53 protein-coding genes and 1 pseudogene (2 of these 54 running past the window's edge) are annotated in these 56,420 nt (G+C 71.6%); 13 read left to right on the top strand and 41 right to left on the bottom strand.

Annotated features, from left to right (window positions below; all coding sequences use genetic code 11):
* The 4 genes from ACZ3UD_RS08860 to ACZ3UD_RS08845 form a co-directional block, all read left to right on the top strand.
* Positions 1–2,824, top strand: partial view of an AfsR/SARP family transcriptional regulator gene (locus tag ACZ3UD_RS08860; protein ID WP_465584068.1) — the 3' portion only. 98 nt of this gene lie to the left of the window's left edge; 2,824 of the gene's 2,922 nt are visible here — the last part of the coding sequence; its start codon lies off the left edge, out of view; its stop codon occupies positions 2,822–2,824.
* A 118-nt stretch (positions 2,825–2,942) separates the two neighbouring features.
* Positions 2,943–3,392, top strand: coding sequence for a CAP domain-containing protein (locus ACZ3UD_RS08855; protein ID WP_465584065.1), 450 nt, complete (start codon positions 2,943–2,945; stop codon positions 3,390–3,392).
* 43 nt (positions 3,393–3,435) lie between these two features.
* Positions 3,436–4,002 (top strand): RICIN domain-containing protein, encoded by a 567-nt coding sequence (locus tag ACZ3UD_RS08850; RefSeq protein WP_465584062.1) that lies wholly within the window; start codon positions 3,436–3,438, stop codon positions 4,000–4,002.
* A 501-nt stretch (positions 4,003–4,503) separates the two neighbouring features.
* Positions 4,504–5,205 (top strand): hypothetical protein, encoded by a 702-nt coding sequence (locus ACZ3UD_RS08845; RefSeq protein ID WP_465584060.1) that lies wholly within the window; start codon positions 4,504–4,506, stop codon positions 5,203–5,205.
* Between the two features lie 84 nt (positions 5,206–5,289).
* On the opposite strand, the gene ACZ3UD_RS08840 is transcribed toward ACZ3UD_RS08845, so the two are convergent.
* Positions 5,290–5,919 (bottom strand): TetR/AcrR family transcriptional regulator, encoded by a 630-nt coding sequence (locus ACZ3UD_RS08840; RefSeq protein WP_465584057.1) that lies wholly within the window; start codon positions 5,917–5,919, stop codon positions 5,290–5,292.
* A 418-nt stretch (positions 5,920–6,337) separates the two neighbouring features.
* Between ACZ3UD_RS08840 and ACZ3UD_RS08835 the strand changes: the two genes are divergently transcribed.
* Together ACZ3UD_RS08835 and ACZ3UD_RS08830 are read left to right on the top strand one after the other, a co-directional pair.
* Entirely contained in the window at positions 6,338–6,688 is a 351-nt protein-coding gene (locus ACZ3UD_RS08835; protein ID WP_465584054.1) for a DUF6542 domain-containing protein, read from the top strand.
* A complete protein-coding gene (locus ACZ3UD_RS08830) occupies positions 6,681–8,336 on the top strand; it encodes an LCP family protein (protein ID WP_465584051.1) in 1,656 nt (551 codons plus the stop codon). Before ACZ3UD_RS08835 ends, ACZ3UD_RS08830 begins: the two co-directional genes overlap by 8 nt.
* 68 nt (positions 8,337–8,404) lie before the next feature.
* Here ACZ3UD_RS08830 and ACZ3UD_RS08825 read toward each other — a convergent pair whose 3' ends face one another.
* The 5 genes from ACZ3UD_RS08825 to ACZ3UD_RS08805 all read right to left on the bottom strand — a co-directional run bounded on the left by ACZ3UD_RS08825 (position 8,405) and on the right by ACZ3UD_RS08805 (position 11,443).
* Positions 8,405–8,887, bottom strand: coding sequence for a hypothetical protein (locus tag ACZ3UD_RS08825; RefSeq protein ID WP_465584048.1), 483 nt, complete (start codon positions 8,885–8,887; stop codon positions 8,405–8,407).
* A gap of 12 nt (positions 8,888–8,899) precedes the next feature.
* Entirely contained in the window at positions 8,900–9,526 is a 627-nt protein-coding gene (locus tag ACZ3UD_RS08820) for a hypothetical protein (protein ID WP_465584045.1), read from the bottom strand.
* Positions 9,523–10,269: a DUF2515 family protein gene (locus ACZ3UD_RS08815; RefSeq protein ID WP_465584043.1), complete on the bottom strand. Its 747-nt coding sequence runs from the start codon at positions 10,267–10,269 to the stop codon at positions 9,523–9,525. Before ACZ3UD_RS08815 ends, ACZ3UD_RS08820 begins: the two co-directional genes overlap by 4 nt.
* Positions 10,270–10,650: 381 nt before the next feature.
* Positions 10,651–11,121 carry a hypothetical protein gene (locus ACZ3UD_RS08810; RefSeq protein WP_465584040.1) on the bottom strand — a complete coding sequence of 157 codons (471 nt, stop codon included), beginning with the start codon at positions 11,119–11,121 and terminating at the stop codon, positions 10,651–10,653.
* Positions 11,122–11,146: 25 nt separating this feature from the next.
* Positions 11,147–11,443: a hypothetical protein gene (locus tag ACZ3UD_RS08805; protein WP_465584037.1), complete on the bottom strand. Its 297-nt coding sequence runs from the start codon at positions 11,441–11,443 to the stop codon at positions 11,147–11,149.
* A gap of 178 nt (positions 11,444–11,621) precedes the next feature.
* Between ACZ3UD_RS08805 and ACZ3UD_RS08800 the strand changes: the two genes are divergently transcribed.
* Positions 11,622–12,002: a VOC family protein gene (locus ACZ3UD_RS08800; protein ID WP_465584034.1), complete on the top strand. Its 381-nt coding sequence runs from the start codon at positions 11,622–11,624 to the stop codon at positions 12,000–12,002.
* 86 nt (positions 12,003–12,088) lie between these two features.
* Here the strand turns inward: ACZ3UD_RS08800 and ACZ3UD_RS08795 are convergent, their stop codons facing one another.
* The 20 genes from ACZ3UD_RS08795 to ACZ3UD_RS08700 all read right to left on the bottom strand — a co-directional run bounded on the left by ACZ3UD_RS08795 (position 12,089) and on the right by ACZ3UD_RS08700 (position 36,127).
* Positions 12,089–13,144 carry a 2-oxoacid:ferredoxin oxidoreductase subunit beta gene (locus ACZ3UD_RS08795; RefSeq protein WP_465584031.1) on the bottom strand — a complete coding sequence of 352 codons (1,056 nt, stop codon included), beginning with the start codon at positions 13,142–13,144 and terminating at the stop codon, positions 12,089–12,091.
* A complete protein-coding gene (locus ACZ3UD_RS08790) occupies positions 13,141–15,138 on the bottom strand; it encodes a 2-oxoacid:acceptor oxidoreductase subunit alpha (RefSeq protein ID WP_465584028.1) in 1,998 nt (665 codons plus the stop codon). The genes ACZ3UD_RS08795 and ACZ3UD_RS08790 overlap by 4 nt, the downstream gene beginning before the upstream one ends.
* 222 nt (positions 15,139–15,360) lie before the next feature.
* On the bottom strand, positions 15,361–16,023 hold the full coding sequence (locus ACZ3UD_RS08785) for a response regulator (RefSeq protein WP_380611261.1): 663 nt from the start codon (positions 16,021–16,023) through the stop codon (positions 15,361–15,363).
* 88 nt (positions 16,024–16,111) lie between these two features.
* Positions 16,112–17,122: a polyprenyl synthetase family protein gene (locus ACZ3UD_RS08780; protein WP_465584024.1), complete on the bottom strand. Its 1,011-nt coding sequence runs from the start codon at positions 17,120–17,122 to the stop codon at positions 16,112–16,114.
* Positions 17,123–17,374: 252 nt separating this feature from the next.
* Positions 17,375–19,012 (bottom strand): NADH-quinone oxidoreductase subunit NuoN, encoded by a 1,638-nt coding sequence (nuoN, locus tag ACZ3UD_RS08775; protein ID WP_465584021.1) that lies wholly within the window; start codon positions 19,010–19,012, stop codon positions 17,375–17,377.
* The gene (locus ACZ3UD_RS08770) at positions 19,009–20,643 is read right to left on the bottom strand and encodes an NADH-quinone oxidoreductase subunit M (protein ID WP_465584019.1); all 1,635 of its coding nucleotides are present in this window, start codon (positions 20,641–20,643) and stop codon (positions 19,009–19,011) included. The genes nuoN and ACZ3UD_RS08770 overlap by 4 nt, the downstream gene beginning before the upstream one ends.
* 157 nt (positions 20,644–20,800) lie before the next feature.
* A complete protein-coding gene (nuoL, locus tag ACZ3UD_RS08765) occupies positions 20,801–22,696 on the bottom strand; it encodes an NADH-quinone oxidoreductase subunit L (RefSeq protein ID WP_465584016.1) in 1,896 nt (631 codons plus the stop codon).
* 14 nt (positions 22,697–22,710) lie between these two features.
* Positions 22,711–23,010, bottom strand: coding sequence for an NADH-quinone oxidoreductase subunit NuoK (gene nuoK, locus ACZ3UD_RS08760; protein ID WP_350516917.1), 300 nt, complete (start codon positions 23,008–23,010; stop codon positions 22,711–22,713).
* Positions 23,007–23,900 carry an NADH-quinone oxidoreductase subunit J gene (locus ACZ3UD_RS08755; RefSeq protein WP_465584347.1) on the bottom strand — a complete coding sequence of 298 codons (894 nt, stop codon included), beginning with the start codon at positions 23,898–23,900 and terminating at the stop codon, positions 23,007–23,009. The genes nuoK and ACZ3UD_RS08755 overlap by 4 nt, the downstream gene beginning before the upstream one ends.
* Positions 23,900–24,502, bottom strand: a complete 603-nt coding sequence (gene nuoI, locus ACZ3UD_RS08750) for an NADH-quinone oxidoreductase subunit NuoI (protein WP_465584013.1) — start codon at positions 24,500–24,502, stop codon at positions 23,900–23,902. Before nuoI ends, ACZ3UD_RS08755 begins: the two co-directional genes overlap by 1 nt.
* Before the next feature lie 6 nt (positions 24,503–24,508).
* Entirely contained in the window at positions 24,509–25,852 is a 1,344-nt protein-coding gene (nuoH, locus tag ACZ3UD_RS08745; RefSeq protein ID WP_465584011.1) for an NADH-quinone oxidoreductase subunit NuoH, read from the bottom strand.
* Positions 25,849–28,353, bottom strand: coding sequence for an NADH-quinone oxidoreductase subunit G (locus tag ACZ3UD_RS08740; protein ID WP_465584008.1), 2,505 nt, complete (start codon positions 28,351–28,353; stop codon positions 25,849–25,851). The genes nuoH and ACZ3UD_RS08740 overlap by 4 nt, the downstream gene beginning before the upstream one ends.
* On the bottom strand, positions 28,350–29,711 hold the full coding sequence (gene nuoF / locus ACZ3UD_RS08735) for an NADH-quinone oxidoreductase subunit NuoF (protein ID WP_465584005.1): 1,362 nt from the start codon (positions 29,709–29,711) through the stop codon (positions 28,350–28,352). The genes ACZ3UD_RS08740 and nuoF overlap by 4 nt, the downstream gene beginning before the upstream one ends.
* Positions 29,711–30,466, bottom strand: a complete 756-nt coding sequence (gene nuoE / locus ACZ3UD_RS08730; protein WP_387614909.1) for an NADH-quinone oxidoreductase subunit NuoE — start codon at positions 30,464–30,466, stop codon at positions 29,711–29,713. The genes nuoF and nuoE overlap by 1 nt, the downstream gene beginning before the upstream one ends.
* Positions 30,463–31,839 carry an NADH-quinone oxidoreductase subunit D gene (locus ACZ3UD_RS08725; protein ID WP_465584002.1) on the bottom strand — a complete coding sequence of 459 codons (1,377 nt, stop codon included), beginning with the start codon at positions 31,837–31,839 and terminating at the stop codon, positions 30,463–30,465. Before ACZ3UD_RS08725 ends, nuoE begins: the two co-directional genes overlap by 4 nt.
* Positions 31,839–32,552, bottom strand: coding sequence for an NADH-quinone oxidoreductase subunit C (locus tag ACZ3UD_RS08720; protein ID WP_465584000.1), 714 nt, complete (start codon positions 32,550–32,552; stop codon positions 31,839–31,841). Before ACZ3UD_RS08720 ends, ACZ3UD_RS08725 begins: the two co-directional genes overlap by 1 nt.
* Positions 32,549–33,103, bottom strand: a complete 555-nt coding sequence (locus tag ACZ3UD_RS08715; RefSeq protein ID WP_031079294.1) for a NuoB/complex I 20 kDa subunit family protein — start codon at positions 33,101–33,103, stop codon at positions 32,549–32,551. The genes ACZ3UD_RS08720 and ACZ3UD_RS08715 overlap by 4 nt, the downstream gene beginning before the upstream one ends.
* A 111-nt stretch (positions 33,104–33,214) precedes the next feature.
* Positions 33,215–33,574, bottom strand: a complete 360-nt coding sequence (locus ACZ3UD_RS08710; protein WP_030060100.1) for an NADH-quinone oxidoreductase subunit A — start codon at positions 33,572–33,574, stop codon at positions 33,215–33,217.
* Positions 33,575–34,312: 738 nt separating this feature from the next.
* A complete protein-coding gene (locus ACZ3UD_RS08705) occupies positions 34,313–34,939 on the bottom strand; it encodes a response regulator (protein ID WP_465584345.1) in 627 nt (208 codons plus the stop codon).
* Positions 34,940–35,047: 108 nt separating this feature from the next.
* On the bottom strand, positions 35,048–36,127 hold the full coding sequence (locus tag ACZ3UD_RS08700) for a sensor histidine kinase (protein ID WP_465584343.1): 1,080 nt from the start codon (positions 36,125–36,127) through the stop codon (positions 35,048–35,050).
* Between the two features lie 203 nt (positions 36,128–36,330).
* Between ACZ3UD_RS08700 and ACZ3UD_RS08695 the strand changes: the two genes are divergently transcribed.
* Positions 36,331–36,906 carry a hypothetical protein gene (locus tag ACZ3UD_RS08695; RefSeq protein WP_465583997.1) on the top strand — a complete coding sequence of 192 codons (576 nt, stop codon included), beginning with the start codon at positions 36,331–36,333 and terminating at the stop codon, positions 36,904–36,906.
* Positions 36,907–36,918: 12 nt separating this feature from the next.
* Here the strand turns inward: ACZ3UD_RS08695 and ACZ3UD_RS08690 are convergent, their stop codons facing one another.
* Both ACZ3UD_RS08690 and ACZ3UD_RS08685 read right to left on the bottom strand, forming a co-directional pair.
* On the bottom strand, positions 36,919–37,896 hold the full coding sequence (locus ACZ3UD_RS08690; protein ID WP_465583995.1) for a DMT family transporter: 978 nt from the start codon (positions 37,894–37,896) through the stop codon (positions 36,919–36,921).
* A gap of 193 nt (positions 37,897–38,089) precedes the next feature.
* Positions 38,090–38,755 carry a CatB-related O-acetyltransferase gene (locus tag ACZ3UD_RS08685; protein ID WP_465583993.1) on the bottom strand — a complete coding sequence of 222 codons (666 nt, stop codon included), beginning with the start codon at positions 38,753–38,755 and terminating at the stop codon, positions 38,090–38,092.
* 94 nt (positions 38,756–38,849) lie between these two features.
* Here ACZ3UD_RS08685 and ACZ3UD_RS08680 point away from each other — a divergent pair, with 94 nt between their 5' ends.
* From ACZ3UD_RS08680 to ACZ3UD_RS08670, 3 genes are all read left to right on the top strand, one after another.
* Positions 38,850–39,500: a TetR/AcrR family transcriptional regulator gene (locus ACZ3UD_RS08680; protein WP_465583991.1), complete on the top strand. Its 651-nt coding sequence runs from the start codon at positions 38,850–38,852 to the stop codon at positions 39,498–39,500.
* An 84-nt stretch (positions 39,501–39,584) separates the two neighbouring features.
* Entirely contained in the window at positions 39,585–40,298 is a 714-nt protein-coding gene (locus ACZ3UD_RS08675) for a peptidylprolyl isomerase (RefSeq protein WP_465583989.1), read from the top strand.
* A 73-nt stretch (positions 40,299–40,371) separates the two neighbouring features.
* Positions 40,372–40,797 carry a MazG-like family protein gene (locus ACZ3UD_RS08670; protein WP_465583987.1) on the top strand — a complete coding sequence of 142 codons (426 nt, stop codon included), beginning with the start codon at positions 40,372–40,374 and terminating at the stop codon, positions 40,795–40,797.
* On the opposite strand, the gene ACZ3UD_RS08665 is transcribed toward ACZ3UD_RS08670, so the two are convergent.
* From ACZ3UD_RS08665 to ACZ3UD_RS08635, 7 genes are all read right to left on the bottom strand, one after another.
* Entirely contained in the window at positions 40,794–42,083 is a 1,290-nt protein-coding gene (locus ACZ3UD_RS08665; RefSeq protein ID WP_465584340.1) for a geranylgeranyl reductase family protein, read from the bottom strand. The genes ACZ3UD_RS08670 and ACZ3UD_RS08665 overlap by 4 nt on opposite strands.
* Positions 42,084–42,268: 185 nt before the next feature.
* Positions 42,269–42,964 (bottom strand): demethylmenaquinone methyltransferase, encoded by a 696-nt coding sequence (locus ACZ3UD_RS08660; protein ID WP_465583984.1) that lies wholly within the window; start codon positions 42,962–42,964, stop codon positions 42,269–42,271.
* Between the two features lie 67 nt (positions 42,965–43,031).
* Positions 43,032–43,619, bottom strand: coding sequence for a hypothetical protein (locus ACZ3UD_RS08655; protein ID WP_465583981.1), 588 nt, complete (start codon positions 43,617–43,619; stop codon positions 43,032–43,034).
* 263 nt (positions 43,620–43,882) lie between these two features.
* Positions 43,883–44,575 carry an amidohydrolase family protein gene (locus tag ACZ3UD_RS08650; protein ID WP_465583978.1) on the bottom strand — a complete coding sequence of 231 codons (693 nt, stop codon included), beginning with the start codon at positions 44,573–44,575 and terminating at the stop codon, positions 43,883–43,885.
* A gap of 10 nt (positions 44,576–44,585) precedes the next feature.
* Positions 44,586–45,806, bottom strand: a complete 1,221-nt coding sequence (gene mqnC, locus ACZ3UD_RS08645; RefSeq protein WP_380611238.1) for a cyclic dehypoxanthinyl futalosine synthase — start codon at positions 45,804–45,806, stop codon at positions 44,586–44,588.
* Positions 45,807–45,879: 73 nt separating this feature from the next.
* Complete coding sequence (locus ACZ3UD_RS08640) at positions 45,880–47,574, bottom strand: serine/threonine-protein kinase (RefSeq protein ID WP_465583975.1); 1,695 nt, start codon at positions 47,572–47,574, stop codon at positions 45,880–45,882.
* A 172-nt stretch (positions 47,575–47,746) separates the two neighbouring features.
* Entirely contained in the window at positions 47,747–48,649 is a 903-nt protein-coding gene (locus tag ACZ3UD_RS08635; protein WP_465583972.1) for a menaquinone biosynthetic enzyme MqnA/MqnD family protein, read from the bottom strand.
* Between the two features lie 375 nt (positions 48,650–49,024).
* Here ACZ3UD_RS08635 and ACZ3UD_RS08630 point away from each other — a divergent pair, with 375 nt between their 5' ends.
* On the top strand, positions 49,025–49,228 hold the full coding sequence (locus tag ACZ3UD_RS08630; protein ID WP_188301247.1) for a cold-shock protein: 204 nt from the start codon (positions 49,025–49,027) through the stop codon (positions 49,226–49,228).
* Positions 49,229–49,444: 216 nt separating this feature from the next.
* On the opposite strand, the pseudogene ACZ3UD_RS08625 reads toward ACZ3UD_RS08630, so the two are convergent.
* The 5 genes and pseudogenes from ACZ3UD_RS08625 to ACZ3UD_RS08605 form a co-directional block, all read right to left on the bottom strand.
* A pseudogene (locus ACZ3UD_RS08625) lies at positions 49,445–49,606 on the bottom strand (dicarboxylate/amino acid:cation symporter); the annotation flags it as partial.
* Positions 49,607–49,817: 211 nt separating this feature from the next.
* Complete coding sequence (locus tag ACZ3UD_RS08620; RefSeq protein ID WP_465583968.1) at positions 49,818–51,056, bottom strand: transglycosylase family protein; 1,239 nt, start codon at positions 51,054–51,056, stop codon at positions 49,818–49,820.
* A 518-nt stretch (positions 51,057–51,574) separates the two neighbouring features.
* Entirely contained in the window at positions 51,575–53,122 is a 1,548-nt protein-coding gene (locus tag ACZ3UD_RS08615; protein WP_465583965.1) for a DUF8189 domain-containing protein, read from the bottom strand.
* 207 nt (positions 53,123–53,329) lie between these two features.
* Positions 53,330–53,467 (bottom strand): hypothetical protein, encoded by a 138-nt coding sequence (locus tag ACZ3UD_RS08610; protein WP_465583962.1) that lies wholly within the window; start codon positions 53,465–53,467, stop codon positions 53,330–53,332.
* A 146-nt stretch (positions 53,468–53,613) separates the two neighbouring features.
* A complete protein-coding gene (locus ACZ3UD_RS08605) occupies positions 53,614–53,970 on the bottom strand; it encodes a hypothetical protein (RefSeq protein WP_465583960.1) in 357 nt (118 codons plus the stop codon).
* Between the two features lie 159 nt (positions 53,971–54,129).
* Here ACZ3UD_RS08605 and ACZ3UD_RS08600 point away from each other — a divergent pair, with 159 nt between their 5' ends.
* Positions 54,130–55,119, top strand: coding sequence for a helix-turn-helix domain-containing protein (locus ACZ3UD_RS08600; protein ID WP_218200667.1), 990 nt, complete (start codon positions 54,130–54,132; stop codon positions 55,117–55,119).
* A 69-nt stretch (positions 55,120–55,188) separates the two neighbouring features.
* Here ACZ3UD_RS08600 and ACZ3UD_RS08595 read toward each other — a convergent pair whose 3' ends face one another.
* Positions 55,189–56,420 carry the 3' portion of a dicarboxylate/amino acid:cation symporter gene (locus ACZ3UD_RS08595; protein ID WP_465583956.1) on the bottom strand. It continues 109 nt past the right edge of the window, so the window shows 1,232 of its 1,341 coding nt (coding positions 110–1,341); the start codon falls outside the window, past its right edge; it ends in the stop codon at positions 55,189–55,191.

Here is a 56,420-nt window from a genome sequence, read left to right as displayed (position 1 = left end):
GCGGGCCGTGCTCGCCGTGCTGCTGGACGCCGCCGGGCGGGCGGTGGCGGTGCCGGTGCTGGTCGAGGGGGTGTGGGGCGGGGCCGCGCCGGCCGATCCGCGCAAGGCCGTCCAACTGGCCGTCTCCCGGCTGCGCACCGCGTTCCGGCCGTACGCCAGGGACGACCCGGAGCGGATGCCGCTGGTGCGGGTCGGCGACGGCTACGCGCTGCGGGCGCCCGAGGCCGAGGTGGACGCGGCCGCGTGGCAGGCACTGCTGACCGAGGCCGAGGAACTGCGCCGGGCCGACACGCCGCCGCAGCGGGTCCGGGAGGTGCTGCGCAGCGCCCAGCGGCTCTGGGCCGGCGAACCGCTCGCCGGGCTGCCCGGGCCGCACGCCGAGGCCGTCCGGGCCCGGCTCGCCGAACAGCGGATCTCGGCCAAGGAAACGCAGCTGGAACTGGACGCCGAACTCGGTGACCGCACCGACCTGACCGCGGAGGCCGCCGCACTCGCCCTGGAGCACCCCGGGCGGCCCCGGCTCACCACCGTCCTGATGCGCGCCCTCTACCAGGCCGGCCGCAAGGCCGAGGCGCTCGCCGTGTACGAGGACGCCCGCCCGACGCTGGCGCCCGACGAGCAGGCCCCGGCCGAACTCCAGCTGCGCATCCTGCGCGAGGACACCACCCTGCTCCCGTTCGGGCTCGCCGTCCCCGAGCCCGCCGCCGACACCTGGCAGGCCCCCGACCAGCTCCCGGCCGGGCTCCCCGACTTCACCGGGCGCGTCGTGGAGGTGGAGACCCTCGCGGACCGGCTCTCCGGAGCCGGCGGGCGCGCCGTCGTGGTCTCCGCCCTGGACGGCATGGGCGGTGTCGGCAAGACCACCCTCGCCGTGCACGTCGCCCGGCAGGCCCGCGAGCGCTTCCCCGACGGTCAGCTCTTCGCCGACCTGCGCGGAGCCGACCACACCCCGCCCGACCCGGGCACCGTCCTCGCCGGCTTCCTGCGCGCGCTCGGCGTCGACCCCGCCGAGATCCCGCCGGACACCGGCGAACGCAGCGCGCTCTTCCGCTCGGCCCTCGCCGGGCGCCGGGTCCTGCTCGTGCTCGACAACGCCTCCGACTCCGGCCACGTCGAACCGCTGCTGCCCGGCTCGGCCGGCTGCGCCGTCCTCATCACCAGCCGCCACCGGCTGACCGGCCTCGCCGGGGCCCACCAGCTGCGCCTGGACACCCTGCCGCCCGAGCAGGCCCTGGAACTGCTCACCCGGATCGTCGGCGCCGAACGCGTCGCCGCCGAACCCGCGGCCGCCGAGGAGGTCGTCCTGGCCTGCGGGCTGCTGCCGCTCGCCGTCCGCATCGCCGCCTCTCGGCTCGCCGCCGACCCCTCGCTCACCCTCGCGGCGCTCGCCGAGGGGCTGCGCCACGAGCACCGGCTGGCCGAACTCAGCGACGGCGAACGGACCGTGGAAGCCACCTTCGCGCTCTCCTACCACCGGCTGGACCCGGAACTCGCGCGGGCCTTCCGCCTGCTGTCGCTGCCCGACGCCCCCGACGTCCCGCTGCCCTGCGCCGCCGCCCTGCTCGGCCGCACCGAGGACCAGACCGACCTGCTGCTCGAAGAACTCGTCGACCTCAACCTGCTGCACTCCCCCCGGTTCGGCCGCTACGGCTTCCACGACCTCGTCCGCGCCTACGCCCGCGGCCGGCTCGCCGACGAGGAGAGCGCCGCCGACCGTACCGCCGCCACCGACCGGCTGCTCGACTTCTGCCTCGCCACCGCCCGCAGCGCCGACCAGGCCGCCCGCAAGGCCGAACCGGCCGAACTCAGCCTGCTCGGCGCGCCCGTGGCTTCCCCCGGCCGTGCCATCGCCGACGGCACGGACGCCGTGCAGTGGATGCGCGACCAGGCCGAGGTGAACGCCGCCGCCATCGCGCTCAGCTGCGCCGACCCGGCCCTGCCGCTCGACCGCGCCGCCGAACTCGCCGACCGGATGGGCGCCGTGATCCCGGAACGCACCCAGACCGGCGTCATCGTCGACCTCGCCGGGTGCCTCGCCCGGGAGGCCGAGGCCCGCGGCGAGCACGGGCCGCTCGCCCTCGCCCGCTACCTGCGCGGCAGCATGCTCTGGCACATCAACCGCTACGCCGAGTCCCAGGAGGAGATCCGCCGGGCCGTCGAGCTCTGCACCGACGAGCGGACCGAACGCGTGCTCGCCAAGGCCCTGATCACCCTCGGCAGCAACGCCCGCGTCCACGGCCGCTACGCCGAGGCTGCCGAACACGCCGGCCGCGCCGCCGACCTCTTCCACCGCCTCGGCGCCCAGCGCGCCGAGGGCAGCGCGCTCGGCGAGTTCGCCTTCAGCGCCGCCCAGACCGGGCGCCAGGCCGAAGCCCGGGGCGCCGCCGAACGCTGCGCCCACCTGATGAGCGCCTCGGGGCCGGTCTCCGCGGCGATCGGCCGCTACTACCTCGCCCGGGTGCTGCGGCTGTGCGACGACCCGGAGGCGGCGCTCACCCACGCCGTCGGCGCCCGCGAGGAGTTCACCACCCTGCAGGTCACCGTGTTCGCCGCCGCGGCCGGCGACCTCGCCGCCCGCATCCACGCCGAAGCCGGCCGCTGGCTGCTCGCCGTCGACGCCGCCGAAGCCGTCCTCCCGCTCGCCCGCCGCACCAGCGCCGCCCTGGAGGCCGCCCTGCTGCGCACCCTCGGCACCGCGCTCACCGGCCTCGGCCGCCCGCGCCAGGCCCGGGCCCTCCTGACGGAGTCGCTGGAGGTGTACCGGCGGCTCGGGCTCGACGAGGACGCGGCGCAGGTCGAAGGGCTGCTGGCGGGTCTCGACTGATCGTCGGCCACGCGCGTTGACCGGCTGTCTACCGCGATCCGGGACCGTCTTCCTCGTCCGGCCCCGGACCGTGGCACTCGCGGCCCGGGGCGACACCACGGAGGAGAGGCGCGAACCCATGCCCACGCTCGTGCGGAACGGCCGGGTACTGACACTCGGAGCGGCACGCGGAACGGTCGCCGGAACTGACGTCCACACCGAACTGCTGACCTCCGTCAACTTCCGGCGCGTCCACGCAGGAGCCCAACCGCTGCGCCTGGACGGGAGGTTGAACACCGCCGCCCAGCGCCACGCCGACGACCTCGCCGCGCACGGCCTCATCCAGCACGACGGCACCGACGGCAGCACACCGTGGCGCCGGGTCCGGGCCGCCGGCTTCGCCTTCCGCTTCGCCGCCGAGATCGTCGCCCCGGCCGACAGCGTGCCGCAGGCCGTGCAGCTGTGGATGAACAGCACCCGGCACCGCGACACCGTGCTCGACCCGCGCTTCAACCACCTCGGCGTCGGCTACGCGCCCCGCCCCCATGGGATCGGGGGCCGCTACGTCCTGACACTCGGCCAGGTCTGACCCGCACCACTCGATTGGGTACCGCACCAGGAGGAGAACCCCGATGAGCACCCTCACCACCCGCACCCGCAAGTTCCTCGCCGGCCTCGGCGCCGCCGCGGCCATGGCGACCACGGCCGTGGTCGCCGCCCCGGCCGCGCACGCCGCCGACCCCGGCCCCTGCGACCTCGCGCCGGCCCTGAGCACCACGCTGAGCGTCTACAACGGCTCCACCGGCGCGCTCGACCTGCCGTCCAACAACGAGGCCAACGGCCAGCGGGTCGGCGTCTACACCGCCAACCAGACGGCCGCGCAGACCTGGTCGTTCTGGGGCTACTGCGACGGCACCTACGCGATCTCGCACGGGTCGGGCGGCAAGGTGCTCGACCTCGACACCCGCTCCGGCGCCGTGCAGCTGTGGGACACCCCCGGCGGGTGGGACGGCCTCAACCGGCCGGCCGGGGACTGGATGGCGGCCAACCAGAAGTGGCGCCTGACCGACGAGGACCGCGGCTGGTACCTGATCCGCAACGCGGCCACCGGACAGTGCCTGAAGTCCAACGGCGTCGCCCAGTACACCTCGGTGACCTCCTGCAACGGCAACGACCCGGCGCAGCGCTGGTACAGCTAGCCGCCCCTCGGGCCCGGTCCGTGCGTCGGCGCCGACGCACGGGCCCGGCCTGACCGTCGCCACCTACAACGAGCTCGTTCTCCAAACCGCCTAAAGGAAGCGCGCCCCCGGCCCCGGCGCCCGGTAGCGGGCGGGTGTGGGTGGTTCCCCACCGAGATCCCCGAGGGCCACTGGGGCAGCTCGGGCAGGATCAGGCCGCTCGCGGCGATCCTCGCCCGGATCACCGGGAACGACCCCGAGCGGGCCCGCACCCTCGCGACGCAGCGCCTGGCCGCCAGCCGGGCCGAGCACGCAGCCCTGCCGTAACCGGCCGACGGGAGGTGCCGAGCCGTTCGAGAACGACTGATCACGACTCGGCATCCCTTGTCACGGACCCGCGCGGGGCTCGTCACGACGGCGTCAAGACGCCACCGAACACATGGCGCCCGCTTCCGCACTGCGCTATGAACGTCCCTCAGGAGGACCGCCGCCACAGTGGTCCGCAATGACGGGGGACGTCACATGAAGCCCATCCGCAGCAGTCGCCGCGCCCTGGCCCTGATCGGCCTGGCCGCGGCCGGCGCGCTCACCCTGACCGCCTGCAACGACGACGCCGCGTCGTCCGACACCGCGACCACCCCGCCCGCCACCCAGGCGCCCGCCACGCCGTCGGCCGCGCCCACCGCCCCGGCGCCCTCCATCTCGGCGGCCCCGACCGGCGCCCCGACCGCCGCGGCGCCCGGCACAGCGGCGGCGCCGGCTCCGGCCGGTGCGACCGCGGCACCCGGGACCACGGTGAAGATCGGCGACGCCGCCACCATCCCGTTCAGCTCGGGCAGCACCAAGGGCACCGTCTCGCTCACGGTCACCTCGATCGACAAGGGCGACCCGGCCGACCTCGCCCCGCTCAAGCTGGGCGACAAGGCCGCGGGCATGGTGCCGTACTACGTCCGCTTCAAGGTCACCAACGTCGGCAGCACCGATCTGTCCTTCTCCAGCCTGACCCAGATGAAGGGCACGCTCCCGGACGGCTCGGAGGCCAGCGAGGTGATGCTGATCGGCACCTTCGACAAGTGCCCGCACCCGTCCTTCCCCAAGGGCTTCACCAACGGCCAGTCCATCGCCTCCTGCGTGCTGGCACTGGCGCCGCAGGCGACCAAGGTGGCCGGCGCCGAGTACTGGGGCGAGCCGTACACCCTGGGCAAGGGCGTCAACTGGAAGTGACCCGCCTGTAGTGATCCACCGGTGATCCGCGGGGTCGGGGGCGGCGCCCCCGACCCCGCGCGGCAAGGATCCAAGAGGCAGGCCTTAGGCGCCGTAGATCTTCAGAAAGGCGTCCACGCCCGCCCCGGCGATCCGCTCGACCTCCTCCTCGGCCACCGGCAGAGCGCCCCAGAAGGAGCGCTCCGCGACGCCGTGGAAGGTCAGCAGCGTGAACTGCTCGGCGGCCAGCTCCAGTTCGCCGACTGCCAGCTGCCCGCGCTCGGCGAGCGCCGCGAAGCGCTCCGCCAGGTCCCGCTGGGAGGCCGCCGGGCCGGCCTCCAGCCAGGCCTCCAGGACGTCCGCCGGGATGTTGGCGACCTCGGCGCGGATCGCCCGGCCGAGTGCCCCGTGCTCCCCCGCGGAGAGGACGGCGAGCGCCCGCTCGACCGCGAAGCCGGCCAGGTCCTGGCGCAGGTCCACCACCCGGTCCAGGTACTTCGCCATCAACTCCCGGATCTTCTCGGTGAGTTCCGCCGAGTTCTGCAGGGCCACCGACAGGAAGAGGGTCTCCTTGTCGGCAAAGTGGTTGTAGACCGTGCGCTTGGACACCCCGGCCTCGGCCGCGATCGCGTCCATGCTGGCCCGGACGTACCCTTCGCGCCCGAACACCGTCGTCGCAGCCAGGGTGATCGCCTTCCGCTTCTCCGGCCGTCCCGCTCCGCCCGTGGTCGCCACGACCCGCTCCTTCTCCGCCGGCGCACCCGCCGACCATCTCGAAAACTGCTCGGTGTAGTGTATGCAGGTCCGTTCACAAGCGGGCCTGCCACCGAACAGGCGTGCTCTATGCTGCGTACGATCTCTACACCGCTGTAGAGCAAATCCGAAAACGGGCCTGCCCCCGAGCAGCACCGGGAAACCGAGAACGGGAACCGGCCGGCCGAACACCAGCGTCCCGTATTGGCAGCGCCGCAACCGCTCTCCCACAGCAGCCCGGCGCGAGCGTCGGCCGTGGCGCGCCAATCACGGGAACACCGGGGGTGAGTGCGTGGCGGGGCAGCGAGGTCGGTCATCCGACCAGAGTTCACGGCGGCGGACAGCCGGCAGACCCGCCGCTCCCAAGCGGCCCTTCTCCGGCGGACCGGCCCTGCCCGCGGTGGCGGCCGTCGCACTGCCGCTGGTGGGTGCGGTGATCGACGAGCTCTCCGGCCCCGGCATGGGCGCCGCCTTCGACGTGTGCGCGGTGCTCGGCATGGGCCTGGCGGCCGCGCTCAGCACCCGCAGGGGCTGGTGGTGGGTGGTCGCGGCCTCCCCGCTGGTCGTGCTGGCTGTCACGGCCGTGGTCGAATACGCGGCCGACAGCGAGAAGTACCAGGGCAGCAAGCTGGCCACCGGCTCCGCGAAATGGGTGGTGAACGGCTTCCCGGTGATGGCGCAGGCCGTCGCCGCGGCCCTGCTGGTGATCGTGGTCCGGGTGGTCCAGGACCGGAGGAGGCAGCATGCCTGAGAAGCCCGAGCAGCAGGGCGGCGGCCGGGCCGCCGCCCGCAAGGCCGCCGAGCCTCCCGCCCGCCGGAACTCCCCGGCGCTGATCGCGGCCCGGGTGGTGGCCTCCACGGTCGGCTTCGCGGTGTTCGCCGCGAGCGGCGTGGTCTGGTACGAGTACACCTCGCTGACCGACGGGATGACCACGTCCAACGCGATCGCGGAGACCAAGAAGGACGCGCCCAAGCACCTGGACAACTCGGTCAACCTGCTGCTGATCGGCCTGGACAGCCGCAAGAACATGGACGGCACGGACCTGCCGCCGGAGTTCGTCCAGGACGAGCTGCACGCCGGCCACAGCTCCGACGTCGGCGGCTACAACACCAACTCGCTGATCCTGCTGCACATACCGGCGGGCGGCGGCAAGGTGCAGGCGATCTCCATCCCCCGCGACGACTACGTCATGACCTACAACGGGGACGGCTCCCAGCAGGGCATGCACAAGATCAAGGAGGCCTACGGGATCGCCAAGGAGAAGTTCGACGGTAGCCCGAAGGCCAAGGGCCTCAAGGGCGCGGACCTGGAGAAGGCCGGCCGCGACGCCGGGCGGGCCGCCACCGTCCGGACCGTGCAGACGTTCGTCGACCAGCCGGTGGACCACATCGCCGAGGTCAACCTGATGGGCTTCTACGACATCGCCAAGGCCGTCGAACCGATCGAGGTCTGCCTCACCCACGACACCAAGGACCCGGCCATGGCGGGCCAGGGCTCCGGCGCCGACTTCCACAAGGGCATCAACAAGCTCAACGCCTCCCAGGCGCTCGCCTTCGTCCGCCAGCGCCACAACCTGGACGACGGCAAGGGCAACACCGGCGACTTCGCCCGCACCCACCGCCAGCAGGCCTTCATCTCCTCCGTCGTGCACAAGCTCAAGCAGGACGGCATCATCAGCGACATCGGCAAGCTCAAGGACCTGTTCGGTGTCGTCCAGAAGGACCTGGTCATCGACAACGAGTGGAACGTCCTCGACTTCGCCCAGCAGGCCCCCGCCCTGACCGGCGGCAACGTCGAGTTCAACACCCTCACCTTCGACGGCTTCGGCACCCGCAACGGCCAGGACGTCAACCTGGTCACCCCGGCGAAGATCCAGAAGGTGGTCAAGCAGGTATTCGGCTACGCCGACGCCGCCGCCCCCGCCGCCCCGGCCGACGGCGCCACCGACACCGCCGCGCCCTCGGCCCCCGCCCAGCCCTCGCCGACCCCGACGGCCACCAAGCCCGCCTCCCCGGCCACCGTGGACGTGTTCAACGCCTCCTCGGCCGCCGGGGTCTCCTCCACCACCGAGGCCAAGGCCCTGGTCGGCATGGGGTTCAAGGAGGGGACGACCGGCCCCGCGCGCACCAAGCCCAAGACCACCACCGTCACCTACGGCAAGGGCGCCAAGGACACCGCCGACCAGATCGCCGCCCGCTACGGCGTCACCGCCACCGAGTCCGCGTCCGTCTCCGCCGACCACGTCACGGTCACCCTGGGCACCTCCTTCACCGGCGTCGCGTCCGACAAGCCCGCCGCCCCCTCGGCCCCCGCCACCGGCGACCCGGCCGCCAACCTGCCCATGCAGGGCCCCGGCGTCGACGCCGAGTCCGACGGCGGCATCCCCTGCGTCTTCTGACGCCTTCCGTCATGTAGCCGGTACCCCGCCACCCGGGCGGGGCACCGGCTCAGGACCACTCGAAGTGCTCAGGACCACTCGAAGTACAGCGCCGGCCGCACCGGCCGCGGGCTGCCGGGCGCGAACAGGAACACCAGGTTCACGGTGGGTCCGGACGGCTCCTCCAGCCGCGGGCCGCGGATGCTCAACCCGAACCCGTTGATCGCCTTCCCCGCCGCCAGCCCCGCCCGCACCTCGCGGTACCAGGCCTCCAAGGGCTCGACCGGCAGCCCCCAGTAGGCGGCCAGCTCGCCCGACAACCGGTAGGCGTCGTCCACCGTGGCGGCCGGGAAGGTCGCGCTGACCAGGTCCAGCGTCTCCCCCTCGGCGGTTGCCAGCAGCTCCACCCGCCCGGTGAACCAGCGTCCTCCCGGCAGCGCGATGGTCGCGGCCACCGCGGGGATGCGCCAGCGGCGCCGGACGGCCCCGGGCCAGCCGACATCGCCGCGGCGGTGGCCGGTGCGGAGGTTCCAGGTGACGGCCTCCGGGTGGACGGATTGCTCGTGTGGCACAGGTGCTCCGGATCAGGGCGCGGTCGGGGTGGCGGACTGGGTGGCCTGGTCCCGGAGGGTGAGTTCCAGGTTCTTGCCCCAGGCGAACTGGATCTTGATGGTCACCGGCTGGCCGTTGTTGACGGTCTCGTACCTGAGGCTGACACCGACGAGCGGACCGTCCGGAGTCAACAGCGGGAAGTCGGTTCCACCCTCCTCGCTGCCGAGACGCACCCGGTCGCCCTTCGCCAGGTCATCGAGGACGCTCCGATGAAAGTCCTGGAGGCCGTCGGGCTTCAGATGGAACTGCCGGGAGAGTTCCAAAGCCTTCTTGTACGCCTCTTCGAGCGGCATCTCGGGGTACCAGCCGACGAGTTCGTCGACGTTCTCGGTGTCATCGAGGGTGGTCGCCACGATGAGAAACATCTTGTCCGCATGGAAGCGCTGGCCACCCGGCAGATCGATGTCCACCGGGCCCAGGTCGCTGAAGTCATGCCCGCTGTGCGGATTCAACTTGACGCCGAGATCAGTTGCCCGGTGTGAGTTCCGCAGATCCCAGTGGATGGGACGCGACTTCCCGCCCACCAGGGAACATCCGGCGACCAGCAGACCCGCGCAAAGGAGAGCCGCAAGCCTCCGCGTCCGCCGCAGCGCTGTCACGGCAGGATCTCGTACTGCTCGGCCCGGTCGAGCAGCGGAGTGTCGATGAGCGTCTTCGCCTCCACCGGACTCTTCAGGAGCTGCTGGTACTTGGGCAGCATGTCCTTGCGGATCCAGTCCATCCGGTCGTCCGTGTCGGTCACGTAGCGATCGTCCCACCAGGTCGACCATTCACCACCGTAGTAGTCGCTGAAGGACTTGCTACCCGGAATCGGCGACTTGGTCATCGCCGACAGTGTCTCGGCGAACGCCTCCCCGACCGGGCCGTCGTGATTCTCCACCTCCCTGTAGGACTTGGGAAGCACGACGGTCTGCTCGCGTTCCAGCAGCGCGGCGTTCCCCGCCGCCACCCGCTTGGGGTCACCCGAATCGATGTCCCGCCAGGCATCGATCAGTTCATTCGGGTACTTCTTCGAGCCCCCCTGCTGCTGCAACGCCTCGATGCCGGCCATCCCGTACTGCTGGTACGCGGCGTGCATGGCGCCGACGTCGTCGAAGATGTCCTTCTGCATGTTCAGGAACTTGTTCTGGAACCACTGCACCTCGTCCGTACTCATGGTGGACAACAGCCCCACCCCGGGAACGGGGGTGATCAGCCCGCCGATGTTCGTGCCCTTGATGAACTCGTTGAGGTCGTGGATGCCCCCGTACGCCGGGGCACCGGCCAGCTTGGCCATGCCGGCCCACTGGAAGTCCGGGTTCTCGTCCCACAGCTTCTGGTACCAGGCGTAGACCTTCTGCACGGTCTGGTCGTTGAAGTCCAGGCCCTTGTCCGGGTTCCAGTCCTTCGGGTCGATCCCGGCCTTCCGCAGGGCAAGTTGCTTGTAATAATCCGTCAGCGTCGGTACCCCGGGCAGCGCCTGGACCTTCCACGGCGCCGCGTCCAGGAACAGGTTCCGCTGGTCCGGCGACAGCGCGCCCCACCAGGCGGCCCGGGCGGCCGGGTCGGTGGGGACGGCGTCCCCCTCGACGGTCCCGGCGAGCCGGGTGGCCTCGCCGAGGTCCTTGGCGGCGGCCTGGACCGCGCCCGCCAGGCCGGTGCGCCCGCTGCCGTCGAGGAGCTTGGACTCCCCGGCCAGCTTGCCCAGTTCGGCCGCGCACTTGGTATCCGCCTGGGTGGCGGCCTAGACGGCGGCGGCGATGTCGGCGGTGAGGGTCGCGGCGTAGGCGACCTCGGCCCGGTAGGAGTCGGCGGCCTCCTGGCGGAGCGCCGCGTTCTTGGGCAGCTGGTCGACCGGCGTCGGCGTCGCCGTGACAGTGCCGTTCGCGTCGACCGTGAGGCCGCGCTTGCTCGCCTCCGTCAGCGCCCACTGCAGTTCCTGCTGGGCGGCGGTCACCGCCTGGACGAAGCCGTCCAAGACCTGCTGGACCGCCTGGAGTTCCAGCGCGGCCACCTGCAGCTGCAACTCCTGCTGGCCGAAGGAGTGCCGGGCGCTGGTCGCGGCCGGGCCGGTCCAGGTCCCGAGCGGCTTGAGCACCGACTCCTCGATGTGCTGGCGCGCTTGGTCGAACGCCTTGGCGACGGCCTGCCAGTCCTTGCCGGCCTCCGTCACCGACTCCGGTTTCACGTCACGCAGGCGCGCGAAGTCCACCACGGGAGCCCCCTCTTCCCCTGTCGTCCTATTCGAGGGCCTTGGCAGTCCCGTGCTCGGTCTTGCCGTAGTTGTCGGCAGCCGTACGGAGCGCCTCCTCGTCCGCGCCCAGCGCGGTACGGATCTTCTCCACGCCCTGGGTCCACGCGGTCACCACGGCGGTCAGCTGCCCGGACACCTGCCAGCCCTCCAGGGCCGTCTCGGCGTTCCCTGAGGCGGTGCTCGCGGTCTGGACCGGCTTGGCCAGCCCCGCGGTGATGGACGAAGCGTTGGCCGCCGAGGACCTCAACTGCTCCGGTGAGACCTCGAATCCGGCGTCCGACATCGGATCGACCCCCCATGCTCGATGCGATCTTCCAACCCTAGCGGCGACATGCGGTTCGCCGCCGGACTTTCTCGAACATGGGCGCGAATGATGTGGATTCCCCTGGCGAGATTCTCCGTACTGTGTATAGTGTACTGCGTACGGGATAACTGTGCGCACGGACGAGAGGGCTCCGCCAATGCAGATCACCAGCACCGCCGTCTCCCTGACCGTCGAGGACGTCACCACCTCAGCCGCCTTCCTCCAGCGGCACTTCGGCTACACCGAGCAGATGTCCGCCGACGGCTTCGTCTCGCTGGTCCACCCGGGCGGCGGGGTCGGTGTCGTCTACCTGCGGCGCGGTCTGGAGGTCCTGCCCGAGGACCAGCGGTACCGGACGGCGGACGGGGTGATCCTGGCGTTCACCGTCGAGGACATCGCCGCGGAGGAGGAGCGGCTGCGCGGCGAGGGGGTCGCGATCAGCCTGCCGCTGCGCGAGGAGCCGTGGGGCGAGAAGCTGTTCCAGGTCGCCGACCCGAACGGGGTCGTGGTCGAGCTGGTCGAGTGGGTCGAGCAGTAGCCGCAACCGGGCCAGGAAGTAGCCGGAACGAGAAGGCGCCCGCGTCCGGTGTCGGACGGGGGCGCCAACTCGTGAGCGGGTGACGGTCAGTCCACCGTCCAGGTGTCGTTGCCCGCCAGCAAGGTCGCCAGGTCGCCGGGCCCCCGGTGGGCCACGGCGGTGGCCAGCTGGCTCTCCATCAGCTCGTCGTAGACCGGCCGCGGGACGCTGCGCAGCACGCCGATCGGCGTGTGGTGCAGGGTGTCCGCGTCGGCGATCCGGGAGAGCGCGAAGGCGGTGGCGGGGCTCGCCGCGTGGGCGTCGTGCACCAGCACCCGCGCCTCGTTGTCCGCCGTGACCGGGGCGGTGAACAGCTCGCCGTCCGGCCCCCGGAAGACGCCGTTGGCCGCCTCGGCGCCGAAGCGGATCGGCTGGCCGTGCTCCAGCCGGATCAGCGCCTCGTCGCGCGTGCCGGGCTCCTTCAGCACCTCGAAGGCGCCGTCGTTGAAGATGTTGCAGTTCTGGTAGATCTCCACCAGTGCCGTGCCCTCGTGCTCGGCCGCCGCCCGCAGCACCGACTGCAGGTGCTGGCGGTCCGAGTCGATGGTGCGCGCCACGAAGGAGGCCTCCGCGCCGATCGCCAGCGACAGCGGGTTGAACGGTGCGTCCAGCGAGCCCATCGGGGTGGACTTGGTGATCTTGCCGAGTTCGCTGGTCGGTGAGTACTGGCCCTTGGTGAGGCCGTAGATCCGGTTGTTGAACAGCAGGATCTTCAGATTGACGTTCCGCCGCAGGGCGTGGATCAGGTGGTTGCCACCGATCGACAGCGCGTCGCCGTCACCGGTCACCACCCAGACGCTCAGGTCCCGCCGGGAGGAGGCCAGCCCGGTCGCGATCGCCGGCGCCCGGCCGTGGATCGAGTGCACCCCGTAGGTGTTCATGTAGTACGGGAAGCGCGAGGAGCAGCCGATGCCGGAGACGAACACGGTGTTCTCGCGCTTGATGCCGAGCTCCGGCATGAAGGACTGCACCGCCGCCAGGATCGCGTAGTCCCCGCAGCCGGGGCACCAGCGCACCTCCTGATCGGTCTTGAAGTCCCGGGCGCTCTGCGGCCCTTCGGCCTTGGGCACCAGCCGCAGGGACGGGAAGCCGTTCTCGTTCATCGGTGGTCCTCCTCGTCCAGGGTGCCGATCGCCGCCCACAGCACGTCCGCCAACTGCGCCGCCTTGAACGGCAGTCCGCGCACCTGGTTGTAGGACTCGGCGTCCACCAGGTACTTCGCCCGCAGCAGCAGCGCGAGCTGTCCGAGGTTCATCTCGGGCACGATGACCTTCTCGTAACTGCGCAGCATCGAGCCCAGGTTGGCCGGGAAGGGGTTGAGGTTGCGCAGGTGTGCCTGGGCGATCTCGCCGCCGTCCGCGCGCACCCGGCGCACCGCCGCGGTGATCGGGCCGTACGTCGAGCCCCAGCCGAGGACCAGCACCCGGGCGTCGCCGGTCGGGTCGTCGACCTCCACCGGTTTGACCGTGATGCCGTCGACCTTGGCCTGCCGGGTGCGGACCATGAAGTCGTGGTTGGCCGGGTCGTAGGAGATGTTGCCGGTGCCGTCCTGCTTCTCGATGCCGCCGATCCGGTGCTCCAGACCGGCCGTGCCGGGCACCGCCCACGGCCGGGCGAGGGTGTGCGGATCGCGCAGGTAGGGCCAGAAGGCGCCGTCCTCGCGGTTCGGGCCGGTGGCGAACTGCGGGTCGATCTCCGGCAGTTCGTCGACGGCCGGGATCCGCCAGGGCTCGGAGCCGTTGGCCAGGTAACCGTCCGAGAGCAGGAACACCGGGGTGCGGTAGGTCACCGCGATCCGGGCCGCCTCCAGCGCGGCGTCGAAGCACTCGGCGGGCGTGGCCGGGGCGACGATCGGCACCGGGGCCTCGCCGTTGCGGCCGAACATGGCCTGCAGCAGGTCGGCCTGCTCGGTCTTGGTCGGCAGGCCGGTGGACGGGCCGCCGCGCTGGATGTCCACGATCAGCAGCGGCAGTTCGAGCGAGACGGCCAACCCGATGGTCTCGGACTTCAGTGCGACCCCGGGCCCGGAGGTGGTGGTCACGCCGAGTGCCCCGCCGAAGGCCGCGCCGAGCGCCGCGCCGATGCCGGCGATCTCGTCCTCGGCCTGGAAGGTGCGCACCCCGAAGTTCTTGTGCTTGGACAGCTCGTGCAGGATGTCCGAGGCCGGGGTGATCGGGTACGAGCCCAGGTAGAGCGGCAGGCCGCAGCGCTGCGCGGCGGCCACCAGCCCGTACGAGAGGGCGAGGTTGCCGGAGATGTTGCGGTAGCGCCCGGCGGGGAGCTTGGCCGGCGGCACCTCGTAGGAGACCGCGAAGGACTCGGTGGTCTCGCCGAAGTTCCAGCCCGCCCGGAAGGCGCTGATGTTGGCCTCGGCGATCTCGGGCTTCTTGGCGAACTTGCCGCGCAGGAAGGTCTCGGTGCCGTGGGTGGGCCGGTGGTACATCCAGGACAGCAGGCCCAGGGCGAACATGTTCTTCGCCCGCTCGGCGTCCTTGCGGGCCAGCCCGCTGTCCTTGAGCGCCTCCAGGGTCAGCGTGGTGAGCGGCACCTTGTGCAGGTGGAAGCCGTCCAGCGAACCGTCGCCCAGCGGGTCGGCCGCGTAGCCGACCTTGGACAGCGCGCGCTTGGTGAACTCGTCGGTGTTGACGATGATCTCCGCGCCGCGCGGCAGGTCGGGCAGGTTCGCCTTCAGGGCCGCCGGGTTCATCGCCACCAGTACGTTCGGGGCGTCGCCCGGGGTGAGGATGTCGTGGTCGGCGAAGTGCAGCTGGAAGGACGACACGCCCGGCAGGGTGCCGGCGGGGGCCCGGATCTCGGCCGGGAAGTTCGGCAGCGTGGAGAGGTCGTTGCCGAAGGCGGCCGTCTCCGAAGTGAACCGGTCACCGGTGAGCTGCATGCCGTCACCGGAGTCACCGGCGAAGCGGATGATCACCCGGTCGAGTCTGCGGATGGGCTTGGCGCGCTTCGCCGGCGGGCCACCCGGGCCGTGCGGACCGGCGGGCCCGTTCGCGCCGGGGTGTCCGTCACCGTTGCCGGTACGACCCTCGTCGCCGCCCGATCCGTCCACTGCCTCTGACTGATCGACCTGACTGGTCACTGCCGCGGACCTCCTCGTGGGCACACCACCGCGGGCGCGGCCCCGTGCCCCGTCCGCCTGGTGCACCGCTCGCATCCTATGCGTGCGACCTTGAGCCCGGCCGGAACTCCGACAGGAAGTTGCACCCGCCCACGTCCGTGCCGCACATAGCGACAACACGCGGCCGCCGGAGATCATTCCGCGCTCCGACGGCCGGTGCCGCGAGGCCCCTCGGGCCGCGGGTCAGGAGTTCAGGTAGGTGAGCACCGCGAGCACCCGACGGTGGTCCTCCGGGCTCTGGGCCAGGCCCAGCTTGAGGAAGATGTTGCTGACGTGCTTCTCCACCGCGCCGTCGGAGACCACCAGCTGCTTGGCCACCGCCGCGTTGGTGCGGCCCTCCGCCATCAGCCCGAGCACCTCGCGCTCGCGCGGGGTGAGATTGGCCAGAACGTCGCCCTTGCGGCTGCGGCTGAGCAACTGCTGCACCACCTCCGGGTCCAGCGCGGTGCCGCCCTCGGCGACCCGGACCACCGCGTCGGCGAACTCGCGCACCTCGGCGACCCGGTCCTTCAGCAGGTAGCCGACGCCCCGGGTGGAGCCGGCCAGCAGCTCGGAGGCGTAACGTTCCTCCACGAACTGCGACAGCACCAGTACGTTCAGCTGCGGGTAGCGGCCGCGCAGCTCCACACAGGCACGCAGGCCCTCGTCGGTGTGGGTCGGGGGCATCCGCACGTCGGAGACCACCACGTCCGGCAGGGCGTCGGCCGCCGCCAGGTCGTGGATGGTCTTCACCAGGGCGTCGCCGTCCCCGACGCCCGCCACGACCTCCAGGCCCCGGTCGGTGAGCAGCCGGGTCAGACCCTCCCGCAGCAGTACGGAGTCCTCGGCGATGACGACGCGACGCATGGTGACCTTCCGGGCAGGCGTGAGCTGACGGGAGTCAGTCTCACCCATCCGCGCACGCCGCCGGAGACCGAGGACCGGATCGGCCCGGTCACATGGTGCGGATCGCCACCGCGTCGCAGAGCCCCTCCAGGGCCGCCTTCGCCGCGCAGTCCGGCAGCGGGGCGAGCAGCGCCCGGGCCTCCTCGGCGTGCCGCAGGGTCTCCCGGCGGGCGCGCTCCAGCGCGGGGTGGCGGCGCAGCAGGCGCAGCGCCTCGGCGTGCAGCCCGTCGTCGGCGAGGTCCTGGGTGAGCAGCTCGCGCAGCCGCGCGTCGTCCGGGTCGGCCGGGTCGGCCGGCATCTGCTGCAGCAGCAGGGTCGGCAGGGTGGGCACGCCCTCGCGCAGGTCGGTGCCGGGGGTCTTGCCGGACTCGTGGCCGTCGCTGGCGATGTCCAGCACGTCGTCGGCCAGCTGGAAGGCGATGCCGATCCGCTCGCCGAACTCGCCCAGGGTGTCCACCTGCCAGGGCTCGGCGCCGGCCATCTGCGCTCCTATCCGGCAGGAGACGGCGATCAGCGATCCGGTCTTGCCCTCCAGCACGTCCAGGTAGTGCAGCAGCGGGTCGGCCTCCGGGCCGGGGCCGCGGGTCTCCATGATCTGGCCGGTGACCAGCCGCTCGAAGGCCTCGGCCTGCATCCGCACCGCCTCGGGGCCGAGGTCGGCCAGGACCTGGGAGGCGCGGGAGAAGAGGAAGTCGCCGGTGAGGATGGCGACCGAGTTGTCCCAGCGGGAGTTGGCGCTCTCGGCGCCGCGGCGCACCGGGGCCTCGTCCATGACGTCGTCGTGGTAGAGCGTGGCAAGGTGGGTCAGTTCGACCACCACCGCGGCGGGCACCACGCCGGGCGCGCTCGGGTCGCCGAACTGGGCGGCCAGCAGCAGGAGCAGCGGACGGAAGCGCTTGCCGCCGGCCTGCAGGAGGTGACTGGCGGTGACGGTGATGAAGGGGACATCGCTCTTGACGGCGGCGGTGAGCGCCGTCTCCACCGCGTCCAGTCCGGCCTGGATGTCCCGGGTCAGGTCGCGGTCCTGCACGCTGAGCCCGAAGGGTTCCACGACGGTCACGAAGACCACTCCTCTGTCCCTGGTCGATCTAGCGGCCTGGTCCCTGAGTGCCGCCGCTGGCCATACAGGCAGGGTATCCGGTCGCGAGTGGATCACTGCACGGGCGTGCGGATCCTGTCGTGATCGGGACGGAAGCCCTGGTCAGAACGGCTCTCCGGGCATTGCGGCGGTGGGGGCGAATTCGTCTGGAAATAAAGGCTGGAGATCGGCCCGCACTTCCGGACCGATCTCCAGCAAACCGACCGGTGACGGTCAGTACGCGAACAGCGAGGCCTTGGACGCAAGGTCCAGGAAGTACTGGGGCAGCAGGCCGAGACCCAGCGTCACCAGTACCCCCACCCCGATCGCGGTCGCGGTGAAGGCGCTCGGGATCGCCACCGTCGGGCCGCCCGGCTTCGGGTCGGAGAAGAACATCAGCACGATCACCCGGATGTAGAAGAACGCGGCCACCGCCGAGCTCAGCACACCGACCACCACCAGCGGCGTCGCCCCGCCTGCCGCCGCCGCCTGGAACACCGCGAACTTCCCGGTGAAGCCGGAGGTCAGCGGAATCCCGGCGAAGGCCAGCAGGAACAGCGCGAACACCGCCGCCACCAGCGGTGAGCGCCGCCCCAGCCCCGCCCAGCTGGACAGGTGGGTCGCCTCGCCCTTGGAGTCGCGCACCAGGGTGACCACGGCGAAGGCGCCGAGCGTCACGAAGGAGTACGCCAGCAGGTAGAACAGCACCGAGGAGAGTCCCTGCTTGTTGACGGCGATCACGCCCGTCAGGATGAACCCGGCGTGCGCGACGGAGGAGTACGCCAACAGCCGCTTGACGTCCTGCTGGGTCACCGCCAGCACCGCGCCCACCACCATGGTGAGGATCGCCACGCCCCACAGCACCGGGCGCCAGTCCAGCCGCAGGCCCGGGAAGGCCACGTAGAACAGCCGCAGGAACGCCCCGAAGGCCGCGACCTTGGTGGCCGCCGCCATGAAGCCGGTCACCGGGGTCGGCGCGCCCTGGTAGACGTCCGGGATCCAGGAGTGGAACGGCACCGCGCCGACCTTGAACAGCAGACCGACCGCCAGCATCGCCAGGCCCGTCAGCAGCAGCACGTCGCTCTGGGTGGTGCTCAGCTGCGCCGGGGTGGTCATCGCCTTGCCGGAGATGACGTCCGCGATGTCGCCGAGCTTCACGCTGCCGGCGTAGCCGTACAGCAGCGCGGTGCCGAACAGGAAGAAGGCCGAGGCGAAGGCGCCGAGCAGGAAGTACTTGACCGCCGCCTCCTGGGAGAGCAGCCGACGGCGGCGGGCCAGCGCGCACAGCAGGTAGAGCGGGAGGGAGAAGACCTCCAGCGCCACGAACATCGTCAGCAGGTCGTTGGCGGCGGGGAAGAGCAGCATGCCGCCGACCGCGAACATGGTCAGTGGGAAGACCTCGCTGGTGGTGAAGCCGGCCCGGATCGCGGCCCGCTCCTGCTCGCCGCCGGGGGTGGCGGCGGCCTGGGCGGCGAAGGCGTCGGCGGGCAGGCCGCCGGCCTTGGGCTCCAGCCTGCGCTCGGCGTAGGTGAGCACCGCGACCACGGCGACCAGCAGGATCACGCCCTGCAGGAACAGCGCCGGGCCGTCCAGGGCGACCGACTCCATGGCCAGCAGGTCGATCCGCGGCGAGCCGTGGCCCTGCGCGGCCAGCACCACCACGGCGACGAACGCGCCGGTCAGGGCGAGCAGGGCGAGCGAGACCTGGGTCCAGTGCCGTAGCCGCCGGGGTACGAGGGCCTCGACCAGGATGCCGGCCACGGCGGCGCCGAACACCACCAGCATCGGGGAGAGTTGGCCGTACTCGATGTGCGGCGCCGGGATGCTGGGGGTGCTGCCGCCGGCGGCGGCGAGCACTGCGGTGACGCTCACTTCTGCTCACCTCCTGAGGTGGCGGCGACCGGGTGGGCCGGCGCCGGGTCGGTCTGGTGGACCTGCGAGAGCGTCGCGTTCACCGAGGGGTTGATCAGGTCGGTGAGCGGCTTGGGGTACACGCCCAGCAGGATCGTCAGCGCCACCAGCGGCGCCACCACGGCGAGTTCGCGGACCTTGAGGTCGGGCATCGTGCGCACCCCGTCCTTCACCGGGCCGGTCATGGTGCGCTGGTACAGCAGCAGGGCGTACAGCGCGGCCAGCACGATGCCGAAGGTGGCGACGATGCCGATCGCCGGGTAGCGGGTGAAGGTGCCCACCAGCACCAGGAACTCGCTGACGAACGGGGCCAGCCCCGGCAGCGACAGGGTGGCCAGACCGCCGATCAGGAAGGTCCCGGCGAGCACCGGGGCGACCTTCTGCACGCCGCCGTAGTCGGCGATCAGCCGCGAGCCGCGGCGGGAGATCAGGAAGCCGGCCACCAGCATCCACGCGGCGGTGGAGATGCCGTGGTTGACCATGTAGAGGGTCGCGCCGCTCTGGCCCTGGCTGGTCATGGCGAAGATGCCCATGATGATGAAGCCGAAGTGCGAGATCGAGGCGTAGGCGACCAGCCGCTTGATGTCCTTCTGGCCGACCGCCAGCAGCGCGCCGTAGACGATCCCGATCAGCGAGAGGACCAGGATCGCCGGGGCGAAGGTCTGCGAGGCGTGCGGGAACAGCCCGAGGCAGAACCGCAGCATCGCGAAGGTGCCGACCTTGTCCACCACCGCGGTGATCAGCACGGCGGTACCGGCGGTGGCCTCGCCCATCGCGTTCGGCAGCCAGGTGTGCAGCGGCCACAGCGGGGCCTTCACCGCGAAGGCGAAGAAGAAGCCGAGGAACAGTGCCTTCTCGGCGGTGCCCGTCAGCTGCAGCTTGCCGTCGGCGATCGCGCTGGTGAGGGCCGGCAGGTCGAAGGTGCCCAAGCCCTGGTCCTGCGCGATCACGTACAGCCCGATCACGGCGGCCAGCATCACCAGGCCGCCGAGCAGGTTGTACAGCAGGAACTTGACGGCCGCGTAGGAGCGCTGGCGCGCCGACTCGGGGCCGCCGGCCCGGTCGCCGAAGCCGCCGATCAGGAAGTACATCGGGATCAGCATGGCTTCGAAGAACACGTAGAACAGGAAGAGGTCGGTGGCGTAGAAGGAGACGATCACCATCGCCTCCACCGCCAGGATCAGGGCGAAGAAGCCCTGGGTCCGGCGGCGCCGCTCAAAGGTGCCGGGGTCGACGGTGCCGTCGGGGCCGGTCGGACCCGGATCGGCGTCGTGCCAGGAGGCCAGCATGATGATCGGCACCAGGACGGCCGTCAGCAGGGCGAGCACCGCGCCGATGCCGTCCACGCCGAGCGAGAAGGTGATGCCGAAGGAGCGGATCCAGCTGTACGACTCGGTCAGCTGGTAGCGGGCGCCGTGCGGGTCGAACCGGGCCGCCACCACGGCGGCCAGCGCCAGGGTGGCGGTGGAGAAGACCAGGGAGACGGCCTTGGCGTTGGTGCGCCGGGCCTCGGTCGTCCCGGCCGGCAGGGCGGCGGTCACCACCGCACCGACTGCCGGGACGACGCAGGTGGCGGTCAGCAGAGCACTCATGCGCCCACCCCCCAGCGCGATTCCCCGCCCCGAGCCGAAGGGCGCGCCGGTGCCGAAAGCGAGGAGCGACCAGCGACCGACGAAGGAGGGAGTGCCGGAGCGAAGAGCGTCGTCGCCGGGTCGGAGCGCCCGGAGGCGAGCGGGCGAGTAACTGTCATCACACGGACCTCATCAGGAGAGTCGAGGCGACCAGCACCAGCGTGCCGCCGAACATGGAGAGCGCGTACGAGCGGACGAAGCCGTTCTGGACCCGCCGCATCCGACTGGACAGGCCCCCGATGACGGCGGCCAGGCCGTTGACGAAGCCGTCCAGGCCGCGGCTGTCGAAGTAGACCAGCGTCGCGGTCAGCGCCGAGCCCGGCCGCACCAGCACGGCGTGGTTGAAGTCGTCCTGCAGCAGGTCGCGTCGGGCGGCCCGGGTGAGCGGGGAGCCGACCGGCGGGACCACCGGGACGGGTGAGCGCCCGTACATCAGGTACGACAGGCCGACGCCGGCCAGCATGCAAGCCGTGGTCAGCCCGGTGACGGTCAAGGAGCCGAGCGGTGAGTTGCCCTCGCTGTGCCCGGTGACCGGCTCCAGCCACTTCAGGAAGGAGTCGTTGAAGGCGAACAACCCGCCCGCGAACACCGAGCCGACGGCCAGCAGGATCATCGGGAGGGTCATCGTCCTCGGCGACTCGTGCGGATGCGGGAGGTTGCCCTCCCCGTCCGGCTGCCAGCGCTTCTCGCCGAAGAAGGTCAGCAGCATCACCCGGGTCATGTAGAACGCGGTGACGGCCGCGCCGACCAGCGCGCACAGGCCGAGGATCCAGCCCTCGGTGCCGCCCTTGGCGAAGGCGGCCTCGATGATCTTGTCCTTGGAGAAGAAGCCGGACAGGCCCGGGAAGCCGATGATCGCCAGGTAGCCGAGGCCGAAGGTGACGAAGGTGACCTTCATGTGCTTCCACAGGCCGCCGTAGTGACGCATGTCCACCTCGTCGTTCATGCCGTGCATGACCGACCCGGCGCCGAGGAACAGCCCGGCCTTGAAGAAGCCGTGGGTCACCAGGTGCATGATCGCGAAGGCGTAGCCGATCGGGCCCAGCCCGGCCGCCAGCACCATGTAGCCGATCTGCGACATGGTCGAGCCGGCCAGCGCCTTCTTGATGTCGTCCTTGGCGCAACCGACGATCGCACCGAACAGCAGCGTGACCGCGCCGACCACCACCACGGCGGTCTGGGCGTCCGGCGCCAGGTTGAAGATCACCGAGGAGCGGGTAATCAGGTAGACGCCCGCGGTCACCATGGTGGCCGCGTGGATCAGGGCCGAGACCGGGGTCGGGCCCTCCATCGCGTCCCCGAGCCAGGACTGCAGCGGCACCTGGGCCGACTTGCCGCAGGCCGCCAGCAGCAGCAGCAGGCCGATCGCGGTCAGCTTGCCCTCGCTCGCCTGGGACGCCCCGCCGAAGAGCGGGTCGAAGGCGAAGGAGCCGAACTCGGCGAACATCAGCATGATCGCGATCGACAGGCCCATGTCGCCGACACGGTTGACGATGAAGGCCTTCTTCGCCGCCGTCGCCGCGCTCGGCTTGTGCTGCCAGAAGCCGATCAGCAGGTACGAGGCCAGGCCCACGCCCTCCCAACCGAAGTACAGCAGCAGGTAGTTGTCGGCCACCACCAGCAGCAGCATGGCCGCCAGGAACAGGTTCAGGTACGCGAAGAAGCGGCGCCGGCGCTCGTCGTGCGCCATGTAGCCCACCGAGTACAGGTGGATCAGGGTGCCGACACCGGTGATCAGCAGGACGAAGGTCATCGACAACTGGTCGAGCCGGAACGAGATGTCGGCCTGGAAGCCGTTCACCGGGACCCAGCTGAACAGGTGCCTGGTCACCGCCCGGTGCTCGGCGTCGCGGCCGAGCATGTCCGAGAACAGCGCCAGGCCGAAGCCGAACGAGAGCGCGGCGAGCGCGGTGGCCAGCCAGTGGCCGAACCGGTCGAACGCTCGGCCGCCGAGCAGCAGCAGGGCGGAGCCGGCCAGCGGAGCCGCCACCAGCAGCGGAATGAGAGAGTTCACCGAAGGTCCTCCGCCTACAGCTTCATCAGGTTGCTGTCGTCGACCGAAGCGGAGTGCCTGGTCCGGAAGATGGAGACGATGATGGCGAGGCCGACCACGACCTCGGCCGCCGCGACCACCATCGTGAAGAACGCGATGACCTGGCCGTCCAGGGTCCCGTGCAGCCGGGAGAAGGTCACCAGCGCGAGGTTCGAGGCGTTCAGCATCAGCTCGACGCACATGAACAGCACGATCGCGTTGCGCCGGATCAGCACCCCGGAGGCGCCGATGGTGAACAACAGGGCCGACAGGTACAGGTAGTTGACCGGGTTCACCGCTCGCCCTCCTCGTCCGCCCCGTTCGCGTTGTTGGCACCCGCCGGCTCCAGCGACTTGCGCGGCGGGGCCACCGCCGGCCGCTCCGAGGACGGCCGGCCCAGCCAGTCCGCCGTGGTGTTCTCCAGCTCCGCCATCCGCTGCAGCATCGCCTGGCTGACGTCCCGGATCTGGCCGCGCTCGCGCAGCGTCGCCATCACCGAGTCCTCGGCGACGGTGCCGTCCGGCAGCAGCGCCGGGACGTCCACCGCGTTGTGCCGGGCGTACACGCCCGGGGCCGGCAGCGGCGGCACCTGGATGTTGTCCCTGACCCGCTGCTCCGCCAGCTCGCGCTGGGTCTTCGGGGCCTTCACGTGCTCCCGGTGGGTCAGCACCATCGCGCCGATCGCCGCGGTGATCAGCAGCGCGCCGGTGACCTCGAAGGCCCAGACGTAGCGGGTGAAGATCAGCCGGGCCAGGCCCGGCACGTTGCCCTCGGCGTTCGCCTCGGCCAGCCCGGTGAAGTGGTTCAGCTTCGCGTTGGCGATCCCGGCGATCAGCAGCACGCCGAAGCCCAGCCCGCACAGCACCGCGGCGAACCGCTGGCCCTTCAGCTGCTCCTTCAGCGAGTCCTCGCTGGTGACGCCGACCAGCATCACCACGAACAGGAACAGCATCATGATCGCGCCGGTGTAGACCACGATCTGCACCACGCCCAGGAACACCGCGCCCTGGGCCATGTAACAGACCGCCAGCGCCATCATGGTGGCCGCCAGGCAGAGCGCGCTGTGCACGGCCTTGCGCATCAGCAGCATGCCGAGCGCGCCGCCGACCGCGATCACCGCGAGCGCCCAGAACTGGACGGCCTCACCCGTGGAGGTCGTCCCGGTCGCGGCCGCGAGATGTGCGATCACTGCTGCACCTCCTTCTCCCGGTCGGTGCGCTCCTGCTGGACCGTCCCGGGCGCCGCCGCGGTGACCTCGCCCCGGTAGTACGCGCCCTCGTCGGTGCCCGGGAAGATCGCGTGCGGGGTGTCGACCATGCCCTCGGACAGGCCGACCAGCAGCTGCTCCTTGGTGAAGATCAGGTCCCGGCGGGAGGAGTCGGCGAGCTCGTACTCGTTGGTCATGGTCAGCGCCCGGGTCGGGCAGGCCTCGATGCACAGCCCGCACAGGATGCAGCGGGCGTAGTTGATCTGGTACACCGCGCCGTAGCGCTCACCGGGCGAGTAGCGCTCCTCGTCCCGGTTGTCCGCGCCCTCCACGTAGATCGCGTCGGCCGGGCAGGCCCACGCGCACAGCTCGCAGCCGACGCACTTCTCCAGGCCGTCCGGGTGCCGGTTCAGCTGGTGGCGACCGTGGAAGCGCGGAGCGGTGGGCTTCTTCTGCTCCGGGTACTGCTCGGTGAGCCGCTTCTTGAACATGGCCTTGAAGGTCACGCCGAAGCCTGCGGCCGGGCCGAGGATCGACGGCCTGTCGGCCCGCTCGTCCCTGCCCGTCTGGTCGGACGACATCTCGGATCAGCTCCCTTCGGAATGGTCGGCCCCGTTGAGGGCGTCCTGCAGTTGCTTCGGGGCGCGGCTGCGCCGGCGCGGCACCGGCGGGAGCTCCTGGCCGGGCAGCGGCGGCACCGGGTACCCGCCCGCCATCGGGTCGAACTCGCCCTTGGGGTACGGCCCGTCCTCAGCTGTCGCGGCTTCCTCGGGCTGTTTCTTCAGGAAGTCCCGCAGCAGCGCCAGCAGCAGGATCACGCCGACCGGCGCGCCCACGTACAGCAACACCTCGGCGAAGCCGTAGCCCTCGTTGCGCAGCGCCCGCACGCTCGCGATCAGCACCAGCCACACCAGCGAGACCGGGATCAGCACCTTCCAGCCCAGCTTCATGAACTGGTCGTAGCGGAACCGGGGCAGCGTGCCGCGCAGCCAGATGAAGAAGAACAGCAGCAGCTGGATCTTCAGCGTGATCCACAGCATCGGCCACCAGCCGTGGTTGGCGCCCTCCCAGAAGGTCGACACCGGCCAGGGGGCCCGCCAGCCGCCCAGGAACAGGGTCGAGGCCACCGCCGAGACGGTCACCATGTTGACGTACTCGGCCAGCATGAACATCGCGAACTTCAGCGAGGAGTACTCGGTGTTGAAACCGCCGACCAGCTCGCCCTCGGCCTCCGGGAGGTCGAACGGCGCCCGGTTGGTCTCACCGACCATCGAGATGATGTACACGATGAACGACACCGGCAGCAGCGCCGCGAACCAGGTCGGCTGCTGGTGCGCCACGATCTCCGAGGTCGACATCGAGCCCGAGTAGATGAACACCGCCGCGAAGGACAGGCCCATCGCGATCTCGTAGCTGATCATCTGCGCGGAGGAGCGCAGCCCGCCCAGCAGCGGGTAGGTCGAGCCGGATGACCAACCGGCCAGCACGATCCCGTAGATGCCCACCGAGGCCGTCGCCAGGATGTACAGCAGCGCCACCGGGAGGTCGGTCAGCTGCAGCGGCGTCCGGGTGCCGAAGATCGACACCTCGTTGCCGGCCGGACCGAACGGGATCACCGCGAAGGCCATGAAGGCGGGGATGGCGCAGACGATCGGGGCCAGGATGTAGACCACCTTGTCCGAGCCCTTGACCACCAGGTCTTCCTTCAGCGCCAGCTTCACGCCGTCCGCCAGCGACTGCAGCATGCCCCACGGGCCGTGCCGGTTCGGCCCGATGCGCAGTTGCATCCAGGCCACCACCTTGCGCTCCCAGACGATCGCGATCAGCACCGTCAGGACGAGGAACGCGAAGCAGAACACCGCCTTCAGCAGCACCAGCCACCACGGGTCCTGCCCGAAGAAGTGGAGCGTCTCGTACGGCTGCGGAGTCATCGGCCATCCCCTTCGCGGCCGGCCCCGGCCTCGTCCTCGACGGCGACCGGCTCCAGCGTGGCCGCGGCGATCGTGACCAGGTGGCCGACGGTGGTGCCGAGCGTGCGGTGGGCGCCGCCCGGCGTGGAGTTGAGCGGGATCCAGACCGTACGGTCCGGGATCGAGTCGGTGACCTCCAGCGGCAGGATCAGCGAGCCGGCCGGACCAGTCAACCGCAGCGCGGCCGCCGCTTCGGCGTCGATCTCCTTCGCGGTGGCGGCCGAGATCCGGGCCACCGCCCGGTGCCGGGTGCCCGCCAGGTGCGGATCGCCCTGCTGCAGCACGCCGTTGTCCAGCAGCTGGCGCCAACCCGCCAGCACCGCCTGGCCGGTGGCCGGGCGGGGCAGCACTCCCGGGTGCGCCGCCGGATCGGCCGCGCGGTCGCCCTGCCAGGGCTCGAAGCGGTCCAGTTCCAGCCGGGCCGCCCGGACGTCCGCCAGGCCCAGCCGGTGGCCCAGCGCGTCGGCCAGCATGCTCAGCACCCGCAGGTCGGAATGGAGGTGACGGCCCATCTGCTGGTCCGGCTTGAGCGCGGCCTCGAACATCCGCACCCGGCCCTCCCAGTCCAGGAAGGTGCCCGCCTTCTCGGCCACCGCCGCCACCGGCAGCACCACGTCCGCCCGGGCCGTCACCGCGGAGGGCCGCAGTTCCAGCGACACCACGAACGGCACCGCGGCCAGGGCCTCGTCGGCCAGCGCCGGGTCCGGCAGGTCGTCCGGGTCGACCCCGCCGACCAGCAGCGCGTCCAGGTCGCCCTGGGCGGCCGCGGTCAGGATCTGGTCGGTGTCCCGGCCCGGCCGCGAGGGCAGCTCGGTCACCCCCCACACCTCGGCCGCCTCCGCCCGGGCCGCCGGAGCGGCCACCGGGCGGCCACCGGGCAGCAGGCCCGGCAGCGCACCGGCCTCCACCGCACCGCGCTCCCCCGCCCGGCGCGGCACCCAGGCCAGCTCGGCCCCGGTCGCGTGCGCCAGCCGCAGCAACGCCGTCAGCGCGCCCGGGACCGCGGCCAGCCGCTCGCCCGCCAGGATCACCGCGCCCGGCCGGCGCAGCAGTTCGGCCGCCTGCCCGGCCTCGTCGTTCAGCGGCTCGTCCGCCGCCAGCGCCGCGAACCACTCCGGCTCGGTGCCGGGGGCGGCCGACAGCAGCGCGCCGCGCAGCTTGGCCAGGCCCCTGGAGGCGAAGGCCGCCACCGAGTACACCTTCAGCCCGTGGCCGCGGGTGGCCTTGCGCAGCCGCAGGAAGACGATCGGCGACTCCTCCTCCGGTTCGAGGCCAGCCAGCAGCACCGCCGGGGCCTGTTCCAGCCGCTCGTACGTCACCCCGTCGCCGGCCACGTCCACCCCGCGCCCGGCGACCGCCGCGGCCAGGAAGTCCGCCTCCTCACCGGTGTGCGGGCGGGCCCGGAAGTCCACGTCGTTGGTGCCGAGCACCACCCGGGCGAACTTGGCGTAGGCGTACGCGTCCTCGACCGTCACCCGGCCGCCGGCCAGCACCCCGGTACGGGCTCCGCGCAGCCCCTCGGCCGCCCGGGCCAGCGCCTCCGGCCAGGAGGCGGGCACCAGTTCGCCGTCCTCCCGCACCAGCGGGGTGGCCAGCCGGTCCCGCAGTTGGGCGTAGCGGAAGGCGAACCGGCCCTTGTCGCAGTTCCACTCCTCGTTCACCGCCGGGTCCTCGCCCGCCAGCCGGCGCAGCACCTTGCCGCGCCGGTGGTCGGTGCGCTGGGCGCAACCCGCCGAGCAGTGCTCGCACACGCTCGGCGAGGAGACCAGGTCGAAGGGGCGCGAGCGGAAACGGTAAGCCGCCGAGGTCAGCGCGCCCACCGGGCAGATCTGGATGGTGTTCCCGGAGAAGTACGACTCGAAGTCGTCCCCCTCGCCGGTGCCGACCTGCTGCAGCGCGCCACGCTCGACCAGGTCGATGAACGGGTCCCCGGCGATCTGCTGGGAGAAGCGGGTGCAGCGCGCGCACAGCACGCAGCGCTCCCGGTCCAGCAGCACCTGGCTGCTGATCGGCACCGGCTTCTCGTAGGTGCGCTTCATGCCCTCGAAGCGGGAGTCCGCGCCGCCAGCGGACATCGCCTGGTTCTGCAGCGGGCACTCGCCGCCCTTGTCGCAGATCGGGCAGTCCAGCGGGTGGTTGATCAGCAGCAGCTCCATCACGCCGCGCTGGGCCTTCTCGGCCACCGGCGAGCTGAGCTGGGTGCGCACCACCATGCCCTCGGCGACCGGGATGGTGCAGGAGGCGACCGGCTTGCGCTGGCCCTCGATCTCGACGATGCACTGCCGGCAGGCACCGGCCGGGTCGAGCAGCGGGTGGTCGCAGAAGCGCGGGATCTGGGTGCCGATGGTCTCGGCGGCCCGGATCACCAGGGTGCCCTTGGGGACCTTCACTTCGACGCCGTCGATGGTGAGCGTGACCAGTTCGACCGCTGTGTCGGGGGCGGTTGGCTCTGTGATCGTCACGCGTGCACCTCCCTTTCCGTGGCGGACTGGTGGCCGGGGCGGGGGCCGTCGGCCCAGACGGTGGAGGCGGCCGGGTCGAACGGGCAGCGGCGCTCGGCGAGGTGCTGCTCGTACTCGGCCCGGAAGTGCTGGAGCGAGGAGACGATCGGGCTGGCCGCGCCGTCGCCCAGCGCGCAGAAGGACTTGCCGTTGATGTTGTCGGCGATGTCGAGGAGCTTCTCCAGGTCCCCGTCGACGCCCTCGCCCGCCTCGATCCGCTCGAGCAGCTGGACCAGCCAGTAGGTGCCCTCGCGGCAGGGGGTGCACTTGCCGCAGGACTCGTGGGCGTAGAACTCGGTCCAGCGGGTGACCGCCCGCACCACGCAGGTGGTCTCGTCGAAGACCTGCAGCGCCTTGGTGCCGAGCATCGAGCCGGCCGCGCCGACGCTCTCGTAGTCCAGCGGGACGTCGAGGTGCTCGTCGGTGAACATCGGGGTGGAGGAGCCGCCCGGGGTCCAGAACTTCAGCCGGTGCCCGGGGCGGATGCCGCCGCTGAGGTCCAGCAGCTGGCGCAGGGTGACGCCGAGCGGAGCCTCGTACTGGCCGGGGTTGGTGACGTGACCGGAGAGCGAGTAGAGCGTGAAACCGGGGGACTTCTCGGTGCCCAGGCTCTTGAACCACTCCTTGCCCCGGGCCAGGATCGGCGGCACCGAGGCGATCGATTCGACGTTGTTGACCACCGTCGGGCAGGCGTACAGGCCGGCGATCGCCGGGAACGGCGGCCGCAGCCTCGGCTGGCCGCGGCGGCCCTCCAGCGAGTCCAGCAGCGCCGTCTCCTCGCCGCAGATGTACGCGCCGGCGCCGGCGTGCACGGTGATGTCGAGGTCCACGCCGGAGCCGAGGATGTTCCGGCCCAGCAGCCCGGCCTGGTACGCCTCGGCAACGGCCGCGTGCAGCCGGCGCAGCACCGGGACGACCTCGCCGCGCAGGTAGATGAACGCGTGGTCGCAGCGGATCGCGTAGGAGGCGATGACCATGCCCTCGATCAGCGCGTGCGGGTTGGCGAACAGCAGCGGGATGTCCTTGCAGGTGCCCGGTTCGGACTCGTCCGCGTTGACCACCAGGTAGTGCGGCTTGCCGTCGTTCTGCGGGATGAACTGCCACTTCATCCCGGTGGGGAAGCCGGCGCCGCCGCGGCCGCGCAGGCCGGCGTCCTTGACCAGGGCGATCACGTCGTCCGGGGGCATCGCCAGGGCCGCCTTGAGGCCCTCGTAGCCCTGGTGGCGACGGTAGGTGGCGAGCGTCCAGGGGTGGCTGTCGTCCCAGGAGGCGGACAGGACGGGGGTGAGCAGCTTCTCGGCCGGCTCGGCGGAGGTCATCACGCTTCGGTCCCTTCCTGGCCGGGCTCCTCGTGGCGCGGGGAGACCACCTTGGTGCCGCCGGTGCCGGGCAGGGCCTCGCCCCTGGACAGGCGCAGCCCGGCCAGTGAGGGGGCGCCGCCGGCGCCGGACTCGTCGTTGGCGCCGGGGCGCTCGTCGGGGAAGCCGGCCAGGATCCGGGCGGTCTCCTTGAAGCCGCACAGCCGGGCACCGCGGGTGGGCCGCACCTCGCGGCCTGCCCGCAGGTCGTCGACCAGCTGCTTGGCGCTCTCCGGTGTCTGGTTGTCGAAGAACTCCCAGTTGACCATCACCACGGGGGCGTAGTCGCAGGCCGCGTTGCACTCGATGTGCTCGATCGAGACCTCGCCGTCCTCGGTGGTCTCGTTGTTGCGGATGCCCAGGTGCTGCTGGAGCTCGGCGAAGATCTGGTCGCCGCCGAGCACCGCGCACAGGGTGTTGGTGCAGACCCCGACGTGGTACGTCCCGGCCGGGCGCCGCCGGTACATGGTGTAGAAGGTGGCGACGGCGGTGACCTCGGCGGTGGTGAGGTCCAACTGCTCGGCGCAGAACCGGATCCCGGTCGGGCTGACGAAGCCCTCCTCGGCCTGGACCAGGTGCAGCAGCGGCAGCAGCGCCGAGCGGGCCTGCGGGTAGCGGCCGATCAGCTCGGCGGCGTCGGCGGCCAGCCGGGTGCGCACCTCCTCGGGGTACGGCGGGGCCGGCAGCGCCGGCAGTCCGAGTTCGACGTTGGTCACCGGTCCACGCCTCCCATCACCGGGTCGATCCCGGCCACCGCGACGATCACGTCGGCCACCTGGCCGCCCTCGCACATCGCCGCCATCGTCTGCAGATTGGTGAACGACGGATCCCGGAAGTGGACCCGGTACGGGCGCGTCCCGCCGTCGCTGACCACGTGCACGCCCAGCTCGCCCTTGGGCGACTCGACCGCCGCGTACGCCTGGCCGACCGGGACCCGGAAGCCCTCGGTGACCAGCTTGAAGTGGTGGATCAGGGCCTCCATCGAGGTGCCCATGATCTTGCGGATGTGGTCGAGCGAGTTGCCCAGGCCGTCGGGACCGAGGGCGAGTTGGGCGGGCCAGGCGATCTTCTTGTCGGCCACCATGACCGGGCCCGGGCGCAGCCGGTCCAGGCACTGCTCGACGATCCGCAATGACTGCTTCATCTCCTCCAGGCGGATCAGGAAGCGGCCGTAGGAGTCGGCGCTGTCCGCCGTGGCGACCTCGAACTCGTAGTTCTCGTAGCCGCAGTACGGGTCGGTCTTGCGCAGGTCGTGCGGCAGGCCGGTGGCGCGCAGGATCGGGCCGGTGGCGCCGAGGGCCAGGCAGCCGGGCAGGTCCAGGAAGCCGACGTCGACCAGGCGGGCCTTGAACACCGGGTTGCCGGTGGCGAGTTTGTCGTACTCGTGCATCCGGGAGCGGAAGACCTTGACCGCCTCGCGGATCTGGTCGACGGCGCCGGGCGGCAGGTCCTGGGCGAGGCCGCCGGGGCGCACGTACGCGTGGTTCATGCGCAGGCCGGTGACCAGCTCGAAGACGTCCAGGATCAGTTCGCGGTCCCGGAAGCCGTAGATCATCAGGGTGGTGGAGCCGATCTCCATGCCGCCGGTGGCCAGGCAGACCAGGTGCGAGGCGATCCGGTTGAGCTCCATCATCATCACCCGGATGACGTCGGCCCGCTCCGGGATGTCGTCGGTGATGCCGAGCAGCTTCTCGACCGCCAGGCAGTAGGCGGTCTCGTTGAACAGCGGGGTCAGGTAGTCCATGCGGGTCACGAAGGTGGTGCCCTGGACCCAGCTGCGGAACTCCATGTTCTTCTCGATGCCGGTGTGGAGGTAGCCGATGCCGCAGCGGGCCTCCTTCACCGTCTCGCCGTCGATCTCCAGGATCAGCCGCAGCACGCCGTGGGTGGACGGGTGCTGGGGGCCCATGTTGACGATGATGCGTTCGTCGTCGGCCCGGCCGACCGCCTCGACCACCTCGCCCCAGTCGCCGCCGGTGACGGTGAAGACCCGGCCTTCGGTGGTCTCGCGGGCCTGCGCTTCCTCGGTCTCGCCGTGGGTCTCGCCGCGGGGCTCGCCGTGGGTCTCTTCGTAGTGCTGAGTGTTCATCAGCTGTACGACCTCCGCTGGTCGGGTGCCGGGATCTGGGCGCCCTTGTACTCGACGGGGATGCCGCCGAGCGGGTAGTCCTTGCGCTGCGGGTGGCCCAGCCAGTCGTCCGGCATCATGATCCGGGTGAGCGCCGGGTGGCCGTCGAAGACCAGGCCGAAGAAGTCGTAGGCCTCGCGCTCGTGCCAGTCGTTGGTCGGGTAGACGCTCACCACGGAGGGGATCCGGGGGTCGGCGTCCGGCGCGGTGACCTCCAGCCGGATCAGCCGGCCGTGGGTGATCGAGCGCAGGTGGTAGACCGCGTGCAGCTCGCGGCCCTTGTCGCCGGGGTAGTGCACGCCGCTGACGCCCAGGCACAGTTCGAAGCGCAGCGCCGGGTCGTCGCGCAGGATGCGGACGGTCCTCAGCAGGTGGTCGCGCTCGATGTGGAAGGTGAGTTCGCCGCGGTCGACCACGGTCTTCCCGATCACCTCGGCCGGGTCGAGGCCCTGCTCCTCCAGGGCACCCTCCAGCTCGTCGGCGACCTCGTCGAACCAGCCGCCGTACGGGCGTTCGCTCGGGCCGGGCAGCACGACGGGGGCGGCCAGGCCGCCGAAGCCGGACGTGTCGCCGCTGCCCTGGGCGCCGAACATGCCCTGGCGGCGGCCGACCACCTCGACCGGGAGTTCGCGGACCGGCCGCTCGCGGCGGGTCTCGGGTACCTGCTCGCTCATCGCAGCTGCCCCCGCATCTCGCTGATCGGGGTGGCCTTGAGGGCGAGGGCCTCGCCGAGTTCCTCGGCGCGGCGTCGGTTCACGCCCAGCGGCTCGTGCTGGATCTTGTCGTGCAGCTTCAGGATGGCGTCCATCAGCATCTCCGGGCGGGGCGGGCAGCCGGGCAGGTAGATGTCCACCGGGACGATGTGGTCGACGCCCTGGACGATCGCGTAGTTGTTGAACATCCCGCCGGAGGAGGCGCAGACGCCCATCGAGATGACCCACTTGGGGTTGGCCATCTGGTCGTACACCTGGCGTAGCACCGGGGCCATCTTCTGACTCACCCGGCCCGCGACGATCATCAGATCGGCCTGCCGGGGGGAGCCCCGGAAGACCTCCATGCCGAACCGGGCCAGGTCGTAGCGGCCGGCGCCGGTGGTCATCATCTCGATCGCGCAGCAGGCCAGACCGAAGGTGGCCGGGAAGAGTGACGCCTTGCGCACCCAGCCGGCGGCCGTCTCCACGGTCGTGAGCAGAAAGCCGCTCGGCAGCTTCTCCTCGATTCCCATCAGATCCCTCTCAATGCCCTCAAGTCGTCTGGAAGGTCGGTCGGTTCCGGCTTGTCCGCTCGTTCACAAGCGGTCGCGCGCCGGTCGACGGGTGGGGCGACCACCCCGCGCTCAGTCCCACTCCAGGCCGCCGCGGCGCCACACGTAGGCGTACGCGACGAAGACGGTGGCGATGAACAGGAGCATCTCGACCAGCCCGAAGATCCCCAGGGCGTCGAAGGTCACCGCCCAGGGGTAAAGGAAGACGATCTCGATGTCGAAGACGATGAAGAGCATCGCCGTCAGGTAGTACTTGATCGGGAACCGACCGCCGCCCACGGGCTGCGGGGTCGGCTCGATGCCGCACTCGTACGCCTCCAACTTGGCCCGGTTGTAGCGCTTGGGGCCGGTGAGTGAGGCCATCACGACGGAGCCGACCGCGAACGCCGCCGCGATGGCACCGAGTACGAGGATCGGCGCGTAGGCATTCATAGCCCCCGCTCCCTCCGTCCAGTCGTCCTTGACTGCAGATCGGAACCGGCAGGTCACGCTGAGGTGAACCCGCGCTCCAGTTCCCGAGATCCACCTCATGTGAGGCAGTTCACAAAGCCTTGGAGTGAGCGCATCCTATGCCCGTCGGCTTGTGATCTGCGACACGCAGTTCATCGTCATCTTTGTGATCTACGACACCATGTGAATGGTGGCGAATGCGAACATGCCCAGAGTTGTCGACGCAAAGGAGTCAAATGGTCACAACCAGTCGCATTCACCTTTGAAGTGGCTGGTCAGCGGCACGTTCCTATATCAACTATGCGCCGCGCAAAGCAAATTTCGGGGCGCCATGTTGACGTGTTATAGCGGCTCACTCGCAGGGGTGGCGGAGGCTTGAACGTCCGCTTGACCCTTCGTTCACAAGCGCGCGAGTCGGCGTCGGGTGGGGTCGCCCCGTCGGCCCTCCGCCACCTCCTCCTCCACTCACGGCGCCCGGCGCCCGGGCACGCCGGCGCCGGGGGGCGGGGGAGGGCGCCGGGGGGAGGGCGCCGGGGGGAGGGCGCCGGGCGCCGGGAGGGTCGGGCGCCGGGGGGCGGGGGTTGGCGCCGCCCACGTGCCGCTCGTGCTTGCACATACCGCCGATCCCTGCGCGTGCCCGTGGCGGGGTCGGGGCGGAGGCAGCTCTCGTGCGGCCCCTGCCCCCGGGGCCGCCCCCTCGCCCCGTGGGCCGTGGCCCAGCTACCGGCTGCCGGCCGACTGCTCCCAGATCCAGGCTGCGATGCCCACCCGGTTACGGGCTCCGATCTTGCGCTGGATGTTCGCGAGGTGGTTCTTCACCGTCCCCGGTGAGATGAACAGCCCTGCGCCGATCTCGGCGTTGGTCGCGCCGTCTGCCACCAGCTCGGCGATCTCCTTTTCTCTCGCGGTCAGTTCCTCCGTCGGCCCGGCCGCCGGCTGCTGCGTCGCCACAGCCGTCTTGGCGCCCGGCCCGGGCTTCGGCTCCGCCTCCGGAAGTGCCATGTGCTTCAGGAGCCGGACGGTGACCTGCGGACTGATCAACGCGTCCCCGGCCATCGCCGCCCGGACCGCCTCGATCAGCAGCACCGGCCCGGAGCGCTTCAGCAGGAACCCGGCCGCTCCGTGCCGCAGTGCCGTGTGCACGTACTCGTCCAGGTCGAAGGTGGTCACCACGATCACCTTGCACTGGTCGGCCAACTGCCGCGTGACTTCCAGACCGTCGAGCTTCGGCATCCGGATGTCCGCGAGCACCACGTCCGGCCGCAGCCTCCTTGCCTCCTCCACCGCTGCGGCGCCGTCCGCCGCCTCCGCCACCACCACCATGTCCGGCTGCACGTCCAGGATCATCCGGAACGCGCTGCGGATGTCCGCCTGGTCGTCCGCGATCAGGATCCGAATCGGCCCTGTGCCACTGCCCACGCCCTGCACCTCCCCGTTACCGACCCGCGTCGGCTTCTACGATCGCGCCGGCCCTGCGCCGGACTCCTCCAGCGGAAGCACCGCCGTCACCCGCCAGGCCTCCCGCTCGTGCGGGCCGGCTTCCAGCGAACCGCCGAGGGCCTCCACCCGGGCCGCCAGCCCCGGCAGCCCGCTGCCACCGCCCCGACGCGGCAACCCCGCCGGGCCCGGTGCGCGACCGTCGTTGGTCACCGTCAGCTCCAGCAGTCCGCCACTGCGGCGGGCCCGGACCTCGACCGCCTGTGCGGCCGGAGCGTGCCGCCGGACATTGGTCAGGGACTCGACCACGACTCGGTGGACGGTGCCCTCCACCTCGCGCGGCACCGGCCCCTCCGGCAGCTCCAACCGGACTTTGGCGCCACCCGTCGCGGTGAACTGCTCTGCCACCTCGACGAGTTCGGCAAGCCCGGGCTGCGGAGCCCGGCTGCCGCCGTCCGCGCTGCGCAGCAGCTGTACCGTCCGGTCCAGCGAGGCCAGCGCCCGTTGCCCGGCCTGCTCTATTCGCTGGAACATCTCGGCCGCCCGATCCGGATCGATCCCGGCCAGGTACGCCCCCGCCTGAGCCTGGGCGACCATTCCGCTGACATCGTGCGCCACGAAGTCGTGCAGGTCGTGGGCCAGTTCGATCCGCTGCGCGCGCCTGGCCTCGACCACCGCCTTGTTGCGCCCCTCGTCCAAGCCCCGCAGGTAGAGCCCGATCAGAACGGCCGGCAGGGAGAGCGTCGAGCCGAACCCGAAGACCGTGAGCGTGTCCCCGGGCCCTTCGACGGACGTGAACCGGGACAGCCAGAGGGCGACCGCCCCGCACGCCGTCCAGGCCGCCGCCGCGCACCGCGGGCCGTCCTCGGCGCGCAGGCTGATGACCACCGACAGCAACAGAACGGCCAGTTCGACCAGGCCCAACAGCCCGGCCCAGCGATCTGCCTCCACCCAACGGCCGAGGAACCAGACGGCGACTGTGACCACGACCGACGCCGCCCCGAGCGCCATGGTCACGGCCGCCGCCCCGTACCGCCCCCGCGTCACCCAGGCCGGCAGCGCCAGGACCAGGACAACCCCGGACAGGATCTGAGTCATCGTCACCGCCTTTCCTCGACTCTTCGAATGCCGTCACATTACGGCACCGCCGGGTCGGCTCGCCTGTGCCGATCGGCATATATCAAAGGCCGGTTGAGCAGGAGGAACAGCCCGATCGGCATCTGCCGCGAACCCCTGGCCGGCCTCCAGTCTTGAGTCATCGCACCGGCCACGGAGGCCGGATCCGAAGGGAGTCCACCACCATGTCGAAGCTCGCGATCAACGCCCGCGACACCGCCCACCAGGCCGAGGCGACTTCCTCGGACGTCCCGCCCGCCCCGCGCTGGGCCCAACTCGCCGCCAAGGGCGCCGCCCTCACCGCCGTCCCCTCGGGGCTGTGGCGGATCGTCTTCGGCTTCGGCGTCCCGGTCGGCTTCACCGGCGCGACGGCCGCGGCGTATGGCGAGCACCAGCCGGGCTGGGGCACCGTCTACTGCGTGGCGCTGAGCGCCCTGGCCGAGACGCTGGCCTTCCTGACCCTGGGCCTGGTCCGCCCCTGGGGGCTGGTGGCGCCCCGGTGGATCCCGCTGATAGGCGGCCGCCGGGTCCAGCCGCTCGCCGCGATCGTCCCGGCCCTGCTGGGCTCGGTGATGCTCACCTTCCTCGGCATGGAGGGGCTGTTCGGCCGCTGGGCCCACAACCTGGCCGAGCCGGATTCGCCGCGCGGCTTCGCCGCCGTCGTGATGACGCTCGCCTACCTGCCCCTGGTCGCCTGGGGCCCGCTGCTCGGCGCGGTCACCATCGACTACGCCCGCCGGACGCTGCGGCGGCGCCGGTGACGAGGCGGCGGGTCACACCGGGGCCGGCTCCGGACTCGGTCCCACCGCGTCAGACGCACTCTCGCCCTCCCCCGTGCCCCCGACCAGGCGCGGCGCGGGGGCGGTGCGCCGACCCCACTCGGTCGCGACCAGCACCAGGGCTCCGCCGAGCAAGGCGAGCGGACCCATCCGGTTCCCGGCCACGGTGATGCCGAAGACGGCGGCCCACAGCGGCTCGGTGCCGAGCAGCAGGCTCACCCGGGACGGCGAGGTGGCCCGGACGGCCCACATCTGAACGAAGAAGGCGAACAGGGTGCAGAACAAGGACAGGTGCAGCAGCCAGGCCCACTGGCCGGCCCCGTACGAGCGTGCGACGGTCCACGGCGCGGGCCCGACCAACAGCGCGACGACGGCAAACACTCCGGTGGCCACGGCGAGTTGGACCCAAGTGACGGCGAGCATGTCGGTGTCGCGGACAGCCCGGGTGCGGGCCATCGCGAGGACGTACGCCGAGCGGACCAGGGCGGCGCCCAGCACCAGCAGGTCACCGAGCGTCGGAGGGCGCAGCCCGCCGTCGCCGGTGAGCAGGGCGACGCCGAGGACGGCCAGCCCAGCCGCCGCCAGGAAGGCCCGCGGTGGCGCGGTCCGGCCGAGGGCGCTCTCGCCGAGCGGGGTGAGCACCACCGCGAGACTGATGATCAGCCCGGCGTTGGTCGCGGAGGTGTGCACGGCGCCATAGGTCTCCAGCAGGAAGATCCCGCTGAGCACCAGCCCCAGCCCGGTGCCGCCGAGCCACTCGGCGCGGCTCAGCCTCCGCAGGGAGCGCCAGGCGACCACCCCGAGCAGTGGCAGCACCAGCCCGAACCGCAGCACGAGCATCGCCACGACCGTCCCCGGCTCGGCCACCCGCTGGACGGCGAGGAAGCTCGACCCCCACACCACCGCGACGAACAGCACCGGAAGATCACGAAGGACCGGCGAGGACGAGTCCTTGGACAGGGAGGCAGGCATGACGAGGATCCCTCCGGACGAACGGAACCGACGGGCGCGAGGACCGTACGGCGTCGGACGGACCCAGGAGCCGGGCGGAGGGCCCGGCGGCGGACAGGGCACAGCATGGAACGAGGGGGCGCCATCTTCGCGCACCGGACGGCCGGTGATCAACGCCGTTCCGGACACCGGATGGTCGGCCTGGCCCACTCCGTCAGCCGTCGAGCAGGCCGTTCGCCGCGGCGATCGCCTCGATATCGGCTGGAGTTCCGGACATGATGACGCGGACGTGCTCGGTGACGTGCTCGACCGGCCAGTCCCACCAGGCCGCGCGGAGCAGGCGCTCGATGTCGGCGTCGTCGAAGCGACGACGGATCGGGCGGGCGGGGTTGCCGCCGACGATGGTGTAGGGCTCGACGTCGGTGGTGACCATCGCGCCGGCCGCGATGATCGCGCCATCGCCGATCCGTACCCCGGGCAGCACGGTGGCCCCGAAGCCGAACCAGACGTCATTGCCGACCACCGTGTCACCCCTGCTGGGCAGGCCCGTGACGATGTCGAGGGTCCGCTCGGTCCAACTGCCGCCGAACATCGTGAAGGGGAAGGTGGAGACACCGACGGTCGGATGGGCGGCGCCGGCCATCAGAAAACGGGTGCCGGTGGCGATCGCACAGTACTTGCCGATCACCAGGCGCTCGGGGCCGTACGCGTAGAGGACGTTGCGTTCCTCGAAGCGGGTGGCTCCATCGGGGTCGTCGAAGTAGGTGTACTCACCGACCTCGATCCGCGGGTGGGCGACGAGCGGGCGTAGCAGGACGACCCGGTCGTGGCCGGCAAGCGGGTGGAGGGCGGTGGAGTCGGGGATGACGGTAGCGGGCACGCAAGCTCCTCTCGTAATGCGACTTGAGTCGCATTACGATGAGCATGGCACGAACACCACCCCACGGCAAGCCTTAACGCGACTGGAGTCGACTTTGACCGGAGCCACCCACCCCACGCCGGAGCCCCACACCCCCACCCCACGCCCGGGCGGCCGCAGCGCCCGGGTCCGGGCGGAGGTGGTCGCCGCCACCCTCGCCGAGGTCACCGAGAAGGGGTACGACAACCTCACCGTCGAGGCGGTCGCCACCCGCTCCGGCGTCCACAAGGCCACCCTCTACCGGCGCTGGGGTGGGGTCGACGGCCTGGTCGCCGACGCCCTGACGGCCTCCGCCGACCAGCCCTGGCCCCTGCCCGACACCGGAGACCTTCGAGAGGACCTCCGCCGGATCACCCAGGAGGTGTTCAGCGTCTTCACCGACCCGGAGCTCGGCCCCACGCCCACCTCGCTGATCTCCGCCGCCCAACGCTCCGACACCGGCGCGGTCGCCCTGCGCGCCTTCTTCGCGGCCCGCCACCGCCAGGCCGCCGAAGTCGCCGAACGGGCGGCCGCCCGGGGCGAGTTGCCCGCCGGAACGGACGGCGTCGAGGTGGTCCGGGCCGCCACTGCGCCGCTCTACTACCGACTGTTCGTCTCCGGCGAGCCGCTGGACGCCGACACCGCCGAGCGGGCCGCCGACGCCGCCGCCCTGGCCGCCCGTGCCGGGCTGTTCACATCCAACCCGACCATCCCGGAACAGAACTGACAAATCATCACGGCATCACAGCCCGAGGAGCCACGGCCGTCCCATCCCCTACCGCATCCCCACCCGGCCGTGGATGATTCCTCCATGACAATCCAGCCGTCCACCACCCCTCGGAAGGCCCGTCACGTGAAGCGAAAGCACTGGGCGCTGGTCACCGCCGTGACCGTCTTCCCGCTCGTCGCGAGCACCGGCACCGCCATCGCGGACGCCCCGGCGACCGGCACTGCCCCCGCCGCCGCCGGCTGCACCTACACACCGGCCGTCCCGGCCGACAACTTCAAGGGCATCCCGGTGTTCGACGCCGAGAAGGCTGCGAAGCCCTACCGCGCGACCCTGCGGACCAACCAGGGCCCGATCACCTTCGAGGCACTGACCGACAAGGCTCCCTGCACCACCTTCTCGTTCCGCTTCCTCGCCGAGCACGACTACTTCGACCGCACCCACTGCCACCGGCTCACCACCCAGCGGATCTACGTCCTGCAGTGCGGCGACCCGACCGGCACGGGCAGCGGCGGTCCGGGCTACTCGTTCCCGGACGAGAACCTGACCGGCGCCACCTACCCGGCCGGCACCGTGGCCATGGCCAACGCCGGTCCGAACACCAACGGCAGCCAGTTCTTCTTCGTCTGGAAGGACACCAAGCTCTCCCCCGCCTACACGCCCTTCGGCCGGATCACCTCGGGCCTGGACGTCCTGCAGAAGATCGCCGCCGCCGGCGAGGACGACCAGAACAGCCCGGGCGACGGCTTCCCGAGCGTCCCGGTGAACATCCGCCACGTGAACATCAGCAAGCGCTGACACCGGCACCGCGCGGCTCCCGTACGGTTGCGGTACCGACCGCACCGCAGGGGAGCAAGGGGAGCAGCACCGCATGGACAGCCGGATCTGGGAGAGCGTCGACCACCTGGTCGCGTGGCTGGACGAGCAGAGCACGCAGTCGCCGCAGGAGGAACGCCTGCTGCGACTGCTCAAGCTCTCCGAGGAGGTCGGCGAGGTCGGCGCGGCGGTGATCGGCGCCACCGGGCAGAACCCGCGCAAGGGCGTCACCCACAGCTGGGAGGACGTCCAGCACGAGCTCTGCGACGTCGTCTTCAGCGCCCTGGTCGCCCTACGGACGCTCACCCCGGACGCGGCCCGGGTGTTCGCCGAGCGCCTCGCCTACGTCGAACAGCGCTCCGCCGCCTCCCGCTCCGTCCCGGAGGCGGCGGAGACCGCGGAGCCGGCGAAGGCAGCCGAGACGGCGGAGACCGCAGGGGCGGCGAAGGCAGCCGAGACCGCCGGGCCGGACGCGCGTTAGGCGTTGGGCGCGACCCGGGTAAGGCCGTTGATCACGCGGTCCATCGCGTCGCCGCCCTGCGGGTCGGTGAGGTTGGCGAGCAGCTTGAGGGTGAAACGCATCAGCTGCGGCCGAGGCAGGCCGTGCTGGGCGGCCAGCTGCATCACCTTGGGGTTGCCGATGAGCTTCACGAAGGCGCGGCCCAGCGTGTAGTAGCCGCCGTACACGTCCTTGAGGATGCGCGGGTAGGCCTGCAGGGCGCGCTCGCGGCCGCCGACGGTGACCCGGGCCAGGGCCTGGGTGATGACCCCGGCAGCGATCTGGCCGGATTCCATCGCATAGGCGATGCCCTCGCCGTTGAACGGGTTGACCATGCCGCCCGCGTCGCCGACCAGCAGCAGGCCGCGGGTGTAGTGCGGCTGCCGGTTGAAGGCCATCGGCAGGGCGGCGCCGCGGATCGGGTCGGTCATGTTCTCGGGGGTGTAGCCCCACTCCTCCGGCATGCTCGCGCACCAGGCCTTGAGCACCTCGCGCCAGTCCAGCTCGCCGAACGCGGAGGAGGAGTTGAGGATGCCGAGGCCGACGTTGGAGGTGCCGTCGCCCATGCCGAACACCCAGCCGTAGCCGGGCAGCAGCTTGCGCTGGCCGCCGCGGGTGTCCCACAGCTCCAGCCAGGACTCCAGGTAGTCGTCGTCGTGGCGGGGCGAGTTGAAGTAGGTGCGGTAGGCGACGCCCATCGGGCGGTCCTCACGCCGGTGCAGGCCCATGGCCAACGAGAGCCGCGTGGAGTTTCCGTCGGCGGCGACCACCAGCGGGGCGCGGAAGGTGACCGGCCGCTTCTCCTCGCCGAGCTTGGCGGTGACGCCGACGATCCGCCCGGTGCGGTCGTCCAGGACCGGCCCGCTGACGTTGCAGCGCTCGTAGAGCCGGGCGCCGGCCTTCTCGGCCTGACGGGCCAGCAGCTCGTCGAAGTCGGCGCGCTTGCGGACCAGGCCGTAGTCCGGGAACGAGGACAGCTCGGGCCAGTCCAGCTCCAGCCGGACGCCGCCGCCGACGATCCGCAGACCCTTGTTGTGCAGCCAGCCGTTCTCGGTGGAGACATCAATCCCCATGTCCACCAGCTGCTTGGTGGCACGCGGGGTCAGGCCGTCGCCGCAGACCTTCTCACGCGGGAAGGCGGTCTTCTCCAGCAGCAGCACGTCCAGCCCGGCCTGGGCCAGGTAGTACGCGGTGGTGGAACCGGCCGGGCCCGCGCCGACCACGATGACGTCGGCGGTGCTCTCGACCGTGCTGTCCGGCTTCGTCAGATCGGCTGCGGTCTCGGACACGTGGACACACTCCTGGTGCTGCGGCGGGGGGGACGGCGGCTTTTGTCTTCGGCAGTCTAGTTCCGCTCACACCGCCGGAGACCCCCGCGCCCTGCCACACCCGCTAGCGCCATGCCGCGCCCGCTAGCACCCCGCCGCATCCGTCCCGCGCCCTGCCGCACCCGCTAGACGACCTTGTAGCCCCGGTGCAGCGCCACGATCCCGCCGGTGAGGTTGCGCCAGGCGACCTTCGACCAGCCGCTCTGCTGCAGCTTGGCGGCCAGCGCGGGCTGGTCGGGCCAGACCCGGATGGACTCGGCGAGGTAGACGTACGCGTCCGGGTTGCTGCTGACAGCGGTCGCGACCGGCGGCAGCGCGCGCATCAGGTACTCGGTGTAGACGGTGCGGAACGGCGTCCAGGTCGGCGTGGAGAACTCACAGATCACCACCTTGCCGCCGGGCTTGGTGACGCGCTGCATCTCGCGCAGCGCCGCCTCGGTGTCGTGGACGTTGCGCAGCGCGAAGGAGATCGTCACCGCGTCGAAGGTGTCGTCCGCGAACGGCAGCCGGGTGGCGTCGCCTGCGGTGAGCGCCAGCTCGGGGTGGCGGCGCTTGCCCTCGGCGAGCATGCCGACCGAGAAGTCGCACGGGACGACCTTGGCCCCGGCCTCGACGAAGGGCAGCGAGGAGGTGCCGGTGCCGGCCCCGAGGTCGAGCACGAGGTCCCCCGGTCCGGCGGCCACCGCCTCGGCCACCGCCCGGCGCCAGGCGCGGGCCTGGCCGAGGGAGAGCACGTCGTTGGTGAGGTCGTACTTGGCCGCGACGTCGTCGAACATGGCGGCGACTTCGTGCGGCTGCTTGTCCAGAGAGGCTCGGGTCACGAACCCATTGTTCACCCTGGAACGGACACGCCGGTCAACGGGGCACACCGGGCGCCGTCCGCCGGCGTCAGTGCGACCCGCGCCGACCGCCCGCGCGCCGTCGGCGGCGGGAGCGCTTGCCGTGGGTGATCGCGGGCATCCCATCGGCCAGCGCCTCGGTGGCCAGCGCGAAGTTGGCGGCGAGCCGGCCCTGCCCGGCGCGGACCGCGACGGCCCGCCGGTGCCGCCGGATGCGCAGCACGCAGATCATGAAGAGCACCACGGCCACCGGCACGCTGAACCGGGCCAGCCCCACGCCGACCGGCTGCGGGTAGGTGTCGCCGCAGATCCGCACCGCGCCCGGGTCGTCGGCCGCGTGCTCCAGGCAGACCGCGTCGCCCAGCCTGGTGCCGTCGGCCAGCGGCAGCGCGGCCGCGGTGTGCGGCTGGCCACTCACCTTGTAGCTGACGGCGCTGTACGTGCCGCCGCCGGTCGGCAGCTGGGTGACGACGCCCTCGACTCTCACCGGGTGGGCCCCGATCCGGTCGGCCTGCTCGGCCTGGCGCCAACCGAGCAGGCACATGCCGACGGCCAGCACTGCGCTGAGCACGGCGGCGAGGTACCAACCACGGCCCAACCGCGGGGTGCGCGGCGGGGGAACGGTCGCGGTTCGCATGGTTCCTGTCCTGGCTTGCCTCCGGGGCCTGGGACACGGCCCCGCCGCCCGCGGGCACGGGCGGTGGTGTGGTGAGGGTACGGAGTGAGCTGTCCGGGATCGTATCCGCTGGCGGGCCCTCAGGTCACGGCGAAGGGGGAATCACCCCCCAGGGTGGACACCAGAGTTCGGCCGCACACGAAGGAAGTCCCGTGCGCGGCAAGGCAATCCGCCTGCTGACGAGTACGTCACACCGGCCCGCGGCCACAGCGGCCTCAGCGGCCTCAGCGCCGCCGGTACACCAACCGCCCGCCCAGCACGGTCGCCAGGGCGCCACCCGGCAGCGGCCCGGAGTTCCCCTCGTCGTCGACCGCGAACACCGCGAAGTCGGCCCGGCCACCGGCCGCCAGCCGCCCGTGCACGGCCCGCGCCAACGGCAGCACCGCCAGCGGGTCCAGCGGCCCCGCCCCGGACTCCACCGACCCCGCCCCGGACTCCGCCGACCCCGCCCCGGACTCCACCGGCCCCCGCAGCGCCACCAGCCCCGGCAGCACCACGAGCCCCGAACGCGCCACCGCCGTCCGCACCGAGGCCCGCTCGAAGGGCCCGGCCACCGCCGTCACCCCGAAGCCGAGCATCCGCTGCAGCCCCCGCCGGGCACTCGCCCCGAAGCGGGTCTCGTCGGCGCAGCCCACCAGTTCGTCCGTGAGCGGCTCGGAGCCGATCCCCTCCCGCGGATCCGGGTGGTAGTCCCGCTCCAGCGCCCGCTGTCCGTACGGGTTGCGCAGCCCGGGCGTGAGCACCGCCGGGCCCCAGTCCCGCACCCGCGCCGCCGGGTGCTTGGCCGCCAGCTCCGGGTACGGCCCGACGGCCTCGACCCGCTCGCCGCGCACCACCACCGCCCCGTCGGCGAAGGACGGGGCGGTGGGATCGGCCGGGTCGGGCAGCACGAGGGCCGCCCGGTGGAGGGTCAGCACCGGTGCGGGCTCAGTTGTCCAGGATCTTCAGCTCGGGGTGCGCGGTGCCGCCCTCGATCGCCGTGGAGGCGATGTGCGAGGCGACCCGCGGGTCGACCGGGTCGTTCGCCGGGTCGTCCAGCACCCGCAGGTGCTCGTACGTGGTCGAGCGCTGCGCCGGGACGCGGTCGGCGGCCCGGATCAGGTGGATCAGCTCGGTGAGGTTGGAGCGGTGCTTGGCACCGGCCGCCGAGACGACGTTCTCCTCCAGCATGACCGAGCCGAGGTCGTCCGCGCCGTAGTGCAGCGACAGCTGGCCCGCCTCCTTGCCGGTGGTCAGCCAGGAGCCCTGGATGTGGGCGACGTTGTCGAGGAACAGGCGGGCGATCGCGATCATCCGCAGGTACTCGAAGACGGTGGCCTGGGTCGAGCCCTTCAGGTGGTTGTTCTGCGGCTGGTAGGTGTACGGGATGAACGCCCGGAACCCGCCGGTGCGGTCCTGCACCTCGCGGATCATCCGCAGGTGCTCGATCCGCTCGGCGTTGGTCTCGCCGGTGCCCATCAGCATGGTGGAGGTGGACTCCACGCCGAGGCCGTGGGCGATCTCCATGATCTCCAGCCAGCGCTCGCCCGACTCCTTCAGCGGGGCGATCGCCTTGCGCGGCCGCTCCGGCAGCAGCTCGGCGCCGGCGCCCGCGAAGGAGTCCAGGCCGGCCTTGTGGATCCGGGTGATCGCCTCCTCGACGGAGACGCCCGAGATCCGGGACATGTGCTCGACCTCGGAGGCGCCCAGCGAGTGGATCACCAGCTGCGGGAACTCCGCCTTGATCGCCGAGAACGCGCGCTCGTAGTACTCCACGCCGTAGTCCGGGTGGTGGCCGCCCTGGAACATGATCTGGGTGCCGCCCAGCTCGACCGTCTCGGCGCAGCGGCGCAGGATCTCGTCGAGTTCGCGGGACCAGCCCTTGTCGCTCTTCGGCGGCACGTAGAAGGCGCAGAACTTGCACGCCGTCACGCAGACGTTGGTGTAGTTGATGTTGCGCTCGATGATGTACGTCGCGATGTGCTCGGTACCGGCGTAGCGGCGGCGGCGCACCGCGTCGGCGGCGGAGCCGAGCGCGTGCAGCGGCGCCGAGCGGTACAGCTCCAGCGCCTCCTCCGGAGTGATCCGGCCGCCGGCGGCGGCCCGGTCGAGCACGGCCTGCAGGTCGGTGCTGGACGCATCGAGGGTGGTCGCTGCGAGCTCGGTCACCTGGCGGCCTTCTCTCTCTCAAGTGCTACTCGGGTACGGCCGAACCAGCCTACGCCAGGCGTTTCGGGCACTCTCAGCCCGCCGCCCCGTTCACCTTGCGCATCGTCCCGACCGGGTTCCCGGCCGCCGGGTCGGCGGAACTGAACCTGATCGTCCCGTCGGCTTGCAGGGTGAGCGTCTCCGCGTTGGCGCCGCCGGTGCAGGCGCCGGGGATCGAGGCGTGCACCAGCCGGGACTGGAACACCAGCTTGGTATCGGAGACCGACCTGAGCGTCCAGGCGCCCTCGCAGCTGATCGAGATCAGCCCGGAGAGGGCGTTGCGGCTGCTGGTGCTCTCCTGGCCGATCGCGGCCGGGCGGACGGTGAGTGTGGTGGTGCCGCCGGGCAGGCCCTTGTCGGTGACCATGTCCCCGCTCCAGGTGCCCAGGAAGGCGGCCGGCACCGCGTTCGGCCCGCCCGTCGCGGGCGCCGGGGAGGACGCGGAGGCGGACGGCGCCACTGACGGGGACGCCGACGGGGTGTCCGTCCCGCCCGGCACGAAGGCCCCCGGCGAGGCGATCGCGTCGCTCGGATCGACGGACGGAACCGGCAGCGGGCCCACGGCCGGCACCACCGGCTCGTCGCGGTGCAGCCCCTCGTACAGCCCGTACCCCACGCCCGCGAGCACTGCGGCCGTCAGCACCGCCGCCGTCGTGAGTCCGGCCCTCCGCCGCCACCACGGCTCGGCGGGCGTCATGGACGGCCCGAAACCCCCGGGCGGGTAGACGCACGGGGGCAAGGTCGGAGTCCGCACCACCTCGGCCCCGCCCTCGTCCTCGGCCGCCTCCGATGCGGCCACGGCCGCGGCCGCTTCCGCCGGCTCCTCCTGCTCGTCCTCCAGGTCCAGCAGCCGCACCGCGCTGCGCCCCACCCCCGCCGCCAGCGCCGGCGGCAGGAAGCCCCAGAGCCGGGCGGTGCCCACGCCGTCCGGGTCCAGTCGGGCCGCCAGCTGCTGCGGGGTGGGCCGGGCGGCCGGGTCCTTGGCCAGGCAGTCGAGGACGATCGCCCGCAGCGGCTCGGCCAGCCCGGCGACGTCCGGCTCCTCGTGCAGCACCCGGTAGAGCAGGACGGCCGCGCTGACCCCCTCGCCGAAGGGGTGCACGCCGGTGGCGGCGAAGGCCAGGACGGCGCCCAGCGAGAAGACGTCCCCGGCCGGTCCGACCGGCCGCCCGTTCGCCTGCTCCGGCGCCATGAAGCCCGGCGAGCCGACCACATAACCGGATCGGGTGAACCCGCTGGTCGCGTCCAGCGCCCGGGCGATCCCGAAGTCGATCAGCCGTGGCCCGTCCAGGGTCAGCAGTACGTTGGACGGCTTGACGTCGCGGTGCACCAGGCCGAGCCCGTGCACATGGACGAGCGCCTCGGCGAGCCCGACCCCGAGCGCGCGGACGGCCGGCTCGGGCAGCGGCCCGTACTCCTGGACGGCGACGGTGAGCGCGGGGCCCGCCACGTAGCCGGTGGCGACCCAGGGCTGCTCGCCCTCGGTGTCGGCGTCCAGCACGGGCGCCGTCCAGCTGCCGCCGACCCGCCGGGCGGCGGCCACCTCCTGCCGGAACCGGGCGCGGAACTCGGCGTCGTCCGCCAGCTCCGAGCGCACCACCTTGACGGCCACGGTCCGCCCGCCGGCCGTCCGGCCGAGGTAGACCCGGCCCATCCCGCCCGAACCGAGCCGCCGCAGCAGCCGGTAGGCGCCCACCTGGCGCGGGTCGTCCGACCCCAGTGCCCGCATGCCCGCACGCTCCCCTCGCACTCGCACGCACGGCCCCGGGCGGGTGCCCGGCCGCGTACGCCGCTTCCGGGGCGCCTCCCGCGGGGCCACCCGCCGGACGCGCCTCGGGAGCAGACCGTACCGGGCCGGGCCGACCCCCGGGGGTGCGGCCCGCCTCCCGGGGCCCGGGGAGCTACTCCCCGACCGGCAGAGCCACCGGCTCCAGCAGTTGCACCGCCACGTCCGGCGTGAAGCCGCTGTCGTGCGCGACCCGCCGGGCGAACTCGGCGACCCCGGCCAGCTGCCGCTCGCCGAGCGAAAAGTCCAGCGCCTCGCTGAAGTACCGCTCCAGCACGTCCGGCCCGAAGGCCTCCCAGCGGGCGGCCTGCTCGGCGACCTTGGCGGCCTCCACCAGCGACAGGTCGCGGGACTCCAGGAAGGCCCGGTGGACGGCCGCGGTCAGCTCGGGGCAGCGCTCGGCGAACTCCCGGCGCACCGCCCAGACCGCGAAGACGAACGGCAGGCCGGTCCACGCCTTCCACAAGGCGCCCAGGTCGTGGACGGTCAGCCCGAGGTCGGCGGCCTGCCCGAGGTAGGCGCGCAGCGCCGGGTCGCCGATCAGGACGGCGGCGTCGGCCTCGGCCAGCATCGCGCTGAGGTCGGGCGGACAGCTGAAGTAGTCCGGACGGACGCCCTCGCGCTCCTCCAGGAGCAGCCGGGCCAGCCGGACGGAGGTGCGGCTGGTGGAGCCGAGGGCGACCCGGCGGCCGTCGAGGTCGGCGAGCGGCACCTTGCTCACGATCAGGCAGGACATCACCGGGCCGTCGCTGCCGACCGCGATGTCGGGCAGGACCAGCAGGTCAGCGGCGTTGCGAAGGTACTCCACGCAGGTGATCGGCCCGATGTCCAGGGAACCCCCGACGAGCTGGTCGCTCAGCTTCTCCGGGGTGTCCTTGGTGAGGTCGAGATCGAGCAGATTGCCGGTCCTGGCGAGACCCCAGTAGAGGGGAACGCAGTTCAGGAACTGAATATGGCCGACCCGCGGCCTGACCGGCGTGTTCTCCTGGGGCTCCCGCGTTTGCGCGTCCGCTGCCACTGCGCCGCTCCCTTGCTGTTCGTGCGCTTCCCCGCAGCGTATGCCCGCTGTTCACGACGGCTCGCACCGGCCACCCGACACGCGCACGCGCGCCCTCAACAGGCCTTCGCACGCCCGCTCGCAGCCCTCACGACACGCCCCGTCCGCACAGCAAGCGACCCCTGGTCGTCACAGCGACCGCATGCTAGCGTTGCCCTCAGTTGCAGTTTGATTCCCCTTGCAGTACTTGAAGCCTGCGGAGCATGTAACCGCAGGCTTTTTGTAGTTTTTCAGCAATATCGAAAAACTTCGGACTCGTCCGGAGGCAGGGCGATCAGCGCAGCGGACCGGGTGCCACACGGTGTGGCCCCCGACACGCATCGCAAGGAGAACGGCATGGCTCAGGGAACCGTCAAGTGGTTCAACGCTGAGAAGGGCTTCGGTTTCATCGCCCAGGATGGCGGCGGCCCCGACGTCTTCGTCCACTACTCCGCCATCAACGCGAACGGCTTCCGTTCGCTGGAGGAGAACCAGACGGTCACCTTCGACGTCACCCAGGGCCCGAAGGGTCCGCAGGCGGAGAACGTCACCGCTGTCTGAGCATCCTCTGATGTTCTGATCGCTCGGGACCCCTACGGGTCCGCCGACGGCTCCCGACAGCCGTCACCATGAGCACAAGAGCAACACCCAAGGGGGCCTGCCCATCGCGGCGGGCCCCCTGCCTTTTCCCCGCGCCGTCCCCTGCCGGGAGAGCACGGCGAAGGGCCTGCCCCCACACCTTCCGGTGCGGGGGCAGGCCCTTTCGTACGACTGCGGTCAGGCCGCGACCGGAGCCTTCGCGCCGGCCTGCGCCGGGGCGACGGCCGACGGCGCGTCCTCCCCGTACAGGTCACCGGACGGGTTGTTGTACGCGTCGGTGTCCAGGATCATCTCCCGCGCCGCGACCAGCACCGGCACCAGCGCCTGACCGGCGACGTTGGCAACTGGTGGCGCATTGGTACTGGTCAGAGAGTCCCACGTCGGCCTCGCGGAAAGGTCCGCGAGAACGAAGGTCGCGAGGCCGAGCCGACCGCGACAACGGAGCCGGGCGAGCCCGGCGGCGCGGGAACCGGTACCCCTGGCGACCTTTGTCCGGAATCAGAAGGTGGCGAAGGTCGACTCGATAGGGTTGGTGGCCTGCGGGCACCGGTTACTTGGCGAGGGTCTCCAGGTGCATGTCGCCGTTGGGCATGCCGACTGCGGAGACGGCGTTGACCGAGCCGCCGCCGTCGGCGACCTGGGCGCCCTGCCAGGAGCCGTTCGCGTAGCGGACGTTGTCGTAGACCACGCCACCGTTGAGGGTCACCAGGTGCATGTCGCCGTTGGGCAGGGCCGCAACGGAGATGGCGCCGGCGCGACCGCCGCCGTCGGAGATCTGGGCGCCCTGCCAGGTGCCGTTGGCGAAGCGGACGTTGTCGTACACGACGCCGCCGTTCAGGGTCTCCAGGTGCATGTCGCCGTTGGGCATGCCGACCGCCGCCATCGAGGTGACGTGCCCGCCGCCGTCCGCGATCTGCGCGCCCTGCCAGGTGCCGTTGGCGAAGCGGACGTTGTCGTACACGACGCCGCCGTTCAGGGTCTCCAGGTGCATGTCGCCGTTGGGCAGCGCGGCGACCGCGATGGCGCCGACCGAGCCGCCGCCGTCGGCGAGGGCCGCGCCCTGCCAGGTGCCGTTGGCGAAGCGAATGTTGTCGAAGACGAGGCCGCCGGTGCGGGTCACCAGGTGCATGTCGCCGTTGGGCATGCCGACCGCCGCGATCTGGTCGACCTTGCCGCCGCCGTCGGCGAGGGCCGCGCCCTGCCAGGTGCCGTTGGCGAAGCGGACGTTGTCGTACACCGAACCGTTGACGAGGGTGACGACGTGGGTGTCGCCGTTGGGCAGCGACGCCGTGGCGACCTGGGACACGTCGGCGCCGCCGTCGGCGAGGGCGGCGCCCTGCCAGGTGCCGTTGGCGAAGCGGATGTTGTCGTACACGTGGTTGGGCTGGGCCGGGGCGGGCGCCGGGGTAGGGGCGGGGTACGGGTTGGTGTGGTCGGTGGCGAGGCCGGTGCCCGGCGCGCACGTCCAGGCGCCGGCGCCCTGGTCGGCGAGGATCTTCTCCGCGATGAGGATCTGCTCCTGCTTGGCGGCCAGGTCCGGGCGGGGCGCGTAGTTGAGACCACCGTAGTAGCGCCAGTTGTAGAGGCTGATCTGGAGGCCACCGTAGTAGCCGTTGTTGGTGTTGATGTTCCAGTTGCCGCTGCTCTCGCACGCCGCGACCTTGTCCCAGGTGGCGACCGAGGCGGCCGAGGCCTCTGTCGGGGCGAGTAGTGGTGCGGAAAGTGCTATCAGCACTGCGGCGGAGGCTGTCCGGCGGAGAACGGAGGTCTTCAGAGCGCGTGCAGGCATGATGGGGCTCCTGGGAATCGGTGGATGAGAGAAGCGCTGCATGGGCGGCAGCAGCTCGGCTTGACCAGCCGGACGGTTGGGGGCAGTGCGGACCGGGACGGCTGCCCTGCAGGAGCAGCCGGGTTGGGTACCGCGGACCGGGTGGGGCGGCGGGTCAGCCCCAGATCATGTTGTCGGCCGGGGCGGCGAGGGCGAGGGTGGCGACCGCGGTGGCCTGGGCGATGGTGGTGCGGAACATTTCGATGTCCTCTTCGGATACGACGAAGTGATGGGAGTCCGGGGGTCGCGTCCCGCGGTTGACGCTTCCTCTGGTTTTCCGTCCAGGCGGTGTTTCCTGCCGGTGATCATTAGCTTCGCCGCTGGTCAGGCGGGGTGGAAGGGTTCTCAGGTGGACGGAAGCGGCCCTGGACCGTTCCGGCCAGGGATGCCGGAAGAGGGCAGCCGGCGGTGGCCTTGAGGGGGGAGAGCCCCCGCCCAGTGGGCGGGGGCTCTCGGTGTGCGGGGCCGGTCGGTGCGGGTCAGCGGCCGCCGGTGACCAGGATCTGGGCGGAGCCGTCCGGCATGCCGGCGATTCCCACGCGCAGGGCGTTGAAGGTGCTGGCGCCGTACGCGCCGGCGATCGCGTTGAACGGGGTCCAGGTGCCGTCCGCGTAGCGGGCGCGGTGGTACACGTTGCCGTCGTTGCCGATGGCCAGGATCTGAGCGGAGCCGTCGGGGGTGATGGTGATCGCGGCGTGGCTGGCCGACATGTCGGGCGTGCCGACGCCGTCGATCCCGGTGAAGCCGGTCCAGGAGCCGTCGGCGCGGCGGATCTCGTGGTAGACCTTGCCGTCTCCGCCGACCACCAGGATCTGGGCGGAGCCGTCGCGGTTGGCCGCGATGGAGACGTCGAGCGCCTGCATCGCGCCGCCCCCGTTGGTGGTGAGCGGCTGGAAGCCGCTCCAGCTGCCGTTGGCGGCACGGACGGTGTGGTAGACGGCGCCGTCGCCGCCGATCGCGAGGACCTGGGCCGAGCCGTCCGGGCCCACCGCGATCGACACCCGGCCTGCCTTCATCGGGGAGCCGTCGGCAACGGTGAGCGCCTGGAAGGGGGTCCAGGTGCCGTCCGAGTGGCGGATCGCGTGGTACAGCACGGTGTCGGCGCCGACGGCGAGCACCTGGGCGCTGTTGTCCGGACCGACCGAGATCGAGACCTGGCTGGCGGCCATCTTGTTGCCGGAGGTGTCGGTCAGGGCCCCCCACGGCTGCCAACTGCCGTTGCTGTAGCGGACGGCGTGGTAGACGTTGCCGTCCTGGCCAATGCCGACGACCTGCGAGGAGCCGTCCGGCGCGGCGGCGATGGCCTCCTCGCTGCCGTTGAACTGCGTCGCGGTGCCGACGCCGCCGAGGGCGCCGAGGCCGCTCCAGGTGCCGTCGACGTTGCGGATGCCGTGGAAGAACTGGCCCTTGGTGCTGCTGGTCGGCGCCGGGGCCGGCGCGTTGTCGACGATCTGGTCGTAGCGGAAGGCCTTGAAGCCGCGGTTGGCCATCTCGGCGCGATCCATGGTCCGGGCGCGGGTCGGGCCGGAGCGGCTGTACTCCTCGATGATGTTGGCGGTGTAGTGGGAGCTGTCCGCCCAGCCGGTGAACAGCACGGTGTGGGTGCTGATGTTGTTCAGGGCGTCGCCGGGCTGGAGGTCGTCGATGTTGATGCGGGTGGAGACGTTAGGCAGCGAGCCGGTGTTCAGGCTGTCGGTGAGCTCCCAGGCCATCGACACGAGGCCGGAGCAGTCCTGGCGGTAGCGGCCGCCGGTCTCGTTGTCGGCCCACCAGCTGTACGGGCTGTTGAGGCCGTTGCTGCTGTACGGGACGGCCTTGTTCACCCAGTCCGCGGCCCGGGCCACGGCCTGGGCGCGGGTCACCGGTCCGCCGGGGGCGGCACCGTTGCCGATCGAGCCGGTGGTGGTGGGGGTCCGCCAGCCGGCTACCACCGTGTCGGCGTGGGCCGGGAGGACGGAGAGCACGGCGGAGGCGGAGACGGCGGCGAGGGCGACGGCGAGACTGCGCGAGACGGCACGACGGGACATGGCGGTGAACCCCTATATGGTCATGGACATTACAACTCTGAGATGGCGCTGCGCGTCGCTGCGACGCGAGTGCGGCGGCGGGTGCCACCGAAGAAGAGAGCGAGGGCGGGTACTGCGTTCAGCACCCTCACGGCGCCGGCCCGGCGGGCCGTACGGCTGCCCTGCAGGAGCAGCCGGTCGGCAGGATGCCGTGGGCGGGGCGGGAGGTCAGCCCCAGATCATGTTGTCGGCCTGGGCGAGGGTGGCCGACTGGGCGGGGGCGGCCTGGGCGGCGACGGCGGGGACCAGGGCGGCGAGGGCGAGTGCGGCGACCGCGGTGGCCTTGGCGATGACAGTGCGGAACATGACGGTGTCCTCTTCGGATACGACGGAGCATGGGGAGTCCGGCGATCGCGTCCCGCGGTTGACGCTTCCTCCGGCTTGCCGTTCAGGCGGTGTTCCCTTCCGGCGATCACTAGCTTCGCCGCTGGTCAGGGCCGGTGGAAGGGTTCTCAGGTGGACGGAAGCGTCCCTGGACCGTTCCGGCCAGGGACGCCGGAAGCGGACAGTAGCCGCTCGTAGAACGGCGCGACGAGAGGTGCGGCGGCACGCTCCGTGCGCCAGCCCGCGAGTTGAGGGACCGCCGCCAGTACCCGGCCGCAGAACGCGGCGGTACGGGCCTCGGCCTCGGCGAGGGAGTCGGCGAGGAGGTAGACGCCCAGCACGGGGCCGGGAGTCGCGTCAGAGTGGACGACCACGTGCTCGATCCGGTCATCAGGCCGCACGGCGGCCAGCACGAGATCACGGGCGCCGAGCGGCAGTTGCAGCCCAGGAGAAAAGGGGCGAAGCGCGGCATGAACGAGGTACATGGATCGAGCGTGCCGACGCAGGCAATCGGTGTGTAGAGGATGGGCATGGACAAAACCGGCCCTGGCCGGAACCGTCCCGGGGGCAGTCTGGCTCGCTCCGAGTGGCCTGTGAAATGATCACGTGCGGATCGAACACGGGTTCACCACGGGGGGTGGGAATTGCTCACGGCATTGGGTCTGGACAACGCCTCGGAAGCGGTCTACCGGGCGATGCTCGCCCATCCGCAGGAGGGCGTCGCCGCCCTCGGGGCTCGGCTCGCACTGACCGACCAACAGGTCAGGCAGGCCCTGGACACCCTCAGCGCGCTGGCCCTGCTGCGCCCGTCCGCAGAGCGCGAGGCCGAACTGCGGGCCGTCTCCCCCGAGATCGGGATGGAGATCCTGATGGCCCGCCAGCAGGCCGAGCTCATCGCACAGCAGCTGCGCATCGAGGCCTCACGGGCGGCCGCCGCCCAGCTCATAGCCGACTACGCCGACCTACGGCCGGCCGCCGACCACCCCGGCGTCGAGCAACTCGTGGGCCTCGACCGGATCCGGGACCGGCTCACCACCCTCACCCGGGAGGTGCGCGAGGAGGTCATGACCTTCGCGCCCGACGGCGGGCAGAAGCCCGAGAACATCGAGTCCGCCAAACCGCTGGACCTCGACCTGCTGGGACGCGGCATCCGCATGCGCACCGTCTACCTGGACAGCGTCCGCAACAGCCCACACACCGTCGACTACGTCAACTGGCTCTCCGAACACGGCGGGCAGGTCCGCACCGTGCCCGCGCTGCCGACCCGGATGATCGTGGTCGACCGCACCACCGCCATCATCCCCGTCCACAGCGACGACACCGCCGCCGGCGCCGTCGTCCTCACCGGCCACGGCACGCTCACCGCACTGTGCGCCCTGTTCGAGACCATCTGGGCCGGTGCCCACCCGCTCGGCGCAGCCGCCCAGCTCGACGAACACGGGCTCACCGCCCAGGAACAGACCACCCTCTCCCTGCTCGCCGACGGCCACACCGACGACGCCATCGCCAAACGCCTCGGCGTATCCCCCCGCACCGCCCGCCGCATCGCCACCGACCTCATGGAACGCCTCAACGCCCGCAGCCGCTTCCAAGCCGGAGCACTGGCCGCCAAAGCAGGCTGGCTCGGGTCCTGAACCGTACCTCCGCCGGAATGCAGAAGGGCCCTCTCCCACACCGGGGAGAGGGCCCTTTCGCTGCGTTCATCAGGCCGCGGAGGCAGCCTTCGCGGAGGCCTGTGCCGGGACGGTGACCGGCTCGTCCAGCAGGTCACCCTGCGGGGTGTCGTAGGCCTCGCGGTCGATGATGCCCTCGCGAGCAGCGACGATGATCGGCGTTACAACTTGACCGGCGACGTTCGTCGCGGTGCGCATCATGTCCAGGATCGGGTCGATGGCGAGCAGCAGGCCGACGCCCTCCAGCGGCAGGCCCAGGGTGGACAGGGTCAGCGTCAGCATGACGATCGCACCGGTGAGGCCCGCGGTCGCGGCCGAGCCGACCACCGACACGAACGCGATCAGGACGTAGTCCTTGATGCCGAGCTCGATGTTGTAGACCTGGGCGACGAAGATCGCGGCGACCGCCGGGTAGACCGCGGCGCAGCCGTCCATCTTGGTGGTGGCGCCGAACGGGACGGCGAAGGAGGCGTACTCGCTGGGGACGCCGAGGCGCTCGGTGACGCGGCGGGTGACCGGCAGGGTGCCGACCGAGGAGCGCGAGACGAAGGCCAGCTGGATCGCGGGCCAGGCGCCCTTGAAGAAGTGGAGCGGGTTGAGGCCGGCGGCGAAGCGCAGCAGCAGCGAGTAGACGACGAACAGCACCAGCGCGCAGCCGACGTAGATGTCCAGGGTCAGCGTGGCGAAGGGCTTGAGCAGGTCCCAGCCGTACTTGGCGACGGACTTGCCGATCAGGCCGAGGGTGCCGAGCGGCGAGAGCCGGATGACCCACCACAGGGCGGTCTGGGTCAGCTCCAGGACGGACTCGCTGAGCTTGAGGACCGGCTCCGCCTTGGCGCCGAGCTTGATGATCGCGGCGCCGACCACGACCGCCATGAAGACGATCTGCAGCACGTTCACCTTGGCGAAGGCGTCGACGATGTTGGTCGGGAAGATCCCGGTCAGGAAGTCGATCCAGGTGCCCTTGGAGTCGAGCGCCTTGAGGCCCTCGGTCTTCAGGTTGGTGCCCTGGCCGGGGTTGGTCAGCAGGCCCAGGCCCAGACCGATGGCGACCGCGATCAGCGAGGTGATCATGAACCAGAGCAGCGTGCGGGTGGCCAGCCGGGCCGCGTTGGTGACGCCCCGCAGGTTGGCGACGCTCACCACGATCGCGGTGAACACCAGCGGCGGGACGGCCAGCTTGAGCAGCTGGACGAAGATCTTGCCGATCGTCTCCAGGGTGGTGGCCAGCCAGGAGATGTCGGCGGCACGGGCCAGGTAGC

It is taken from the genome of Kitasatospora sp. NPDC023118 (genome assembly GCF_055560875.1).
Note: the sequence above shows the minus strand (reverse complement) of the source record. Positions and strands in the feature narration are given on the sequence as shown.

Excerpts from the sequence above, each read along its gene's own strand:
- ACZ3UD_RS08855 (WP_465584065.1), top strand. The coding sequence starts at position 2,943 with ATGCCCACGCTCGTGCGGAACGGCCGGGTACTGACACTCGGAGCGGCA.
- ACZ3UD_RS08850 (WP_465584062.1), top strand. The coding sequence starts at position 3,436 with ATGAGCACCCTCACCACCCGCACCCGCAAGTTCCTCGCCGGCCTCGGC.
- ACZ3UD_RS08845 (WP_465584060.1), top strand. The coding sequence starts at position 4,504 with ATGAAGCCCATCCGCAGCAGTCGCCGCGCCCTGGCCCTGATCGGCCTG.
- ACZ3UD_RS08830 (WP_465584051.1), top strand. The coding sequence starts at position 6,681 with ATGCCTGAGAAGCCCGAGCAGCAGGGCGGCGGCCGGGCCGCCGCCCGC.
- ACZ3UD_RS08805 (WP_465584037.1), bottom strand. The coding sequence starts at position 11,443 with ATGTCGGACGCCGGATTCGAGGTCTCACCGGAGCAGTTGAGGTCCTCG.
- ACZ3UD_RS08800 (WP_465584034.1), top strand. The coding sequence starts at position 11,622 with ATGCAGATCACCAGCACCGCCGTCTCCCTGACCGTCGAGGACGTCACC.
- ACZ3UD_RS08795 (WP_465584031.1), bottom strand. The coding sequence starts at position 13,144 with ATGAACGAGAACGGCTTCCCGTCCCTGCGGCTGGTGCCCAAGGCCGAA.
- ACZ3UD_RS08785 (WP_380611261.1), bottom strand. The coding sequence starts at position 16,023 with ATGCGTCGCGTCGTCATCGCCGAGGACTCCGTACTGCTGCGGGAGGGT.
- ACZ3UD_RS08770 (WP_465584019.1), bottom strand. The coding sequence starts at position 20,643 with ATGAGTGCTCTGCTGACCGCCACCTGCGTCGTCCCGGCAGTCGGTGCG.
- nuoI (WP_465584013.1), bottom strand. The coding sequence starts at position 24,502 with ATGTCGTCCGACCAGACGGGCAGGGACGAGCGGGCCGACAGGCCGTCG.
- nuoH (WP_465584011.1), bottom strand. The coding sequence starts at position 25,852 with ATGACTCCGCAGCCGTACGAGACGCTCCACTTCTTCGGGCAGGACCCG.
- nuoF (WP_465584005.1), bottom strand. The coding sequence starts at position 29,711 with ATGACCTCCGCCGAGCCGGCCGAGAAGCTGCTCACCCCCGTCCTGTCC.
- ACZ3UD_RS08725 (WP_465584002.1), bottom strand. The coding sequence starts at position 31,839 with ATGAACACTCAGCACTACGAAGAGACCCACGGCGAGCCCCGCGGCGAG.
- ACZ3UD_RS08720 (WP_465584000.1), bottom strand. The coding sequence starts at position 32,552 with ATGAGCGAGCAGGTACCCGAGACCCGCCGCGAGCGGCCGGTCCGCGAA.
- ACZ3UD_RS08715 (WP_031079294.1), bottom strand. The coding sequence starts at position 33,103 with ATGGGAATCGAGGAGAAGCTGCCGAGCGGCTTTCTGCTCACGACCGTG.
- ACZ3UD_RS08710 (WP_030060100.1), bottom strand. The coding sequence starts at position 33,574 with ATGAATGCCTACGCGCCGATCCTCGTACTCGGTGCCATCGCGGCGGCG.
- ACZ3UD_RS08705 (WP_465584345.1), bottom strand. The coding sequence starts at position 34,939 with ATGATCCTGGACGTGCAGCCGGACATGGTGGTGGTGGCGGAGGCGGCG.
- ACZ3UD_RS08700 (WP_465584343.1), bottom strand. The coding sequence starts at position 36,127 with ATGACTCAGATCCTGTCCGGGGTTGTCCTGGTCCTGGCGCTGCCGGCC.
- ACZ3UD_RS08695 (WP_465583997.1), top strand. The coding sequence starts at position 36,331 with ATGTCGAAGCTCGCGATCAACGCCCGCGACACCGCCCACCAGGCCGAG.
- ACZ3UD_RS08690 (WP_465583995.1), bottom strand. The coding sequence starts at position 37,896 with ATGCCTGCCTCCCTGTCCAAGGACTCGTCCTCGCCGGTCCTTCGTGAT.
- ACZ3UD_RS08675 (WP_465583989.1), top strand. The coding sequence starts at position 39,585 with ATGACAATCCAGCCGTCCACCACCCCTCGGAAGGCCCGTCACGTGAAG.
- ACZ3UD_RS08670 (WP_465583987.1), top strand. The coding sequence starts at position 40,372 with ATGGACAGCCGGATCTGGGAGAGCGTCGACCACCTGGTCGCGTGGCTG.
- ACZ3UD_RS08655 (WP_465583981.1), bottom strand. The coding sequence starts at position 43,619 with ATGCGAACCGCGACCGTTCCCCCGCCGCGCACCCCGCGGTTGGGCCGT.
- ACZ3UD_RS08640 (WP_465583975.1), bottom strand. The coding sequence starts at position 47,574 with ATGCGGGCACTGGGGTCGGACGACCCGCGCCAGGTGGGCGCCTACCGG.
- ACZ3UD_RS08630 (WP_188301247.1), top strand. The coding sequence starts at position 49,025 with ATGGCTCAGGGAACCGTCAAGTGGTTCAACGCTGAGAAGGGCTTCGGT.
- ACZ3UD_RS08620 (WP_465583968.1), bottom strand. The coding sequence starts at position 51,056 with ATGCCTGCACGCGCTCTGAAGACCTCCGTTCTCCGCCGGACAGCCTCC.
- ACZ3UD_RS08615 (WP_465583965.1), bottom strand. The coding sequence starts at position 53,122 with ATGTCCCGTCGTGCCGTCTCGCGCAGTCTCGCCGTCGCCCTCGCCGCC.
- ACZ3UD_RS08610 (WP_465583962.1), bottom strand. The coding sequence starts at position 53,467 with ATGTTCCGCACTGTCATCGCCAAGGCCACCGCGGTCGCCGCACTCGCC.
- ACZ3UD_RS08605 (WP_465583960.1), bottom strand. The coding sequence starts at position 53,970 with ATGTACCTCGTTCATGCCGCGCTTCGCCCCTTTTCTCCTGGGCTGCAA.